Genomic DNA, 57413 nt, shown 5'->3' with positions numbered 1-57413 from the left:
GCGAAGGGCGTCACCAGGGCGTCGAGCACGTGCGGCCAGACCTCGCCGAGGAAATCGGTGAAGGCGTCCCACACGGGGATGCTCGACTTGGCCTGTTCGAGGTAGTCCTTGGCGCCCGCGACGACAGCTCGGTGCTCGGTCCATCCGCCTCGCAGCTTGGCCAGCGTCAGCACGGCGTTCAGCCCGCAGAACATGAACGCGAACTCGGCGAAGGCCGTCGCGACTCCGGCGTATCTGTTGCCCCCGCGCTCCACCATGCGGCCGAACCACACCCGCAGCACGAAGGCCACGATCGAGGCGACCAGGGACACCCGCCAGTCCAAGTCCATGAGTCCCCGCGCCATCGTGACCTCTTCGTCGGAGCCGGTGGCCACGTTGTTCAGGATCGGGATGTAGAAGTTGTCGTCGATGTTGTGCAGGCGATCCATCTGCTCGAAGGCGACCACGTCGTCGACGTGGAAGCTCCAGCTGAGGTAGATCACCGCGAACGTCGGCGCCACGCGGTTGAGCACGGACCAGAACTTCTCGTCTTCGACGCCGTTCGCGCGCCTGGAGCGCATCTCCCACATCGCGCCCCGCAGCGAGTAGAACAGGCCGCTGGTGATGACCATCGACAGCATGACGATCAAGGTCAGCAGGACGACGGTCGCGACGAGCCTCGCCTGGCGGAAGTCGCCGTGCGAAATCTCCGTGGCCAGGTACAGCAGTCCCCAGCGCAGCAGCTCCCCGGCCGAGAACCACAGGATCAGAGGAAGCGCGCACTTGCCCGCGAGGCGGAGCGCGTGCAGGGGCAGCGAGTACGGCGATGGCATCCGCTGCGCCGGAGGGGGCGCGGGCCTGGGCGGTGCCATCACTCCTGACGAACCGGACACCCGACGAATCCTACCGGAGCGGACCTATGGAAGAAGTCTCTATATACAACAAGAAAACATTGACGATGACGTGATCTCTTCATAAACTGACCGAGGTCGCGCAACACTCACTCTTTCTTGGCGTCATATCCATCGTCATGGAGGTTTTCCCACATGAGGCTAGGCCGGAAGGCAGCCACTGTACTCGCCGCAGCCGCGATGGCCCTGATATGCGGCACGCAAGGCGCTCAAGCCGCTCCGATCCGGCTCAATACCGAGTGGTGGGAGCACTACTGCAGTCGCTACCTGTCCTCATCGGATCTCAATGCGATTCGATACGATCTGAGGAGCCTCGGCTACCCCTACTCCAACCTCGCGGAACTCAGCAACACCAAGCTCCGGGCGGGCATGGGGCGTGCCTGCGCCAGTTTCAACACGTACTACGACACCGAGCGGGCACTCAAAAGGCTGTGGGGATAGAGCCTAACCTACGCTGCTACAAATCATGACAGCGCGGAGCGAGAGAACTACGGTTCGCTCCGCGCTTACTTTTTCACAGGGGAGAATTCGTGATCACCGGCTGTCGCGGTCATCCATAGCATGGAAAATCGCTAACACGGCAGCCATCTGAAACGCTCCCCGAGTGTTTCGATGGTTCACCGATATCGCCGGGAGTTTCGAGCAGGTGAGCTGCGGAGCACGGCCTCGGCGACTAGCAGGAAGCCCGCGAGCGCGTCGCAGGCGACCGCTGTATGGTCCTCGCTGGAGGCGGGATGCAGGGATTCGGGCGTCCCGCGCGACGCGGCCCGCCGCGCTCCAGGCGATGCTCGCGGCGGGCCTGGTGCGGTCGGCCCGCGCTCATCCCGATGCTGCCGCCCATGGCCAGGTGTCCGGTCTACCTGGCGATCTGCGGCCGTCCCCCGGTGGTGGCCAGCAGCTTCGCCGCCGCCTCCTTCTCCGGGTGCCCACCGACCTCTTCCGCACCGAGCAGGAGGCCGAGCGGTTCCGCCACCACCCCTGGTAAACCGTCAGCCGTAGACCTCGTCCCTGGCCAGCTCCAGCGCCACCAGCACCGCCCCTTGCAGGATGGCGTTGCCCTCGACCGTGCTGGGCCGTACCTGGGTCGGCGCGGGGAAGCGCGCCCCAATCCGCTCGGCCACCAGCGCCGCCAGCTCCTCGCCGCCCGCGCGGCCGGTCGCCCCGCCCAGCACCACCAGGCCCGGATCCAGGACGGCGACCACGGAGAACGCCCCCTTGGCGATCCGCTCGGCCAGCTCGGCCCGCTCCAGCCGCCGCGCCACCGCCGCCTCCACGGTGCAGCAGAACGACTCCCCGTCGACCTCCAGGAACCCGACCTCGCCCGCGCCCCCGGAGGCCCCCCGGCGCAGCCTGCCGCCCAAGACCACCGCCGCCCCCACCCCGTCGTCGAGCCACAGCAGCACGAAGTCCTCCCGGCCCACGGCCGCGCCCAGCCTGTGCTCGGCTATCGCCGCGAGGTTGACCTCGTTCTCGAGGATCACCCGGACGCCGAGGCGGCGCCGTACCGACTCCTGCAGGTCCGGCCGCCACCCCGGCACGTCGCTGTCCCCCAGGCCCCCGGTGTGCGGGTCGATCAGCCCGGGCACGCCGAGGGCGACGACGTGCAGCGCGCGGCCTCCGGCGGCCGCGCCGACGGCCTCGGCGACCGCCCGGTCCAGCTCCACGTCCCCGCCGATCTCCCGTACGGCCGAGCCGACGCTCCTGCCGGTGATGTCGGCGACCGTCACGTTGACGGCGTGCCTGCGCACGTCCACCCCGGCGACAAACGCCCGGCCGCCGACCAGCCCGTACAGCCGCGCGTTGGGCCCCCGCCGATCCTCGCCCGCCTCGCCGGCGATCTCGATCAGCCCGTCCGCGCGCAGCCGTTCGAGCAGGTCCGACACCGTCGGCCGGGACAGCCCGGTGAGCTCGCGCAGCTGGGGAGCGGTGAGCGGGCCGTGCTGGAGCAGCAGGTCCAGGGCCAGGCGGTCGTTGATGGCGCGGGCCGTGGCCGGGGTCGCGGTCTTCACGCCGTCCATAATAATCAGGAAGCCTGCCTGTTAGCTCTTTTCATCAGGAAGCCTGCCTGTTAATTTCTGGTGGCATGAGCCATCACCGCGCGATCGCGCTGGTCTTCACCCTCCACGGCGCCGTGGCGGGCAGCCTGTCCACGCGCCTGCCGTGGATCCAGGACCACCTGTCCCTCAGCCCCGCCGTCCTCGGCCTCATCCTGCTGTGCCTGCCGGTCGGCGCCTTCGTCGCGATGCCCATGGCCGGGCGCCTGTCCCACCGCCTCGGCGGCCGCGCGGCCACCCGCGTCCTGATCGCCTGCTGGTGCGCCGCCCTGGCGCTGCCCGCGCTGGCCCCCGCCCCGGCCTGGCTGTTCGGGATCTTCCTGCTGTACGGCGCGGCCGCCGGCTCGTGCGACGTGGTGATGAACGCCCAGGCGGTGGCGCTGGAGCGGCGGCTCGGCCGGTCGATCATCGCAGGGCTGCACGGCATGTGGTGCGTGGGCAGCCTGGCCGCGGGCGGCCTCGGCGTCGTGGCCGCCCACTACGAGGTCGACGCCCGGCTCCACCTCGGGGCCGTCGCCGCGCTCCTGCTGGCCGCCGCCGTCCCGGCCGGGCGCGCGCTGCTTCCCAACCACACGGCCGCCGACGCCCCCGCGCCCCGCCGCTTCGCCCTGCCGCCCCGCGCGATCCTGCTCGTCGGCCTGGTCGGCTTCTTCGGCACGTTCGCCGAGGGCGCCTCCGCCAACTGGGCCGCCGTCTACGCCACCAAGGTCACCGCCGCCGGCCCGGGCCTGGCCGCCGCCGCCTACACCGGGTTCATGCTGGCCATGGCCGGGGCCCGGCTGCTCGGCGACCGGCTGGTGCGGCGCCTGGGGCCCGTGCTCGCCGTACGGCTGAGCGGCGCGGTCGCGGCGCTGGGCGGGACGCTGGTGGTGGCGGCGTGGACGCCGTGGGCGTGCCTGGCCGGTTTCGCGCTGCTGGGAACCAGCGTGGCGATCGTCGTCCCGCTCGTGTTCGCGTCCGCGGGGAACGCGGCGGTCCGGGCCGAGGAGGGCGTCGCGGGCGTGGCGACGATCACCTACCTGTCCGGCCTGGTCGCCCCGGCGGTGACGGGCTGGGCGGCCGGGGCGCTGTCGTACCGGGCGGCGTTCGCGCTGGTGACGGTGATGGTGGTGCTGATGGGCGGCTTCGCCGGCGCCCTGCGGCAAGGGCCCGCGCACGACAGCGAAGAAGCCGGCGCCCGCCAAGGGGCACCGGCTTCGTGACCGCCGGGCGCGAACGTCAGAGCGCGACCGTCAGCTGGGCGACCTCGCCCTGCGTGGCGTGCACCGACACGTCGCGCGTGACGCCGCCGCCGGCGATGAGGCGCACCGTCCAGTCGCCGGGCGCGGCGAAGAAGCGGAAGACGCCCTCGTCGGAGACGACGACCTCGCCGGTGAACTCACCGGTGTGGTCGAGCAGGCGGGCGTACGCGGTCCCGCGGGCGCCGGTCACCACGCCCTGGATGACCGCCTGGGTGGACAGGTCGATTCCGGCCGGCAGCTCCACGGTCTGCTCCGGCGCTGCGCAACCCTGGGCGACAACAGACATCAGCGGGCCTCCCCCAGCTCGATCGGCACGCCCACGAGCGAGCCGTACTCGGTCCACGAACCGTCGTAGTTCTTCACGTTGGGCTGGTCGAGCAGCTCGTGCAGCACGAACCAGGTGTGCGCCGAACGCTCGCCGATCCGGCAGTAGGCGATGGTGTCCTTGTTGAAGTCGACGCCGGCCTCGCCGTAGATCTTGCGGAGCTCGTCGTCGGACTTGAAGGTGCCGTCGTCGTTGGCCGCCTTGGACCACGGGATGTTGCGCGCGGTGGGCACGTGGCCGGCGCGCTGGGCCTGCTCCTGGGGCAGGTGGGCGGGGGCAAGCAGCTTGCCGGTGAACTCGTCGGGCGAGCGCACGTCGACGAGGTTGAGCTTGCCGATGGCGTTGACGACCTCGTCGCGGAAGGCGCGGATCGAGGTGTCGGGCTCCTTGGCGGCGTAGGTGGTCTTGGGCCGCGAGGGGACCTCGGTGACCAGCTCGCGCGAGTCGAGCTCCCACTTCTTGCGCCCGCCGTCGAGGAGCTTGACGTTCTCGTGGCCGTAGAGCTTGAAGTACCAGTAGGCGTAGGCGGCGAACCAGTTGTTGTTGCCTCCGTAGAGGACCACCGTGTCGTCGTTGGAGATGCCACGCTCCGACAGCAGGGCCTCGAAGCCCGCCTTGTCGACGAAGTCGCGGCGGACGGGGTCCTGCAGGTCCTTCTTCCAGTCGATCTTCACGGCGCCACGGATGTGGCCCTTGTCGTAGGCGCTGGTGTCCTCGTCGACCTCGACGATCACGACACCGGGGGTGTCGAGGTTGGCCTCGACCCAGTCGGCATCCACCAGCACGGCGGAGCGGCTCATGAGACTCTCCCAGGTTGTAGACGGCGAATCAGCAGGTACATCTCGCAGCCGAGGCAGAGACCGAAGGCTGCGTTGAGGAAGGCGGCGAGGAGCGCCGCCGCCGTCGCCCCGAGGGCGAGCGGCGTGGTCCCGGTCAGATAGCCGACCAACCCGGCGACCGCGAAGACGAGGCCGACGGCCTGGGCGAACCGCGGCGGCCTGGCGTCTTCGGTCTCCTTCGGCGGACTCGTGACGAGCCTTCTGAAGAGCATGGTGTACGGCGAGCGGCCGACGGTCCCCGACGCGAAGACCAGCGCCTGGGCGGCGAGCAGCCAGACGCTTCCCGTGATGAGGACCGTGGCCAGGACGACGGTGGTGACGGCAGCGCCGAAGCGCAGTGCCCGAGGGTCGGCTCGCATCGAAGATGCTCCTGAAGGGGTCGGAATGGGCGGATCGGAATCCGCGCGGGACCGTCCTCAGGCAGCGCGACAGAGCTGGGTGGTGACGCGGCAGAAATCGACCGCGCGCCGCTTCGTGAGCAGCTCTGTCGTGGGGTTCATGAGCAAGACCCTACCTGTCGTCTCGCCATCTGTCACATCTCGTCCGAGTTATGAGACGTGTTGTGAGACACCGCGGCGCCCAGGGCCGTGATCACGTCGGCTTTCCTCGGCTGCCCGGAGGCCCGCTTGACGACGGTGCCGGACTCGTCGAGCACGAGCACCGTGGGCGTCCGCGTGATCCCCAGCGACCGCACGAGGTCCAGGCGCGACTCGGCGTCGATCTCGACGTGCCGCACGCCGGGGACCATCGACGCCACCTCGTGGAGGATGCGCCGGGTGGCGCGGCAGGGCTGGCAGAAGGCGGTGGAGAACTGCACGAGCGTGGCGCGTTCGCCCAGCGGCGCGCCGATCGCCGCCTCGCCCAGGCGCATGCCGCCGTCCCCTCCCTCGCGCAGCCGTCCGTTCCGCGAGCGCCACACCAGGCCCGCGGCCAACCCCAGAGCCAGGGTGGCCAGCGCCACCCACAGACCCGTCACGTGCGGTGCAACCGCGGCGGGGCCGGAGATTATTTCCGCCCGGCCGTCGTTCCCGCCCGTCACTTCCCCCCGGTCACCGGGATGTTGGCGAGCAGCTTGCCGCGCGCGTCCTCCAGCCGGAAGGCGGCGATCCGGCCGAGCGCCACAGTCGTCTGCGTCTCGAACGACGACTCGCGGTACTCCGGCTCGATGGTCCAGCTCGCGGTGGGGTGCCTGCTGCCGTCGTCGCCGATCACGACGAGACGGCAGGTGCTCTCCGGCGGCAGGCCGGTGACGGTGACGGTGAGCCTGGCGCCGCGGCCCGAGGGCATGGCGCTGACCACGGCGGTGACCTGCTCGCCCTCGCCGACCCACCTGGACTCGTCGGGAGCCACCTTCGTCTGGGCCCTGTCGTGGGCCCTGTCGGCCGGCTGTTCCTGCTGGAGCGAGTAGACACTCGGCGCGCTCTCCGCGCTGGCCGGCGCCTGCGCGCCCGTGGTCGCCGCCTGCTCCGCGCCGCGCTCGGCGTTCCACACCGTCGCGGCCACCACGACCGCGGCGGCAGCGGCGGCGACGCCCATGAGGGCGCGGCCCACGCGGTTGCGCCTGGCCCGGGTGGCCAGCAGCCGGTCAAGGACCTGCCGAGGAGGGCGGGCGACCAGCTCCACGTCCTGCTCGGACACCTTGGCCAGGAACGCCGGCAGCGTGGACAGCGACGTGAACTCCTCCAGGCAGGACTCGCAGGCGGCCAGGTGGGCGTCCACCTCGGCCGCCTCGTCGGGCTCGAGCGCGCCCAGCGCGTGGGCGCCCAGCGACAGCCGTACCTCTTCGCACGTCATCATGGCGCCAGCCCCCGCTCCTCCAGCGCGAGCTTGAGCGCGCGCAGCGCGTAGTAGGTGCGGGACTTGACCGTGCCCGGCGGGATGCCCAGCGTCGCCGACGCCTCCTTCACCGATTTCCCCCGGTAGTAGACCTCCATGAGCACCTCGCGGTGCTCGGGCCGCAGCGCCGCCAGCGCCTCGGCCACCGCCCACGACTCGACCGCCTTGTCGAGCTCGTCGTCGGCGGCGACGACGGCCAGTGCCTCGTCGGTCGTCTCCGCCGGCCGCGCCCGGCGCGCCCGGTGCTGGTCGACGACCAGGTTGCGAGCCACGGTGAACAGCCACGCCCGGATGGGGCGGTCGGCGAGGGCTTCGGGGTGCCGCCAGGCCCGCAGCAGCGTCTCCTGCACCACGTCCTCCGCTCGCCCGGCATCGCCGGTCAGCCGCAACACGTAACCGTAGAGCGGCCCAGCGTGTTCCTCGAAGAGCGTGCGCACCAGCTCCTCGTCTGCCGTTCCCGCTGGACTCACACCCTCTTCACGTACGGCGGGGCGGATCGGTTCGACGTCACCCACGGAGCGGCACGTCGTTCGCCTCGGCCACCAGCTCCAGGCCGGCGGGCACGGTCCTGACGTCGGTGAGCTTCACGTTGAAGGGAAGCCTGGCCTGGACCGGGATGGTGTAGCTGACGAGCTTGGCGAGCTGGTCGGGGACCCCCTCGATCTTCTCGGCGATCACGCGGATGCCGCCCTCGCCCAGCTCGACGCGCATCTGGGCGTCGACCTTGACGCGCTGGACGCCGAACAGCACCTCGCCGGAGGCCATGAGCCGCCCGCCGCTCGCGGAGATCTTCACGCCCTTGGGCGCGAACCGGTCCACGGTGGCCTGCGAGACGACGCCGCGGATGGTCACGCGGCCCGCCGTGATGCGGGGCCGGTTCTGGAGGATGTCGGCCAGCGGCGCGGTGACGTCGTAGGCCGCGCCGCGCACGTCCTGCACCGGCACGCCGCCCATGGTCAGCGTGCCCAGGTCGAACCGGACCTCCTGGTAGTGGCCCGAGACGGCCTGGGTGAGGAAGGGGATGCCCTCGATGGAGACCTCGGGGGGTTCGCTCAGCTCGGCGCTCGCGGCGATGCGGTTGGCCAGGTCGCGTTCCACGCCGGCCACCGCCACGCGGTCGACCACCGCCAGGAGGGCGATCAGCACGATCAGGAAGATGAGGAGCTTCCGCACGAAGATCGAGCCTCCCAGATGTCATCCGCCCGCGAAAGGCGGCAGGACCTCCACCGTCACCCCGTCGGTCAGCACGACCTGGTCGTGCGGGCGCCTGCCCACGGGCTGCCCGTCGACCAGGAAGGAGGAACGCCTGACCACGTCGCCGAGCCTCGGTGTGATGTCGGCCACCAGCTCGGCCAGCGTCGCGGCCTCGAACGGCTCCTCGGCCACGCCCGCGGCCTCCTTGGCCGCAGCCCAGTAGCGAATCGTTCCGACGGCCATCTGTGCTCCTTTGGTCGCGCCTGCGGCGCTCCCTGTTCGGGGCGCCTTTCAGGCCCGCTCTTCCCTCGTCGCTCCGTCGCTTCGCTCCTCCGCTCCTCAGTCCAGAGCGGGCCGCGCCCCTCACGGGCTTTCTGGTCAATTGTGCACGTCTCATTACTCGGGCGTGTTGGGAAGCGTGAGAGCCTCTGGGTTATCCTCACTTACGGGACCTGGGCGATGTAGCCCCCGGGTCCCTCTGTGTTTGGAGGCTGGATGAGCAACCTGCTCCTGCTGACCAACGCCCTCGCCCCCTCGGCGGAGGTGCTCCCGGCGCTGGGGCTGCTGCTGCACTCGGTCCGCGTCGCCCCGGCGGAGGCCTCCGCGCTGATCGACGCCCCGCCCGCCGACGTGGTGCTGGTCGACGCGCGGCGCGAGCTGGTCCAGGCCAAGAGCCTGTGCCGGCTGATCAGGACGACGGGCATCGACTGCCCGCTGCTGGTCATCGTGACCGAGGGCGGCCTGGCGGCGATGAGCGCCGAGTGGGGCGTCGACGACGTCCTGCTCGACAGCGCGGGTCCGGCCGAGGTCGAGGCCCGGCTGCGCATGGCCATGGGGAGGTTGGCCATGCAGGCGGCCGAGGAGGTGCCGGACGAGATCCGCAACGGCGACCTGTCCATCGACGAGGCCACCTACACCGCCCGCCTGCGCGGGCGCGCGCTCGACCTGACCTTCAAGGAGTTCGAGCTGCTGAAGTACCTCGCGCAGCACCCCGGCCGGGTCTTCACCCGCGCCCAGCTGCTGCAGGAGGTGTGGGGCTACGACTACTTCGGCGGCACCAGGACCGTCGACGTGCACGTCAGGCGGCTGCGCGCCAAGCTCGGCCCCGAGCACGAGGCGCTGATCGGCACCGTGCGCAACGTCGGCTACCGGTTCGTCCCCGACCGCGGCGGCAGCGACCAGAAGGAGTCGTCGCTCACGAACGCCTGAGCGTGTCGCGCGTCCAGGAGCCCATCACCATCAGCGTCTTGGTGCCGGTGACGTTGCCGGTGCGGCGCAGGGTGTCGATGACCTGCTGCAGGTGTTCCAGGTCGCGGGCGCGCACGTGGATGAGCGCGTCGGGGTCGCCGGCGATGGTGAAGACCGCCTGGACCTCCGGCACGCCCGTCGTCGTCCGCACGATCTCGGCGACCGGCGTGCTGCCGGAGTAGCGCAGCTCGGTGAAGGCCTGGATGCCCCAGCCGAGCTTGGCGTAGTCGATGGTGGCGGTGAAGCCGGTGATGACGCCGATCTGCCGGAGCCGGTCGACGCGCCGCTTGACGGCCGCCACGGACAGGCCGATCCTGCCGGCCATCTCGGAGAAGGTCCGCCGGCCGTCCTCCCGCAGGAGACGGATGAGCTGGTGGTCGAGATCGTCAAGCTCTTCCGGCACGCAAACCAATCTAGGTTATTCCCGGATTCGCGCAAACCCTTTGCTTTTTTGTCCAGATATGTCGGCAGATGCTTGCTTCCACCGGGACAGCGTTGCTGTGCTTGGCCCGTGCGCGTTCACCTCGACGACAAGTACACCGCCGCCGGTGGCCGTGTGCTGATCTCCGGCATCCAGGCCCTGGTACGGCTGACGCTGGAACAACGCCGCCTGGACGACTCGCGCGGGCTGGACACCCGCGTGTTCGTCTCCGGCTACCAGGGCTCGCCGCTTGCCGGCGTGGACCTGGAGATGGCCCGCGCCGCCCGCTTCCTGGAGCCGGCGGGCGTGGTCTTCCGTCCCGGGCTGAACGAGGAGCTGGCGGCCACCGCCGTGGCCGGCACCCAGCTGCTGGGCCAGGTGCCCGGGCGCAGGCACGAGGGGGTCACCGGCTTCTGGTACGGCAAGAACCCCGGCCTGGACCGGGCGGCCGACGCCATCCGCCATGCCAACCTCGCCGGGACCGCGCCGCTGGGCGGGGCGGTCGCCTGGATCGGCGACGACCCGGGCTGCAAGTCCTCCACCGTGCCCAGCTCGTGCGAGCCGATGTGCCAGAGCCTGGCCATGCCGCTGCTCGCGCCGGGCTCGGTCGCCGAGATCATCGAGTTCGGGCTGCACGCGGTCGCCCTGTCCCGCGCCAGCGGGCTGTGGGTCGGCCTGAAGATCGTCGCGGACATCGCCGACGCCTCGGCCGTCGTCGAGCTGGGCGGCCACGACATCCCCGAGCCGGACCGCACGCCCCGGCCCGCCACGCCCGCCCTCGTCGGCCCGGCCGCGCTGGACGCCGAGCACGACCTGCTCACCCGCCGCCTGGACCTCGCCCGCGCCTACGCGCGCGACACCGGGCTCAACCGCGTCGTCTTCGACGCCCCCGGGGCGCGGCTCGGCGTCCTGGCCTCGGGCACCGGCTTCGCCGTGGTCCAGCGCGCGCTGCACGACCTCGGGCTGGACGAGGCGCGCATGGCCGAGCTGGGGCTGCGCCTCATCCGGCTCGGCATGCCGTACCCGGTGGACGCCGGCGAGCTGGCCCGCATGACCGCGGGCCTGGAGCGCGTGCTCGTCGTGGAGGACAAGGTGCCGTTCCTGGAGGGACACCTGAAGGCCGCGCTCTACGGCCGCGACCACACGCCCGCCGTGGTCGGCCGCGAGCTGCTGACCGCCCGCGGCACGCTCGGCGCCGACGACGTGGCCAAGGCGCTGGCCCGGCTGCTGCCCGTCGAGCTGCCCGAACTGCCGCGGCTGCGCCGTACGCTGCCGCTGGTGGCCGCGCGCACGCCGTACTTCTGCTCGGGCTGCCCCCACAACACCTCCACCCGCACGGGCGAGGGGACGCTGGTCGGCGTGGGCATCGGCTGCCACGCCATGATCGCGCTGGACGGGGCGGGACGCGGCACCCAGGTCGGGCTCACGCAGATGGGCGGCGAGGGCGCCCAGTGGCTGGGCCTGGCGCCGTTCACCGACGACCCGCACTTCGTGCAGAACCTCGGCGACGGCACCTTCCACCACTCCGGCTCGCTGGCCGTCCGCGCCGCCGTCGCCGCCGGGGTGACCATGACCTACAAGCTCCTCTACAACGACGCGGTCGCCATGACCGGCGGCCAGCGCGCCGAGGGCCGGCTCGATGTGCCCGCGCTGACCAGGCTGCTGGCCCTGGAGGGCGTGCGGCGCGTCGTCGTCACCACCCCGAACCCCGAGGACTACCGCGGGGTGCAACTCGACCCCATCGCCTCGGTACGGCACCGCGACGAGTTCGCCCAGGTCGAGAAGGAGCTCGCCGCCGTCGAGGGCGTGACGGTGCTCATCCACGACGACCGGTGCGCGGCCGAGGAACGGCGGCTGCGCAAGCGCGGCAAGCTGCCCACGCCCGCCGAGAAGGTCGTCATCAACGAGCGCGTCTGCGAGGGCTGCGGCGACTGCGGCGAGAAGTCCACGTGCCTGTCGGTGCTGCCGGTGGAGACCGAGTTCGGCCGCAAGACCCGCATCCACCAGCCCTCCTGCAACACCGACCTGAGCTGCCTGAAGGGCGACTGCCCGTCCTTCCTGCTGGTACGGCCCGGCACCAGGCGGCCGCGCCAGGCCGTACCGCTGCCCGACCTGCCCGAGCCCGCGCGGCGCGTGGACTCCTCCGGCGAGGTCGTGCTGCGGATGCCGGGCATCGGCGGCACCGGCGTGGTCACCGTGTCGCAGATCCTCCAGATGGCCGCCCACCTGGACGGCCTGCACGCCGCCGGGCTGGAGCAGACCGGGCTGGCTCAGAAGGGCGGCCCCGTCGTCAGCGACGTGCGCATCTCGCCGCGGCCGATCACGGGCGCGGTGCGCGCCTCCCGCGGCAAGGCCGACGTGCTGATCGGCTTCGACCTGCTCGGCGCGGCTTCGGACGGGAACCTCGCGGTGGCGCGGCCTGGCCACACGATCGCCGTCGTCAACACCACGCTCGTGCCGACCGCCGCGATGGTGACGGGCCGCGACAGGCTGTCCCCGGGCGGCGCGCTGGAGCGCATCGAGGCCGCCACGCGCCCGCAGGACAACCTCTACCTGGACGCGCAGGGCCTGGCCGAGGAGCTGTTCGGCGACCACATGCCGGCGAACATGGTGCTGATCGGCGCCGCCTACCAGCACGGCTGCCTGCCGCTGTCGGCCGCCGCGATCGAGGAGGCCATCAAGCTGAACGGCGCGGCCGTCGAGAAGAACCTCGAGGCCTTCCGCCGCGGCCGGGCCGCCGTCGTGGCGCCGGCCGCTCCCCCGCAGGCCGAGGAATCGCTCGAGTCGGTGGTGGCCCGGCGCGTCGCCGACCTCACCGAGTACCAGAACGCCGCCTACGCCCGCCGCTACGCCGACGACGTGCGCGAGGTGACCGAGCTGGCCGTCTCCCGCGCCGGCGAGGAGCACGGCACCCGCATCGGCCTGGCCTACGCCAGGTCGCTGCACAAGCTCATGGCCTACAAGGACGAGTACGAGGTCGCGCGCCTGCACCTGGACCCGGCCGAGAAGGCCAGGCGCGACGCCGAGTTCGGCCCGGACGCCGAGGTCGCGGTGCTGCTGCACCCGCCCGCGCTGCGCGCGCTCGGCGTGAAGCGCAAGATCAAGCTGCGCCGCTCGGCCCCGCTGGTCTTCAGGACCCTGCGCGCCCTGCGGGGCCTGCGCGGCACGCCCTGGGACGTCTTCGGCTACGCGCACGTCCGGCGCGTCGAGCGGGAGCTGATCGAGGAGTACCGCACGCTCATGCGGCAGGCGCTCGACCGGCTCACCGCCGACACCGCCGAGGCGGTCGCCTCGCTGGCCGCGCTGCCGGAAGCCATCCGTGGGTACGAGGACATCAAGCTCAACCGAGTCACCGAGTTCCGTGAGCGCGCGAGGCAGGCTCTGACCGAGCTGTCCTCCCGCGCCGCCCAAGTCGCCTAGGAGACGTCGTGGCCGTCGACCGACTCCTCCCCACCCAGGAGGCCTACGACCTGATCGACCTCACGCGCGAGATCGCCGACAAGGAGCTGGCCTCGCGGGTGGACGAACACGAGCGCAACGAGACCTACCCCGAGGGGCTCTTCGGCATCCTCGGCGCCGCCGGGCTGCTCAGCCTGCCGTACCCGGAAGACGTGGGCGGCGGCGGCCAGCCGTACGAGGTCTACCTGCAGGTGCTGGAGGAGCTGGCGGCGCGCTGGGCCGCGGTCGCCGTGGCCACCAGCGTGCACACGCTCGCGTGCTACCCGCTCTTCACGTACGGCACGCCGGAGCAGGTCTCGCGCTGGCTGCCGGACATGCTCGGCGGCTCGCAGATCGGCGGCTACAGCCTGTCGGAGCCGCAGGCGGGATCCGACGCGGCTGCCTTGGCCTGCAAGGCCACGCGCGTGGAGGGCGGCTACCTCATCAAGGGCACCAAGGCGTGGATCACCCACGGCGGCCGCGCGGACTTCTACGCCCTGTTCGCACGCACGCCCGGCGGCGTGTCGTGCTTCCTGGCCCCGGGCTCCGCCGAGGGGCTCACCTTCGGCCGGCCGGAGGAGAAGATGGGCCTGCACGGCGTGCCGACGACCTCCGCCTTCTGGGACGACGCCTTCCTGGAGGAGGACCGGCTGATCGGCGCGGAGGGCCAGGGGCTGCAGATCGCGCTCTCGGCGCTGGACTCCGGCCGGCTGGGCATCGCGGCGTGCGCGACCGGCCTGGCGCAGGCGGCCCTGGACGCGGCGGTCGCCTACGCGAAGGAGCGCACCACCTTCGGCCGCCGCATCATCGACCACCAGGGGCTCGGCTTCCTGCTCGCCGACATGGCCGCCTCGGTCGAGTCCGCGCGGGCCACCTACCTGGAGGCGGCCCGGCGCCGCGACGCGGGACTGCCGTACACGCGCCAGGCGTCCATCGCCAAGCTGGTCGCCACGGACGCGGCGATGCGGGTGACGACGGACGCGGTGCAGGTGTTCGGGGGGTACGGGTACACGCGGGAGTTCCCGGTGGAGCGGTACATGCGGGAGGCGAAGGTCATGCAGATCTTCGAGGGGACGAACCAGATCCAGCGGCTGGTGATCTCCAGGCAGCTCGCGCGCTGAGGGAACGCGCGTCCGCCGGTGGCCGTCCGGTGATCGGCTCCGCGCTCACCGCCACCAGCCGGGAGCTACGCCTCTTCACCGCCGGGATACCTAACACGTAACCGGTTCACAACTGGCCACTCCTAGGCTGCACTCGCTCTTCCCGATGACCATGTCAAGAGATCCGGGAGACGATCGTGGCACTAGCGACCAGACGAAACGGCAAGCTGTGGCCCGAGGTCGAACGCCTGCCGCACCCGCAGGGGCGGCTGCCCCTCCTCGGTGACGTCAGAACGGCGACCCCGGCGACCCCGATGCAGGGCGCGATGAAGTGGGCGCGTGAGCTGGGCCCCATCTACCATGCCAAGCTGCCCGGATTCCAGATGGTGGTGGTGTCGGGCGCGGACCTCGTCGCCGAGCTGGTGGACGAGTCGCGCTTCGCCAAGCACGTCGGCTTCGGCATCGACGCCTACCGGCCGGTGACCGGCGACGGGCTGTTCACCGCCTACAACGACGAGCCGAACTGGCAGCTCGCCCACGACATTCTCATGCCCGCCTTCAGCCGTGAGGCCATGCGGCGCTACCACGGGGCGATGCTCGGCTGCGTGGAGCGGTTGATCGACGCGTGGGACAAGCAGTGCGGCGGGCCGTACGTCGACGTGGTCGGCGACATGACCAAGCTGGCGCTGGACACGATCGGCGTGGCCGGGTTCGGCTACGACTTCGACTCCTTCTCGCGGCCCGACCTGCACCCGCTGGTGGCGGCCATGATCTCCACGTTGCAGCATTCCACCAAGACGCCGATCGCCCGCTGGCTCGGGCGGCGGCGCAACGAGGAGAGCGTGCGCTACATGCACCGGCTGGTCGACGAGGTCGTGCGCAAGCGCAAGGAGTCGCGCGACACCGGCGTGCAGGACCTGCTCGGCGCCATGCTCAACACCGAGCAGGAGGGCACCGGGCGCAAGCTGAGCCTGGAGAACATCCGCTACCAGATCCTGACCTTCCTCATCGCCGGGTACGGCACGACCGCGGGCATGCTGTCGTTCGCCCTGTACTTCCTCAGCACCCATCCGGAGGCGCTGAAGAAGGCGCAGCGCGAGGCCGACGAGGTCCTCGGCGCCTCCGGGGGTGCGCCGACGTTCGAGCAGGTCGCCAAGCTGCGCTACATCCGCAGGGTGCTGGACGAGGCGCTGCGCCTGTGGCCGCCCGCGCCCGCGTTCCTGCGCGAGGCCCGGCACGACACCACGCTCGGCGGCCACCCCATGCGCAAGGGCGCCTGGGTCGTCGTCCTGACCCCGATGCTGCACAGGGACCCCGTCTGGGGCGCGGACGTGGAGGCGTTCGACCCCGACCGGTTCCTCCCCGAGGCGGTGCGCGCCCGGCCTGGCCACGCCTACCGGCCGTTCGGCACCGGCCTGCGGTCCTGCATCGGCCGGCAGTTCGCCCAGCACGAGGCGACGCTGGCGCTGGCCATGCTGCTGCACCGCTACGAGCCGGAAGGTGAGCCCGGCTACGAGCTCAAGGTGTCGGAGGGCGGGTTCTTCATGCCCGCCGGCTTCCGGCTCAGGCTCACCCGGCGCACTCCCCAGGCCCCCGTCGCGGAGAGCGGGCTGTCGGCGGGCGTCGGGCCCGCCGACCGGACGTGACCATGGTGGAGGACGCGCCGGACCACAGCCTCCGGGTGCGCATGCTCGGCGCGTTCTCTCTCACCGTGTCGGGGGTGCCGGTGCTGAGCTGGCGCGCGGGCAAGGCGCGCACCCTGTTCCAGTACCTCGTCAGCCACCGGGAGCGGCTGGTCCTGCGCGAAACCCTCTATCAGGCGTTATGGCCGGGACGTGAGTGGTCGCCGAGCTCCAGTTCGCTGAAGGTGGCCGTGCATGCCGTACGGCGCGCCCTCGGGGTCGGTCCCCGGGGGTGCGAGCGCTGCGGCATCGGGATCGAGCACCGCGACTTCGGCTACGTCCTGCACGCCGACAACGTGTGGGTGGACATCGAGGACTTCGAGGCGAAGATCGACGCGGGGCGCGCGGCGGACCGGCGGGGCGAGGTGCGCGCCGCGCTGTCGCGGTACCGGGAGGCCATGGAGCTGTATCGCGGCGACTTCCTCCAGGAGGAGTCCGGCGACTGGATCGTGGAGCACCGGGAGTGGTACAGGTCCCTGGCGCTGCACGCGCTGACGCGATTGTCGGCGGTGGCCCTGGACCACGACGACGTGGGTGACGTGTTGCGCTGGTCCGCCCGGCTCATCGAGCTGGAGCCCTATCGGGAGGAGACCTACCGCCTGCTGATCAACATGTGCGGGCGGCTGGGCGACAGGAAGGCCGCCAAGGCGTGGTTCGACCGGTGCGTCTCGCGGTTGCGCGGCGACCTCGGCGTGGAGCCGAGCCCCGCCACCGTGCAGGCGTACGTGTCGGCGGCGCGCGGCCGGACCTCGATCGTGCCGCGCCCGGCCAGACGCTCAGCCTGACGCCCCTGCCGGGGTTGCGGCCAGCTGCCGCCCCGCCGCGGCGGCGGCCGGCCGCAGCCCGGCCATCAACGCGGGCAGGTCCGCCACGTGCAGCGCCTGCTCGGCGTCGCACCGCGCCGTCTCGGGGTCACAGTGCACCTCCACGATGACGCCGTCCGCGCCCGCCGCCGCGGCGGCCAGCGCCAGCGGGATCACGCGGCTACGGCGGCCCGCCGCGTGGCTGGGATCGACGATCACGGGCAGGTGGGTGCGCTCCCTGAACACGGTGACCGCGGTCAGGTCGAGCGAGAAGCGGTAGCCGGTCTCGAAGCTCCTGATCCCCCGCTCGCACAGCACCACCTGGTGGTTGCCCGCGTCGAGCAGGTACTCGGCGGCCATGAGCGTCTCGTCGATGGTGGTGCCCGCGCCGCGCTTGAGCAGCACGGGCAGGCCCGAGGCGCCCACCTCGCGCAGCAGCGGGTAGTTCTGCACGTTGCGTGCCCCGATCTGGAGCATGTCCACGCTGCCGGCCATCAGCTCCACGTCGCGGACGTCGAGGACCTCCGACACGACGGGCAGCCCGGTCTCCCTGCGCGCCTCGGCCGCCAGCTTCAGCCCGTCGGCGCCCAGCCCCTGGAAGGAGTACGGCGAGGTGCGCGGCTTGAACACGCCCGCGCGCAGCGCCTGGGCGCCCGCGTCGCGCACCGCCGCCGCCGTGGTCAGCAGCTGGTCCCGGCTCTCCACCGCGCACGGCCCGGCGATCACCACGACGTCGGGGCCGCCGATGAGCGTCCGGCCCAGCCGTACGCGGGTGCCCTCGGCGGCCGACTGGCGGGCCGCCAGCGGATAGTCGCCGCTGAGCGCGCTCACCTGCGCCACCTGCGGCAGTCCCGCCAGGACCGCGCCGACGCGGGCGGCCGGGGACGGGGACGACAGCACGGTCGCCGAGTGGGAGCGGCAGGGCACGCCCGCGTCGCGCAGCCGGTCGACGACCTCGCCCAGCCGCTCCTCGTCGGTTCCGTCCCGCAGCACGATCAGGGTCGTCATCGGTCGTTCCCCCGCTCCTCGATCAGCGCGGCGAGCTCCTCCACGGTCCCCGCCTCGAACAGGTCGGCCATCCCGAGCTCCACCCCGAACAGGTCCTTGACCCCGTCCAAGACCCGCATCGCGGTCACCGAGTCGCCGCCGAGCGCCAGGAACTCGGTGCGCACCCCGACCTCGGGCAGGCGCAGCAGTGTCGCCCACAGCTCGGCGACCTGCTTTTCCGTCTCGGTCCGCGGCGCGACGAACGCGTCCGCGGCCTCGCCGGGCGCGGGCAGCGCCGCCCGGTCGATCTTGCCGTTCGGCGTCGTGGGCAGCGGCCCGACGACGTACGCCGCGGGCAGCATGTACTGCGGCAGCCGCGCGGCCAGCGACCGGCGCAGCTCGGCGGGCACGATCGTGGCGCCGGGACGCGGCTCCACGTAGGCGGCGAGCGCGTCGTCGCGCAGCACCACCGCGCACTGCCGTACCCCCGGCTGCTGCGCCAGCACGCTCTCGATCTCGCCCAGCCGCACCCGGTAGCCGCGGACCTTCACCTCGTCGTCGGCCCGCCCGACGATCTCGATGAGCCCGTCGGGCCAGACCCTGGCCTGGTCGCCGCTGCGGTAGAGCACCGGGTGGGGGTCGCCGGGCATCGGGTTGGCCAGGAACCTGTCGCGCTCGGCGTCGGGCCGGTTCAGGTAGCCGGCCGACAGGCTGCGGCCGGAGATGTACAGCTCGCCGACCTCGCCGGTGGGGACCGGCGCGAGGTTCTCGTCCAGCACGTACACGCGCACGCCCGGCACCGGCGTGCCGATGGGCGGCCTGCGCGCGGCGCGTTCCTCCTCGCCGAGCGCGGCGGCCGTGGCCGTGAGGTCGCACGTCGCCACCACGTTCGCCTCGGCCGAGCCGTACACGTTGAGCACCTGGTACGGCAGGCCCGGCGGCGGCCAGTTCCGCACGCGCTCGCCGGCCACGCGCATGGAGCGTAGGTGCCCGTCCTTTGGCCAGTCGAGCTGCCACAGCCGTTCGGCCATCGCGGTCAGCTGCAGGGTGTGCGTGATGCGCTCGGCGACCAGCCAGTCCCGCAGTTCCTCCGCCGAGCCGGTGACGGCCGCGGGCGGGATGTGCAGGGTGGCGCCCGCGGCGAGCACCGGGAAGCAGTCCACCTCGACCAGCCCGAACCCCGGCGAGCACAGCCAGGTCCCGCGCGAGTCCGGGGTGATCCCGCACTGCTCGATGAGGACGCGCACGGTGTTGCGGAAGGGCTCGTGCCGCAGCAGCACCGCCTTGGGCACGCCGGTGGAACCCGAGGTGTAGGCGATGTGGCTGGTGCCGTTGTCCGCGGGCCGCCGGTCGGGCTTGCGCGCGGGCGCGGCGGCCCACTGGCCGCTCAGGACCACCTTCACCCCGGCGGGCAGGGCGGCGGCCGGCCCTGGCCGGGTGACCACGGCCGCCGCGGCCGAGTCGGCCAGCATGAACGCCAGCCGCTGCGCCGGGTAGGCCGGGTCCATGAGGACCACGCACGCGCCCGCCTTGAACGCAGCGAGCTGCGCCACCAGGTTCTCGGCGCTGCGCTCCATGAACACCCCGACGGCCGCCCCCTCGCCCACGCCGAGGTCGATCAGGTGGCACGCCAGGCGGTTGGCCTCGGCGTCCAGCTCGCCGTAGGTCATGGTCACCCCGCCGGCGACGATCGCCGGGCGGTCCGGCGTCGCCGCGGCGACCGCCTCGATGAGCTCGTGGACGTGGACGACGGTCATCGGTTGCCTCCGGTCGTGGCCGCGTGCCAGTTCTTGATCATTTGCAGGCCGTCCTCGGTGCTGATGCTCTCGGGATGGAACTGCACGGATTCGACGGGGAGTGTCCGGTGGCGCAGGCCCATCACGTAGCCGTCGTCGAGGGATCTCGCGCTGATCTCCAGGCAGTCGGGCACCGAGTCCTCCGTCACGATGAGCGAGTGGTAGCGGGTGGCCTCGAAGTCCGGCGGCATGCCGGTGAACAGGCCTCTGCCGTCGTGGCTGATCCGGCTGGTCTTGCCGTGCATCAGGTGGTCGGCGGGCCGCACGCGGGCGCCGTAGGCCAGGCCGATCGCCTGGTGCCCGAGGCAGATGCCCAGGATGGGCAGCTCGTGGGCGAAGTGCCGGACGATCTCCACGTGGCCGGACGCGGCCGGGTGGCCGGGTCCCGGGCCGAGCAGGACGGCGGCGGGCCGAAGCTCGCGCACCCTGGCCGGGGTCACCTCGGTGGAGCGCAGGACCACCGGGTCCGCGCCGACGGACAGCAGGTACTGGTGGAGGATGTAGACGAAGCTGTCGAAGGCGTCCACGACGAGCGTCCTCACAGCAGCTCCTTCCCGGTCACCGCCCAGTGGGCGGCGCTCAGCTTGGCGAGGGTCTCGTTCCACTCCCGGTCCGGCGCCGAGTCGGCCACGACGCCCGCCGACGCCCGCGCCCGGTAGACGCCGTCGCGGTGGACCAGCGTGCGGATACACAGGGCGAGGTTGACGGCGCCGCCCGCGCCGATGAGGCCGAGCGCCCCGGCGTACAGGCCGCGCCTGCTGCGCTCCACGTCCTCGATGATCTCCATGGCGCGGATCTTGGGCGCGCCGGTCATCGTCCCGGCGGGGAACAGCGCCGCGATCACGTCGTAGGCGTCGAAGCCGTCGGCCACCCGCGCGGTCACGGTCGAGACCAGGTGCAGGACGTGGGAGTAGCGCTCCACCGCGAACAGGTCGGTGACCTGCAGCGAGTCGGCGCGGCAGATGCGCCCGAGGTCGTTGCGGCACAGGTCGACGAGCATGGTGTGCTCGGCCAGTTCCTTGGGGTCGCCGCGCAGCTGCGCCGCGGCCTCCTCGTCCGGCACGATGCCACGGCGGGCGGTGCCCGCGATGGGCCGCATGACGGCCGTGCCGTTCTCCACGCGCACGAACAGCTCGGGGCTGGAGCCCACCACCGTGTGCTCGCCGAGCGGCGCGAGGTACATGTACGGGGAGGGGTTCCTGGCGCGCAGCCGCCGGTAGACGTCCACCGGGTCGCTGCGGCTGCGCATGGCCAGCTCGTGGCCGATCTGCACCTGGTAGATGTCGCCGATCGCGATATGGTCCAGGCACCTGGCCACGTCGGCCAGGAACTCCTCCCTGCGTGTGTCGTCGGCCACCTCCGCCGGGTGCAGGGGTCCGGGCGGGCCGAGCCGCGCGCCGCGCAGCAACCCGGCGATGTCGTCCACGTCCAGCGCGGGCCACGCGGGCGACTGGTGGACCAGCAGCTCCGAGCGGCCGCTCACCCGGTCCACCGCCAGCAGGCCCTGGTGGACCGCCAGGTGCACGTCGGGCACGCCGGGGTCGGCCGTGATGAGCCGCGGCAGCTCCTCGATGTAGCCGGCGGTGTCGTAGCCGAGGTAGCCGAAGAAGCCGAAGGCGAACTCGGCGGCCGACCGCTCGGCGTCGAAGGCCGACTCCACGGCCCGCAGCACCGGCCAGAGCGCCCGCCGGTCGGGCAGGGTGGCGCCGTCCTCGCCGAGCAGCGGCCGGATCCGGCGCAGCGCCTCCTGCCGCAGGACCGGCAGCCCGCTCACCGTCACGCGCCCGCGCGTCACCGACACGGCCAGCAGCTCGCCGAAGCCGACGTACTGGTGCCTGACGTCGGCGAGCGGGCCCTCGGCCGACTCCAGCAGGTACACCTGGCGGCGGCCGAACGCCTCGGCCAGCGCCAGGTAGGCGGCCAGCGGGTCGGGGACCCCGACCCTCCGGCGTACGGTCTTGACAGGGATGCGGTTCATCTCGTCACGGAGAAGCGGTGGGCGACCTCGCGGGCGACGAGGGCGGCCCCGTCCGGCTCGGTCCTGTGGTCGACGATCCTGGCCGCCTTCCAGCTCACGAACGCGCCCGTGCTCGTGACGGGGTCCAGGTCGGTGTCGATGACGACGGTCGTGGCGGCGCCCGTCAGCTCGCGCAGCCCGGTCGCCACCTCCTTCTCGACGCGCGCGTGGTCGGCCCAGGGCAGCAGCTCCAGGCGGACCGTCAGCTCGTCGCGGCCCTGGCGGTCGCTGGTGATGACCACCTGGTAGCCCAGGCAGCCGCGCACGTCGCGCAGCACCGCGGCCTCCAGCTCCACCGGGCGGAGCAGGGCGCCGCCCACGCGCAGCCGGTCGTTGACGCGGCCGGCGACCTCCACGATCCTGCCCGGCATGGGCGCGCCGGGGGGCTCGGGGCGCAGCCGCACCAGGTCGCCGGTGCGGTAGCGGATGAGCGGCTTGATGCCGTCGACGAGCATCGTGAGCACCAGCTCGCCCTCGCCGTGGTCGCCGACGAGCTCGCCGGTGTCGGGGTCGACCAGCTCGACCAGGTAGTTCAGCTCCGACAGGTGCAGCAGGCCGTCGACGGCGCCGGTGGCCACGCATAGGGCCTCCTGCGAGCCGTACAGGATGGGGAAGACCTCGGCGCGCGGCCAGACGGAGGCGACGTTGGCGGCGTACTCGGGCGAGCAGATCTCCCCCAGCACCAGGAACGTCGTGATCGGCAGCTCGTCCAGGTCGTAGCCGTGGTACTGGGCGGCCTTGGCCAGGCTGAGGCACAGGGCGGGCGCGCACACGACCACCTCGACGCCGAGGTCCCTGATGAGCCGCAGCGCCTTGGCGAAGCCGACCCTGGGCGACTCCGGCCAGATCTTCACATGGCACAGGTCCAGCACGCCCGTCACCGCCGTGAACACGTCGCCGAACGCGTACAGCTCCGACGGTCCCATCAGCCCGACGACCGGCCTGCGCGTGCCGAAGCGGGCGGCGAGGAAGCGCCGCCACGACTCCTCCACGGCCGAGTTGCTGGCCAGGATGTCCCTGGCGCCGCGCGGGCACGGCGTGGGCGGCCCCGTGGTGCCGTTGGTCTCGTAGAAGATCCGCGCCTCGGCCACCTCACCCGCCAGGACGTCGTACTGCGCGTCACGCAGGTGCTCCTTGGTGGTGTACGGCAGCGCCGCGAGCGTGTCCGGCGTGATGCCGCCGACATCGATCCCGGCCAGATGCTTGCGGTAGAACGGCGAGCGCTCGGTGACGTGGCGCAGCACGGCGGCGAGCCGGGCACGGCGCCAGCGGTCCCAGTCGGCGGCCGTCATCGCCCCGCCGTAGAAGCGCTCGCGGGCGGCGGCGTGCTCGCGGGCGAAGACCTCCTCAGCCGAGGGCATGGCCCACCGCCTCATCCGCGAAGTTCTCGACCGGCAGGCCGAGCCGTTCGTTGCGCTCACGCGGGGCCAGCAGCTCCGCCCGCCCGCCGAGCGCCCGGTACTCGCGCAGGACCTCGATCATGTCGATCATGCGGTCGACCATGCGGCGCACGTTGATCAGGCCCTCCTCGTCGTCGGCCGCCTCCCCCACGTGCAGCGCGTGCACCTCGGCGGGGAAGCCGCTGCCCGCCAGGATCATCCGGTTCAGCAGCAGGTTGGCGGTGAGCTGCTGGTAGGCGACGCTGGCGCTGTAGCGGCGCGCCAGCACGATCACCCCACCGACCTTGTTGGTCAGCGGCCTGGTGAAGCGCAGGTAGCCCACCCCCGAGCGCTCGATGAAGGTCTGCATCAGCGCCCCTGCCGCGAACCCGTGCACCGGCGTCGCGTAGATCACCCCGTCGGCGGCGGCCATGCGCTCCACGACCGCCGGCACGTCGTCGTCGACGACGCAGGGCACGGTGCGCCGGTTGCAGTCACCGCAGGGACCGCACGGCCCCATCCGGATGGCGCGCAGGTCCACGGTGTCGAACTCCACGCCACGCGCTTCGGCGATCTTGGCGGCGTAGCGGAGCACATAGGCGGTGTTGCCGTCTCGTTCAGACCCGTTGATGGCGACGATCTTCGGTATGGCGGTCACGCTGGTGCCTCCTCGCGCGGACAGGTCATGGCCGGTGAGTGTGCGGCGCGGCGGTTTGCGGCGGGTTATGCGTGCCCGCGAGAAGGGAGGACAGGTGGCCGAGCATGTCGTCGCGGCCGTCCTCCAGGAAGAAGTGGCCGCCGGGGAAGTCCCTGACGACACACGGGCCGGACGTCAGCTCCGCCCAGGCCGCGCACTGTGCACGGGTCACCTCCGGGTCGTCGCTGCCGCGGTAGGCCGCCACCGGGCAGCTCAGCCTGGGCCCCGGCCGGTACCGGTAGGTCTCGGCCACCGCCAGGTCGGCCCGGATGGTCGGCAGGAACAGCCGCAGCAGGTCCGGCGTGGCCAGCAGGTCCTGCGGCGTGGCGCCGTACTCGCGCAGCCGCTGGATCAGCTGCCGCTCCGGCAGTTTGTGCAGCTCGCCCGGCACGGCCACGTGCGGCGCGGCGTGCCCGGAGACCACCAGCCAGACCGGCTCCGGCAGGCCCCGCCCGACGAGCGCGCGCACCAGCTCGTAGGCCAGCAGGGCGCCCATGCTGTGCCCGAACACCGCGTACGGCCGCCTGGTCAGCGGCACCACGCACGGCGTCAGCTCGGCCACCATCGTGCGCAGGTCCCTGATGGGCGGTTGCAGCAGGCGGCTCTCCCGGCCGGGCGGCCGGACGGCCCAGAGGTTCAGCTCCGCCGGCAGCCGGGCCGGCCAGTCGTGGAAGGCGGCCACGCCACCCCCGGCGTAGGGCAGGCAGACGACGTTCGTCCTCCCACCGCGTGCGGGCGTCAGGTTCACGAGCCACTCCGTATCCATGACCCCAGTTCAGGCAGGGGGGATTAAGCCCCGGTTACGCCGTAACCTGCGCCTAACCGCCGGTCCTGAGCATCGGCTCATGACGAGATATGACCCGTTTCCGCTGACGGACATCCAGCAGGCGTACTGGATCGGCCGTGGGGACGCCGTGGAGCTGGGCGGCGTCGGCTGCCACGGCTACTGGGAGTGGGAGAGCGGCGACCTGGACGTGGCGCGGTTCCGGCGGGCCTGGCAACGCGTCGTCGACCGCCACGACTCGCTGCGCACCGTCATCCTCCCCGACGCGACGCAGCGGGTCGTGCAGGACCCGCCGCCCTACGAGATCCCGCTGCTCGACCTGCGCGGGCTCGACCGCGAGGCGGCCGAGACGCGGGCGCTGCAGGTGCGGGAGGAACTGGCGCACCGCGTGCCGCCCGCCGACGCCTACCCGCTGTGGGACGTACGGCTCACGCTCCTGCCGGGCGGGCGCACCCGCATCCACTTCGGGCTGGACCTGCTCATCGCGGACGCGTGGAGCTACTTCCAGGTGCTCGTCCCCGACCTGGTCGCCTTCTACGAGGACCCGGACGCCGACCCGCCCGCCCCCGGGCTGACCTTCCGCGACTACGTGCTGGAGGTGGCCCGCGCGCAGGAGTCCGATCCGCGCTACCTGAAGGCCCGCGACTACTGGCTCGCCCGGCTGGACGACCTGCCGCCCGCGCCCGACCTGCCCCAGGCCAGGCGCAGGCCCGACGGCCCGGTGCGCTTCACCCGGCGCGAGCACCGCGTGGCCGCCAACCGCTGGACCGACCTGAAGAAGCGGGCGACCGCGGCCTCGCTCACCCCGACCGGGCTGCTGGTGGCCGTGTTCGCCGAGGTCCTGCGCACGTGGAGCGCCTCCGACCGGTTCACCGTCAACCTGCCGCTGTTCAACCGGCTGCCTCTGCACCCCGACATCGACCAGGTGATCGGCGACTTCACCACCACCTCGCTGCTGGCCGTCACCAAGACCGACGGCGTCTTCGAGGAGCGGGCCAAGGCCATCCAGCGCCAGATGTGGCACGACCTGGAGCACCGCCACTTCAACGGCGTGCGCGTGATGCGCGAGCTGGCCGCCAGGAGCGGATCGGTCTCGCGTGCCGCCTTCCCCATCGTGGTGACGAGCCTGCTGGGACAGCCGCCCCGGCACCTGCACACCGCCCTGGGCGAGTCGGTGTACACCAGTACCCAGACCCCGCAGGTCACGCTGGACTTCCAGATCTCCGAGGCGGCCGGCGAGCTGCGGATGAGCTGGGACTCCATCGACGAGGCGTTCCCGCCCGACCTGGTCGCCGACATGTTTTCCGCCTACGTGGGCCTGCTCGACCGCCTGGCCGACGACGCCGACGCCTGGCGCGCGCCGCGGTTCGACCTGGTGCCCGAGCACCAGATGGCGGTACGGCGGGCCGTCAACTCCACGGCCGCGCCCGTCCCCGACAAGCTCCTGCACGAGGCCGTCGCCGAGCACGCCGCGACCCGCCCGGGGCACACCGCGATCGTCGACCACACGGCCCGGCTCGACTACGCCGAGTTCTCCCGCCGCGTCAACCAGATCGGGCGGCGGCTGCGGGAGCTGGGCGCCCGGCCCAACACGCTGGTGGCCATCGTCGCGGAGAAGGGCTGGCAGCAGGTGGTGGCCGCGCACGGCGTGCTCGCCTCCGGCGCCGCCTACCTGCCCGTCGACCCGGCCGTCCCCGCCGAGCGGCTGCGCCGTCTCCTGGCCCACGGCGAGGTCGCCATCGCGCTGACCACCGCCGCCCAGGCCGGCCTGGCCTGGCCCGACGGCGTGCGCACGCTCCGCGTGGAGTCGGACTTCGACGAGGTGGACCCGGCTCCGCTGGAGCCCGTCCAGCGGCCCACCGACCTGGCCTACGTCATCTACACCTCGGGTTCGACCGGCGAGCCCAAGGGCGTGATGGTGGACCATCGCGGCGCGATGAACACCATCGCCGACATCAACGGCCGTTTCGGCATCGGCCCGGCAGACCGCTGCATCGCGGTGTCCGGCCTGCACTTCGACCTGTCGGTCTACGACGTGTTCGGCATGGTGGCCGCGGGCGGCACCGTCGTCGTGCCCCGCCCGTCGGAGCATCCCGACCCCGCCCACTGGGCCGAGCTGGTCGCCGGGGAGGGCGTCACGTTCTGGAACTCGGTGCCCGCGCTGATGGAGATGGTGGTCAACCTGGGAGCGCCGCTCGACCCCCTGCGCACCGTGATCCTGGCCGGCGACTTCATCCCGGTGGACCTGCCCGACCGGCTGCGCGCCCTGGCCCCGCACACCCGCGTCGTCGCCTCCGGCGGCCCCACCGAGACCTGCGTCTGGTCCGTCATCAATCCGCTGGGCGAGGTGGACACCACCCTGCCCAGCATCCCGTACGGCAAGCCGATGGCCAACCAGCGCTACCACGTCCTCGACGAGCGGCTGGCCCATCGCCCCACCTGGGTGCCCGGCGAGATCCACATCGCCAGCGAGGTGGGCCTCGCGCGGGGGTACTGGCGTAACCCGGAGCTGACCGCGGCCAAGTTCTTCCCGCTGCCGGGCGAGGAGGAGCGCGTCTACGCCTCCGGCGACCTGGGCCGCTACCTGCCCGACGGCTCGATCGAGATCCTCGGCCGCACCGACTTCCAGGTGAAGATCAACGGCCACCGGATCGAGCTGGGCGAGATCGAGGCGGCGCTGGCGAGCCACCCGGCGGTGGAGCGCGCGGTGGCGGTGGTCGCCGAACCCAAGAGGCTCGTCGCGCACGCCGTGGCGCGGAAGGTCACGGCCGAGGAGCTGCACGCCCACGTGGCCGCCCTCCTGCCCGCACCGATGGTGCCGGAGGTCGTCAAGGTGCGCGACAGCCTGCCGCTCACCGGCAACGGCAAGGTGGACCGCCTGGCGCTGTCGCGGGAGCCCGTCGAACGCGAGCAGGAGGTCACTCCCCCGCAGGGGCCGGTGGAGGAGACGGTCGCGGCGGTCTGGTGCGAGCTGCTGGGCCTGCCCGAGGTCGGGCGGCAGGAGCACTTCTTCAGGCTGGGCGGCGACTCGCTGGCCGCCACGAAGATCGCCGCCCGCCTGAGCGAGATGTTCGGCGTGGAGGTGCCGCTCCGGCTGGTGCTGACCGAGCCGACCATCGCGGGCTTCACCGCCGCGCTGCTGGCCGACCCGGACAGGAACGAGCGCGTCACCGCGGTGTGCGTCGCGCTGACCGAGCTGGTGGCGGCCGAGTGAGCGCTACACGTCGATCTCGAAGAAGGCCATCGCGCCCTTGACCTGCAGCCGGTGCTTGGCGAAGCGTCGCGACAGCTCGGCGTCCAGCGCCTCCAGCGTGTCGTCGGCGTTGCGGAAGGACCCCGCCGCGTTGTACTGCCGCATCATCCAGTGGCCGAACCGCGACAGGTCCACGCCCTTGCCGAGCACCGTGCTGCCGAAGATCCGCCCGCCCGGCTCGACGTACGGCAGGACGTTCTCCAGCGCCACGACCTTCTGCTCCATGGTGCCCGGCAGGCAGTGCAGGACGTTCATCACGGCAGCCGACTCAAAGCGCCGCTCCCCCAGGTCCAGCGGGTGCAGCGCGTCGCGGACGAACGAGACCGGGCGGTAGCGGGCGATCCGGCGGGTGACGGTGGCCAGCACCAGCTCGTTGAGGTCCACCAGGGTGATCGACGGCTTGGCCACGGGGAAGCGGCACTTGTCCAGGAAGTAGCCCGAGCCGGGCCCCACGTCCAGGTGCGTGCCCCGGATGTTGCGGTTGTAGAAGGCCAGCATGTAGCGGCGCGGGCAGCGCCAGGCGAGCGGGCACACCATGCCCAGCGCGATCGGGTCATAGATCGCCAGCACGGGGCGGGTGTACATGTCGGCGTCGCCGTGCAGTTCGGTCTCGGTCATGGCTTCCTCCTAAAGGGCGGGCTCCAGATCGGTGAGCAGGTCGGCGGGATCGAGCAGCCCGGCCGTGGCCGCGAAGTAGCGTTCGGTGAGCGACGGCGAGTGCTGGATCAGGCGCAGCATCCGTAGCCGCTCCTCCGCCACGTCCAGCCGGGCGACCGACAGGGTGGAGCGGTAGTTGGTCATGAGCAGGCCGTCGCGACGCGCCCGGTAGGCGGTCAGGGCGGCGTCCAGCCCCGGCGCCTGCGCCAGGCACGCGGCCAGCAGGTCGGCCTGGAGGAACGCGTCGGTGATGCCGCGGGCGGTCAGCGAGTCCTTGTGGTGCCCGGCGTCGCCGACGAGCACCCAGCCGGGGCCGCTCGCGGTGCGCAGAAAGTTGCGCTGGTCGCCGGTGCCGTAGAGGCGCTCGGTCTGCACCGCGTCGCGCAGCCTCTCGTAGAGGGCGGGCGCGGTGCCCCTGACGTTGGCCAGATAGGCGGTGACGGCCTCGCCCCTGATCCGGTCGAACTCACGTTGCCGGAAGTACGCGGCGACCAGCACCTGGCCGTCGTTGGTCGGGATGGCGCCCACCCACTGGCCCTCGCGCTGGTACTGCTCGAACCCGGCGCTGACCCCCTCCCAGTAGGTGTAGTAGGCGCAGGTGAGCCGCTCGTGGACGGCGTACTCGGCGGCGCCGGCGAGGCGGGCCACCGTCGAGCGCATGCCGTCGGCCCCCACCACCAGCGCGGCCCGCTCGCTCACCGCCTTGCCCGCCGTGTCGCGGTAGCGCACACCCGCCACCCGGTCGCCGTCCCACAGCAGGCCGTGAACCGTGCAGCCGTGCCGTACGGTGGCTCCGGCCTCGGCGGCGGCGTCGGACAGGATCGCGTCCAGCAGGTGGCGCCGCGGCGCGTAGGCGGCGCGGTCGCCGTCCACCTGCGGCCCCGGCCCCTCGATGCGCACGTCGGCGACGGTGTAGGTCTGCCTTCTCAGCGGCGGACAGCCGGTGGCGGTGACGGCGTCGAGCACCCCCCACCGGGCGAGCAGGGCCACGCCGGGCTGGTGGATGTAGAGCGTCGAGAGCTTGTCGGTGCCCCTGCGGGCCCGCTCCAGCACCAGCACGCGGTACCCGGCCCTGGCCAGGAGCAGCGCCGTGCTCGCTCCCGCGCAGCGCGCTCCCACCACGATGACGTCGTACATCGGACCCCCGCACGGTCGCTTGGCTTGAGCCTGCACCGTCCGCCATGGCGGTTAGCGGAGGGTTATGCGTAACCACCGGATCACTCCCCCTTCCTACGGTCACCGCGTCAACCGTCTGAAGCGAGGTGTGGCATGTCGGAAGTGACCGACCGTATCGGTGCGCTGTCGCCGCAGCGTCGGGAGCTGCTCGCGGCCCTGCGGCGGGCGCGGCGCGGACCCGTCCCCCGGGGAGGGAACGGACCGGCGCCGTTGTCGTACGCGCAGCGGCGGTTGTGGTTCGTCCACCAGATGGACGCCGGGACGGTCGCCTACAACGTGCCCGTCGTGCACCGGATCGGCGGGCCCCTGGACCTGGACGCGTTGCGCGAGTCGCTGCGGCTGCTCATCGACAGGCACGCCGTCCTGCGGACCGTCTACCCGGAGCGGGACGGCGAGCCGGTGCAGGTGGTCGGCCCGGTGCCGGAGCCGGTCCTGCGCCTGGCCGCGGTGGACGACCGCCCCGAGCCCGAGCGCGAGCGCGCCGCCATGGACCTGGTCATGGCGAGCCTGCGGCAGCCGTTCGACCTGGTCGACGGCCCCGTCATGCGGGCCACCGCGGTACGGCTGGGCCCCCAGGACCACCTGCTGGCGCTCGACATCCACCACATCGCCTGCGACCAGTGGTCCATGGGCGTGTTCATGCGGGAGCTGGCCGAGTGCTACACGGCGCTGAGCCAGGGCCGCGAGCCGCGGCTCCCCGCGTTGCCGGTCACCTACATCGACTACGCGCTGTGGCAGCGGGAGCGGCTGGCCGGCGGCGACCTGGCCGAGGGGCTGCGCTTCTGGGATGAACGGCTGCGCGGTCTGCCCGAGATCGACGTGCCCGGCGACCGGCTGCGGCCCGCCACGGCCTCCAACCAGGGCGCCGAGACCGTCACGTGGCTGCCCCAGGAGGCGGTGGCCGCGACGCGGGCGCTGTGCGCGGCCGAGGGCGCCTCGCCGTTCATGGTGCTGCTCGCGGGGTTCGTGGCGCTGCTGTCGCGCTACACCGGCGAGCACGACATCGCGGTCGGCACCACGGCGCTGGGACGCGAGAGCGACGCGGTGGCGGGCCTGGTCGGCTTCTTCATCAACACCCTGGTGATCCGCGCCGACGTCTCGGGCGACCCGTCGTTCGCCGAGCTGCTCGGCCGGGTCAGGGAGGCCGTGCTGAGCGCCGACGCGCACGCCGACACGCCCTTCGACCTGATCGTGGAGCGGCTGCGGCCGGTGCGCGACCCGAGCAGGCCGCCGCTGGTCTCGATCATGTTCCAGCAGGACAACACGCCCGACGGCGTCCTGCGCCTGCCCGGCCTGGACGTCCGCATGATCGACGACCTGGACACCGGGACGAGCAAGTACGACCTGCTGGTCAGCGTCAGGACCTACGACCACGGCGTGCGGGTGCACGTGCAGTACGACACAGCCCTGTTCGACGAGGACACGGTGCGCAGGATGCTGGACTGCTACCGCGTGCTGCTGCTGGACGCGCTGCGCGACCCAGGCACGCCGGTCAGCCGCCTGGACCTGCTGCCGCCCGCCGAGCTCGACCGGATCACCCGCGAGTGGAACGACACCGCCGCGGCTCTGCCGTACCGGCAGTGCCTCCACCACCTTCTGGAGCGGCAAGCCGACGAACGGCCGGACGCCACGGCGGTGGTCGCGGGCGGCGAGCGGTACAGCTTCCGCGACCTGGACCGGGCGGCCAACCGCCTGGCGCACCGTCTGGCGGCGCTCGGGGTGGGACCCGGCACGCTCGTCGCGCTGCACCTGCCGCGGACCATCGGCTACCTGGTGGCGGTCCTCGGCGTGCTGAAGGCGGGCGGCGCGTTCGTGCCCATCGATCCGGCCTACCCACGCTCCCGGATCGAGTTCGTGCTGGACGACGCCGACACGCCGGTGCTGGTGACGACCGCCGAGCTGGCCGAGCGGCTGCCCGCCACCCGGGCCGCCGTCGTCGTGCTGGGCGAGGACGGCATGGCGGCGGACGGCGACGACACCCGCCCGGACAGCGGCGTGACGCCCGAGGACGTGTGCTACGTGATCTACACCTCGGGCTCCACCGGAACGCCGAAGGGCGTGGTGCTGCGGCACCGCGGCGTCGTCAACAACCTGCTGGACCTCAACACCAGGTTCGGCGTCGGCCCCGGCGACAGCGTGCTCGCGCTGTCCTCGACGAGCTTCGACATGTCGGTGTACGAGCTGCTCGGCGTGCCCGGCGCGGGCGGCACGGTGATCCTGCCCGACCCCGAGCTGGCCCGCGACCCCGCGCACTGGGCCGAGCTGATCGACGAGCACGGCGTCACCGTCTGGAACTCCGCGCCCGCCCTGCTGGACCTGCTGCTCGACCACGCGGAGCAGAGCATCGACACCAGCGTGGCGACGCTGCGGCTGGCGCTGCTCGGCGGCGACTGGGTGCCCGTGCGCGCCCCGGACAGGCTGCGGGCGCTCGCCCCCGGCCTGCGGTTCGTCAACCTGGGCGGCGCGACCGAGGCGTCCATCCACTCGATCGTCTACGAGGTCGGCGAGGTCGACCCCGCCTGGACCGCCCTGCCGTACGGCAGGCCGATGGCCAACCAGGAGGCCTACATCCTGGACGACAACCGGCAGGTGCTGCCCGTCGGCGTGCCGGGCGAGCTCTACCTCGGCGGTGTCGGGGTCGGCAAGGGCTACTTCGGCCGGCCCGACCTGACCGCGGAGAAGTTCGTGACCTGGCGCAACAAGATCATTTACCGCACGGGCGACCTGGCCAGGTGGCGTCCCGACGGCGTGATCGAACTGATCGGGCGCAGGGACTTCATGCTGAAGGTCAACGGGCTGCGCGTCGAAGCGGGCGAGGTCGAGACGGCGCTGCGCGCCCACCCCGACGTCGCCGACGCGGTGGTCATGGCACGCACCGACGCGGCGGGCGACCGGCAACTGGCCGCCTACCTGCTGGCCGAGACCGCCGTGGACGTGGAGGACGTGCGCCGCCACCTGGCCGAGCGGCTGCCCGCCTACATGGTGCCCGCGGTCTTCACGGTGCTGCCGGAGTTCCCGCTCAGCCCCAACGGCAAGGTGGACCGCGCCCGGCTGGCCCGGCACGAGTCGGCTGAACGGCAGGCCGCGGTCACGGACCCGCCGGTGGGGCCGCTGGAGGTACGGGTGGCCGACGCCTGGCGGCAGGTGCTCGGCCGCACCGAGATCAACCGGGGTGACGACTTCTTCGCGCTGGGCGGGGACTCGTTCAAGGCGGTGCGGGTGGCCCGGCTCATCGATCCCGGGCTGCCGGTGATCGCCGTCTTCCGCCACCCGACCGTGGCGGCACTCGCCGCCCACCTGGCGACCAGGTCCGAGGAGGGCGAGGGCGACATGCTGCACCGCCTCACGCCCGAGCGCGACCAGGTCGAGGTCAACCTCATCTGCGTGCCGTACGGCGGGGGCAACGCCGTGGCCTACCAGCCGCTCGCCGACGCGCTGCCGGAACGGTTCGCCCTGTGGTCGGTGGACCTGCCGGGGCACGACCTGGCCGACCCCCGGCCGCTGGCGCCCATCACCGAGGTCGCGGCCCGCTGCGCCGAGGAGATCCGCGACCGCGTCGCCGGACCCGTCGCCCTCTACGGGCAGTGCGCGGGCACGGCGGCGACCCTGCTGCTGGCGCGCCGCCTGGAGGATCTGGGCGTCCCCGTGCTGGCCACGTTCATGGGCGCGGCGCTGCCCGATCCCGACCCCGAGGCGTCCATGAAGATGCTGACCGAGCGGTCGCAGGACGACCTGCTCGCGCACATGCGGCGGCTGGGCGGCTTCGACGGCGCGCTCGCCGACGACGACATCGCGGGCATCCTGCGCGTGGTCCGCCACGACCTGACCGAGATGCTCCAGGTCTACCTGGCCGAGCGCGACGGCCCGCCGCCCAAGCTGTCCGGCCCCATCCACTGCCTGGTGGGCTCGGCCGACCCGGCGACCGAGGGGTACGAGACGCGCTACCTCGACTGGGCCAGGTACGGCGCGGCGGCCACGCTGTCGGTGATCGAGGGCGGCGGCCACTACTTCTGCAAGCACCAGCCCGATGCCGTCGCCGGCATCGTCGCCGAGCGCCTGGCGGGTGAGCTGTCGTGAGCGGCGACCTGGTCAAGCGGTGGGCGGCGCTCTCGCCCGAGCGGCGGGCGGCCCTGCTCGAACGGGCCAGGGGCGCCGTGCCCGCGTGGGGTCCCGCCGGGCTCGTGCCGCGGCCCCGCCCCGGCGGCCGGTCGCCCGCCTCCTACGCCCAGGGCCAGCAGTGGTTCCTCGACAAGCTGGCCGCGGGCGAGGCCGCCTACCTGGTGCCGTTCGCGTTGCGGCTGCGCGGCCCGCTCGACGTGGCGCGCCTGCGCGCCGGGCTCGACGCCGTCGTGGCCAGGCACGAGGTGCTCCGCAGCCACCTGGAGGCGGCCGACGACGGCGAGCTGTGGCAGGTCACCGCGCCCGAGCTGCGGATACCGCTCCCGATCGAGCAGGTGCCCGGCGAGGCCGCTGCCTACGCCCGGGCCGCCGAGCTGGCCGCGGAGCGGTTCGACCTGTCACGCGGCCCGCTGGTGCGCACGGCTCTGCTCCGGCTGGACGAGCACGACCACGTGCTGGTGTGGATCGCGCACCACGCGGTGGCGGACGGCTTCTCGGTCGACGTGCTGCTCAAGGAGCTGCGGGCGGCGCTGGACCCGGCAGCGGGGCCGCCGCCCCCGCTGCCCGTGCAGTACGCCGACTTCGCCGCCTGGCAGCGCGAGCGCCTGACGCCGGAACGGCTGGAGACGCTGGTGGCGTTCTGGCGCGACCGGCTCGGCGACGCCCCGCCCTGCGCGGTGGCCCCCGACCGGCCCAGGCCCGCCGTCCAGACCTTCCGCGGCGACACGGTGACCTTCGACCTGCCGCCTCTGGGCGAGCTGGCCCGCGCCCGCGGAACGACCGTCTTCGCCGTGCTGCTGGCGGCCCTGCACGTCGCCCTCGCCCGCTACAGCGGCGAGCCGGACGCCGTGCTCGGCGTCGTGCTGAGCGGGCGCCTGCGGGCGGAGGTCGAGCCGCTCATCGGGCCGTTCGCCACCACCGTGCCGCTCCGCCTGGACGCCTCCGGCGATCCGCCCTTCCGCGAGCTGCTCGACCGCGTGTCGCGGGAGCTGCACGACGGCCTGGACCACCAGGAGGTGCCCTTCGACCATCTGGTACGCGGGCTCGGCCGGGCACGCGACGCCGACCGGAACCCCCTCTACCAGGTGCTGTTCAGCATGGAGGCGGTCGGCGGCGGCCCGGTGGAGCTGGCGCCCGGCCTGACGGCCGAGGTGTCCGGCGTGGCCAACGGCACCGCGTGGCTCGACCTCCACTTCGCCGTACGGCAGTCGGGCGACACCCTGGCCTGCCGCCTGACCTACAACACCGACCTGTACGACAGGGGCACCGCCGAACAGCTGGCCGGGGCGTTCCAGGCGGCCGCCCGCTTCTTCGCCGCCTCCCCCGACCGGCCCGTCGGCGACTTCTCGCCCCTGGAGGAGGCGGAACGGGCCCGCGTCATGGCGGCCTGGGACCGCCCGGCCGGGCCGCGCCTGCCGTACCGGGGGGTGCTGGACCTCGTCGGCGAGGTGGTCGCGGCCGAGCCCGACCGGGTCGCGGTGGTCCACGGCGACCGCGGCCTCACCTACCGGGAGCTGGAGGAGTGGTCGAACCAGGTGGCGCATGCCGTACTGGAGGCCGGCGGCGGGCCGGGCACGGTGGTCGGCCTGGCCGTGGACCGCACCCACGCCCTGGTGCCCGCGCTGCTGGGCGTCATCAAGTCCGGCTCCGCCTACCTCCCGCTCGACCCCTCCTATCCGGCGTCGCGCGTGGAGTTCATGCTGGCCGACAGCGGAGCCGGGCTGGTGCTCGGGGAAGGGGGCCTCCAGCCGGACGGTCCGGAGGTGCGCGCGGCCTCCCGCGAGCCGGTGGCGCGGCGGCCCGCCCTGGAGGACCCCGCCTACGTGATCTACACCTCGGGCTCGACCGGCACGCCCAAGGGCGTGCGGGTGGGGCACCGCGCGCTGGGCAACTTCCTGGCCGGCATGGCCGAGCTGGGCCTCATGCGGCGGGAGGACTCGGTCGTCGCGCTGACGGCGCTGACCTTCGACATCGCCGCCGACGAGCTGCTGCTGCCGCTCACCGTCGGAGCCCGCGTGGTCGTGGCCGACCGCGCCACGGCCAGGGACGGCGTACGGCTCCGCGCGCTCCTGGAGGAGCAGGGAGTCACCGTGCTTCACGGCACGCCCGCCACCTTCCGCATGCTCATCGACGCGGGCTGGACCGGCGGGAACGTGCGCAGGGCGCTGTGCGGCGGCGAGGCGATGACCGCGCGGCTCGCGAGCGAGTTGTGCGAGCGGGTTCCCGAGGTGTGGAACCTCTACGGCCCCACGGAGGCGACGGTGTGGTCCCTGGCGCACCGCGTCAGCCCGGGCGGGACGCCGCCCATCGGCACACCGCTGCCGAACACGACCGCCTACGTGCTGGACGAGCGCATGCGGCCGGTGCCCCCCGGCGTCCTGGGCGAGCTCTACCTGGGCGGGGCGGGGCTGGCCGACGGCTACGTCAACCGGCCGGAGCTGACGGCCGAGCGCTTCGTCACCGGCCCGCTGGGGCGGCGGCTCTACCGCACCGGCGACGTGGCCTCCTACGGAGCCGACGGCGTGTTCCGCTTCCACGGCCGGCGCGACCACCAGGTCAAGCTGCGCGGGTTCCGGGTGGAGCTGGGCGAGGTGGAGGCGGCGCTCACCGCCCACCCCGACGTCACCGACGCGGTCGCCATGGTGGACGAGCGCGGCGAGGGCGACGCCAGGCTGGTCGCGTTCGTCCGCGCGGCCCCGGGTACGGCCGAGCGCGACCTGCTCGCCGCGGCCGCCGCGGCGCTGCCCGGCCACATGGTGCCGTCGCGGATCCGGGTCGTGCCGGAGTTCCCGCTCACCACCAGCGGCAAGGTGGACCGCCGGGCGCTGCTGGCGGCCATGGATCCGCAGGGCGACGAACCCGGGCCCGAACCTCCGGCGACGCCCACGGAGCGGTGGCTGGCCCACTGCTGGGAGCGCCTGCTGGGCGGGCGTCCCGTGGGCCGCGCGGACAACTTCTTCCTCGTGGGCGGCCACTCCCTGCTCGCCACCAGGATCCTCGCCGCGATCCGCGAGGAGTACGGCGTCGACTTGCCGATGGAAGACTTCTTCGCCGCCCCGACGGTGGAGGCGCTGGCCCGGCGCGTCGACGAGCTGGCCGCCGGGGAGGACGACCTGCTGCGCCGGGTGGAGCAGATGTCCGACGAGGAGGTCGCCCGCGCCCTGGCGGCCATGAACGGCGGTCAGCCCGCGTAGGCGGAGATCGGGAAGGCCGCGCACAGGTCGGCCACCTCGGCGCTGACCTGTGCGCGGACGCCCGGGTCCACCTCGAACCCGGTGCCCGGCAGCGCCTTGGTGGCTTTGAGGACCCGGCACACCAGGTCCGCGCAGCGGTGCATGTCCTCGGGAGTGAGGCCCCGCTGGGCCAGGATGTTGGTGCCGAGCCGCAGCCCGCTCGTCACGCGGGCGGGCAGCCGGTCACCGGGCACGCGGTTGCGGTTGGCCAGGATGCCGCAGCTCTCGAGCGCCTGCTCGGCGGCGGCACCGGTGAGGCCGTGCCCGCTCAGGTCCAGCAGCACCATGTGGGTGTCGGTGCCGCCGGTCACCACCCGGTGGCCGTTGCCGGCCAGGGCGTCCGCCAGCGCGGCGGCGTCGGCGGCGATCCGGCGGGCCAGCGCGGCGAACTCCGGCCTGGCCACCAGGTCCAGCGCGCGCGCCTTGGCCGCCACGCCCGCCGGGTTGAGCGTGCCCTGGCTGCGGGGGAAGACCGCGCGCTGCATCAGCTTCACCAGGTCTTGCCTGGACTCGCTGTCGCGGCCCATCAGGATGAGGCCGCCGCGCGGGCCGCCGAGCTGCTTGTAGGTGCTGGTGGTGGTGATGTGGGCGTGGTCGATCGGGCTGGGGTGCACGCCCCCGGCCACCAGCCCGGCGATGTGCGAGATGTCGGCCAGCAGGTAGGCGCCCGCCTCGTCGGCGATCGCGCGGAAGGCGGCGTAGTCCAGCGTGCGGGGATACGCGCTCGCCCCCGCGATGAGCACCTTCGGCCGGTGGCGGAGGGCCAGGTCGCGGACCTGGTCGTAGTCGATGAGCCCGCCGGGCCCGACCCCGTACGCCACGGGCGTGAAGTAGCGGCCGACCACCGAGGCCGGCGAGCCGTGCGTGAGATGCCCGCCCGCGTCCAGGTCCAGCCCCAGCACCGGGTCGCCGGGCCGCAGCAGGGCGAAGAGCACGGCCAGGTTCGCCGAGGAGCAGGAGTGCGGCTGGACGTTGGCGTAGCGGGCGCGGAAGGCGGCCTTGGCCCGGTCGACCGCCAGCGACTCGACCTCGTCCAGCCAGGCGCAGCCGGGATGGTAGCGGTCACCCGGATACCCTTCCGCCGTCACGTTCGACAGCGCCGCCGCCCCGCAGGCCAGCACCGACGGGTCGGCGAGGCTGGCGTGGGCGACCATGGCCAGCGTGTCGTTCTGGTAGCGCACCTCGGCGTCCAGCAGGGCGTAGAGCACCGGATCGGTCTCCGGCAGGGCGCGGGCCGCGCGGGCGGTGAGCTCACTCTGGCTCAGCGCGGCGGCCTTGGGCGCTGCTTTCATCGTGCCTCCAGGCAGGCGTCCGGCAATGGTGCCGCCAAGCCAAGAGGCGGGGGGTTTGTGAGGGGTTACGCGCGTAACCACGCGAAAACCCGTCATCCCTACGGTCTTGCCGCCAAGCACTCACAGCAAGGAGCGCGGGATGAGTTCGACGTCCGAACTGCAGCACCCCGATCTGGGGCCCGATCGTGCGAACGCCTGCCGGATGTACGACCACCTCATCGGCGGCGGCCAGGCCCCTCTGTCCGAACACGACCAGGCGGCGCTCAAGAGGCTGCTGGAGGTGGCGCCCGGCACGCCGTATGTGGCGCGCGACAACCGCGCGTTCATGCGGCGGGTGACCCGCTACCTGGCCGAGACCGCGAAGGTCAGGCAGTTCCTCGACCTGGGCTGCGGCTATCCGACCGAGCGCAACCTGCACGACATCGCCAGGGAGCACGTCCCCGACGCCCGCGTGGTCTACGTGGACCGCGAGGAGGACGCGGTGGCGGAGTACCTGCGCCTGCTCTCCGGCGACCCGAACGCCACGGCCGTCGCGGCCGCCATCGAGACGCCGGAGAAGGTGCTGGCGGACGAGCGGGTCAACCGCGTGATCGACTTCGGCGAGCCGGTGGCCGTGCTCGCCACCGGCGTGTTCCCGTTCATCCCCGACTCGGCCGACCCGCGGGGCATCGTCGCCGCCTACCGCGACGCCTGCGTGCCCGGCAGCTACCTGGCCATCTCCCACGCGCTCACCGCCGAGTACTGGGAGGCCGGCCTGGCCGACGTGGTGCTCGACCTGTACCGCACCGCCGTACAGGCCATGTACCCGCGGCGCCTGGAGGAGGTCGCCGCCCTGTTCGAGGGCTACACCATGGTCGAGCCCGGCCTGGTGTCCACTCCCACGTGGCGGCCCGACGAGCCGTTGGCCCCGGAGCAGACCATGCACGTCCGCGCGGTCGCGGGCCTGGGCGTCCTGGAGGCGGCCGATGGACGCGCGTGACGCGGTTCCCCTGGAGATCGAGCCCTTCGGCAACCCGGAGCTGCTGGCGAGCAAGCTGCGCGACTCCGGCCCGGTGCACAAGGTCACCCTGCCCGACGGCATGCCCGCCTGGCTCGTGACGGGCAACCAGGAGGTACGGCAGGCGCTGTCGGACCCCAACCTGGTCAGGAGCATCGAGGCGGCCTCGCCCGACCTGCACAAGTACCTCGGCCTGGCCAGCTCGGACTTCGTGCTGACCCGGCACATGCTCTTCGCCGACCCGCCCGACCACACCCGCATGCGCAAGGTCGTGTCGAAGGCGTTCACCCCGAGGCGGATCGAACGGCTGCGCCCCCGGATCCAGGAGATCACCGACGAGCTCCTGGAGCCGGTGCTGCCGCTGGGCGAGGCGGACCTGGTGGCGGCGCTCGCGCTGCCGCTGCCCATCGCCGTGATCTGCGAGCTGCTGGGCGTGCCGTACGCCGACCGGGAGGAGTTCGAGCAGTACGCGGAGACGATCACCGGGATCAACGCCTCCTCCACCCACGAGGAGGTGATCGCGGCGGGCCAGTGGTTCGACAAGTACACCACCCAGCTCGTGGAGTCGCGGCGGCGCAGGCCGGGCGACGACCTGATCTCCGCCATGCTGGCCGCGATGGACGAGGAGGCCCGGCTCACCGACCTGGAGCTGCGGTCCAACGTGTTCCTGCTGCTGGCGGCGGGCTTCGAGACCACGGTCAACCTCATCGCCAACGGGCTGCTCGCCCTGCTGCGGCACCCCGAGGCGATGGCCGTCGTCCGCGACGACAGGCGGCTGCTGCACACGGCGATCGAGGAGATCCTCCGCTACGACAGCCCGGTGTCGAGCATCACCTACCGGTTCGCCGCCGCTCCGGTCAAGATCGGTGACGTGGAGATCCCCGCCGGCGACCACGTGGCGCTGTCGCCGCCGATGGCCAACTACGACCCCGCCAAGGTCTCCCGGCCCGCGGAGTTCGACATCACCCGCTCGCCCAACCCGCACGTCAGCTTCGGGCACGGCATCCACTTCTGCATCGGCGCCCCGCTGGCCAGGCTGGAGGGCGAGGTCGCCTTCGGCACGGTGCTGGACCGGATGCCCGGGCTGGCGCTCGCCGTACCGCCGGAGAAGCTGACGTGGAAGCCGAGCTTCATCGTGCACCGGCTCGACAGCCTGCCGGTCACCTTCGATCCGGCTCGGCGGTGACCAGGCCGCCGCGGGCGAAGCGGTCGGCCAGCGCCCGGACGTGGTCGCGCAGCTCCGCGGGCTCCAGCACCTCGAAGTCGGCCCCCATCAGGCCGATGTAGAGAGCCAGCTTGTCCAGCGAGTTCGCGCCCGTGCGCAGCAGGCAGGAGGACTCGTCGACGGCCTCCAGGTGCCCGGCCGTGGGCGGGAGGCCCTCGGCGAGCTGCCGCACGGGCGCCCGTAGCAGGATCGTGGCCTGGTAGCGGTACGGCCGGTAGGACACCGCGCGGGAGACGTAGGCCCGGATGTCGTCGGCGGGCAGCTCGCGCGGCGTGAAGCGGTGGCCGGGCCGTACCGGTCCCCGCACCCGGTCGACGCGGAAAGTCCGCCAGTCGTCCTTGTCCAGGTCGTAGGCGAGCAGGTACCACCGCCACGAGGTGTACACCAGGCGGTACGGCTCGACCCGCCGCTCGCTCTGCCCGCCGCGGGAGTTCACGTAGTCGAAGGACACCCTCTCGTGCCCGTAGCACGACGTGGCGAGCTGGGTGAGCAGGTCGGGATCGATCGTGGGACCCGCCGAGGCCGTCAGAGGCACCATGGTGCTCTGAAACGCCCTGACCTGGTGGCGCAGCCGTACCGGCAGCACCCGCTCCAGCTTGGCCAGCGCCTGCACGGAGAACTCCTCGATGCCGTGGACCGTGCCGCCCGCCGCCGTGCGCAGGCCCACGGCGATGGCCACCGCCTCCTCGTCGGTCAGCAGCAGCGGCGGCAGCCTGTTGCCCACGGAGAGCCGGTAGCCGCCCGCCACTCCCGGGACGGAGTCGATCCGGTAGCCCAGCTCTCTGAGCCGGTCGATGTCGCGCCTGACGGTCCTGGTCGTCACGCCCAGGCTCTCCGCCAGGTCGGCGCCTGACCACTCGTGCCGGGACTGGAGGAGCGACAGCAGCCGGAGCAGCCGGCTGGAGGCGTCGAGCATGTTCTCAGCTTTCCTGCCATTGAGGACAGGCCCTGTCCTCAATCTGTCCTACCGTACCCCTGTCCATGACGTCTAGGGCCCTGGAGCCGACATGACGGAAACGAGCATGACGCAAGAAACGGCGAATCCGCGGCGCTGGCAGGCGCTGGCCGTCCTGGCGCTCGTGCAGTTCCTGGTCTTCACCGACGGCACGATCGTCAACGTGGCTCTGCCGTCCATCCAGCGCGACCTCGGGCTGACGCCCGGCGAGCTGACCTGGGTGGTCAACGGATATCTGCTGGCGGCGGGCGGCCTGCTGCTCGTCGGCGGGCGGCTGGCCGACCTGCTCGGGCGCAGGCGGGTGTTCATGACGGGCGCCGCGCTGTTCGCCCTGGCCTCCCTGGCGGCGGCGCTGGCCACGACGGCGCAGGTGCTGGTGGTCGCCCGGTTCCTGCAGGGCATCGGCGACGCCCTGGCGGTCCCGTCGGCGATGTCGCTGGTGGCGCTGCTGTTCACCGACCCGCAGGAGCGGGCCAAGGCTTTCGCGATCTGGGGCGGGCTGGCCGGGCTCGGCTCCACCGCGGGAGTCCTGCTGGGCGGTGTCCTGACCGACGTGGCGAGCTGGCACTGGATCTTCTACGTCAACGTGCCGCTCGCCCTGATCTCGCTGCTGCTGGTCCCCCTCCTGATCAAGGAGAGCCGGACGCCCGCGATGAGCAGGCCCGACGCGGTCAGCGCCCTGCTGATCATCGGCGGCCTGGTCGCCGTCATCCAGGGCATCCTGTCGATCGCCACCCAGCCGCTGCTCAGCGCGGGCGTGCTGGGGCCGCTGCTGGGCGGGCTGGCGGCGGTGGCCGTGTTCCTGGTCATCCAGGCGAAGTCCGGCAACCCGCTGGTGCCGCTGAAGTTCTTCCGCCACCGGGTGCGGATCACCGGCAACCTGGCCATGGTCGCCCTGGCCGGCTCGACGGCGGCCATGTTCTTCCTGCTCGTGGCCTACGTTCAGCAGATCCTCGGGTTTTCGCCGCTGCAGAGCGGGCTGGCCTGGCTGCCGTTCATCGCCGCCTACATGGCCGGGCTGACCACCATGGCCAAGCTCCTGCCCAAGCTGGGCCCCCGGTGGTCGATGGCGGCCGCCCTGTTCCTGGCCGGCTCGGGACTTCTGCTGCTGTCCCGCATCCCGGTCGACGGCACCTACGCGATCGACCTGGTGCCGGCCATGATTCTGATCGGCCTGGGCGGCGGCGGCGCCACGCCGGCCTCGCAGGTCGCCTCGCTCACCGACGTGTCCCAGGATGACGCCGGTCTGGGTTCCGGCGTCGTCACCACCGTGCTGCAGCTCGGGCAGGCGCTCGGGCTGGCCGCCATCGTCACCGCCGCCACCGCCTACGCGCGCGGGCTGGAGGGCGAGGCCGCCGCGGCGGCCACCGCGGGCTACCGGCTGGCCTTCCTCATCGGCGCGACCCTGCTCCTGGCCGGGGCGTTGGCCGTGGTGGCCTTGCTCAGGCCCAAGCGGTCGCCGGTGACGCAGAGCCTGTCCGATCGGCCCCTGCCGAGCGCCTCGGAGTAGATCCGCTCGGTGTGCTCGTTCGGCGGGACGCCGAGGTCCCTGCGCAGGCGCTGCTCGCACATGCGGTACCAGCTCCTGACGGCGCCCAGGTTCCCGTCCCGGCCGTGCATCACCATCATGAGCTGGTAGGTCTCCTCCCGGTAGGGGTCGAGATCCACGGCGCGGCGGGACCAGTGGACCACGTCGCAGTAGTCGCCCCGGCGTAAGGCCTCCTCGGCCAGCCAGATGAGCGCGGGCAGCGCCAGGGCGCGGCACCACTCGCGCTGTTCGATGATCCAGTCGGCGTTCTCGCCGGCGAGGAAGTCGCCGCGGTAGAGGGCCATCGCCTGGGTGTAGGCCGCCCGGGCGATGGCCGTCTCCCCGGCCATCACGGCGGTCTTGCCCTGGCTGATCAGCTCCTCGAACTCCTCGACGTCCACCCAGAGACTGGGAGCGTGCAACATGTAACCCTCGTCACAGTGAACAATGCCGATGGCGTCGTGCCCGCCCTGCACGCGGCTCAGCGTCTTGCGTACGGCGTGCACGGCGACCTTCAGGGAGCTCGAGTTCCGCGACGATTCATTTCCCGCCCACAGGACGGCCTTGAGCCGTTCTTTGGGCACCACATTTCCGCGGTTCAAAACCAGGTACTGAAAGAGATTGCGAGCCTTGCCGGCATTCCATCGGTGGACGGCGTGGCCATGAATCTGAGCCGTGAACCGGCCCATGAGACTGACCTTGCTGGCGACGCCGGTACCATCTCGAAGAAGCATCCGAGTCTTCCCCCTGCGCGTCAACTGTTCCAGACTTGGAGCCGAACAGGCGTAGGCCTCACCCCCGTATGCCCGATATACTCCCTTTATAGGGAGATATTGACATCTTGAATGAAGTGTCAAGGAATCGGTAGATGTTAACAAGCAAGTCGGACACATTGAAAAAATCGGTGTTGATTGAAGTTTAAGCGAGACCATGGATATTACGATCTTGCCCGCCACCGGCGAGCGGTGGCCCGACCTCCGCGAGGTCCTGACGTCCTCCGGCAGCCTGGGACAGGGCTGCTGGTGCGTGGCCTGGCGGATGCCGTCGGGCGACTTCGGCCGGGCCGACGACGCGCGCCGCCGGGAGGTCATGCGGGACCTGCTCCACCGGGAACCGCCACCCGGGCTCCTCGCCTACTCCGGCGACACGCCCGTCGGCTGGTGCAACGTCGGACCTCGCACCGCCATGGAACGGCTGGTGCGCTCCAAGACCATCCAGCCCGTCGACGACGTCCCCGTCTGGACGGTGGTGTGCTTCGTGGTCCGCACCGGCCACCGCCGCAAGGGCGTCGCCGAGGCGCTGCTCCACGGCGCCGTCGACTTCGCCAGGAAGCACGGCGCCCCGGCCCTCGAGGCCTACCCCATCGACCCCCAGGGGCGGAGGGTCAGCACGACGGCCGCCTACGTCGGCACGGCGGGCATGTTCGAGCGAGCCGGGTTCCGCAGGCTCGCGCCGACCTCCGCCAAGAGCGCGGGACTCCCGCGCGTGGTGATGCGGCTCGACCTCCAGGAGGCTACGCCATGAGCACGATCGGCATCAGATCGCTCAACCGCGCGACGCTGGAACGCCAGTTCCTGCTCCGCCGTACCGCCAAGAGCGCCGAGGAGGTGATCGAGCACCTCCTCGGACTCCAGTCTCAGCAGCCCCTGCCGCCCTACTACGGCCTGTGGTCGCGGGTGGAGGGGTTCAAACCCGGCGACCTGGAGCGGCTCATCGAGGACCGGCGGGTGGTGCGCGCCACGCTCATGCGCTGCACCATCCACGCCGTCACGGCCGGCGACTGCCTGACGCTGCGGCCCCTCATGGCCCCCGTGATCGACAAGCAGCTCACGGGCAATCCCGCCCGCGCCGCCGAGCTCAAGAAGATCGACGACCTGGCCGCGCTGGCGGAGGCGGCCACCGAGCTGCTCGCCGAGGCGCGCGACGGCAAGGAACTCGGCACGCTCCTGGCCAAGCGCTGGCCCGACTGCAGTCCCACCCAGCTTTCGCGCATCGCGCAGTTCGTCGTGCCGGTGCTCCAGGTGCCGCCGCGCGGGCTCTGGGGGCGCACCGACGGGCCGATGTGGCAGACGATCGAGAGCTGGCTGGGACGGCCGCTGGACCCCTCCCCCAGCATCGACCGGGTGGTGCTGCGGTACCTCGCGGCCTTCGGACCCGCCACCGCGGCCGACGTCCAGCGCTGGTCGGGACTGTCCTCGCTCGTGGGCGTGCTCAAGCGGCTCAAACTGGCGACCTTCAAGGATCCGGCGGGCCGGCAACTGTTCGACCTGCCCGACGCGCCCCGTCCCGACCCTGACACCGAGGCTCCGGTACGGCTGCTCGCCGAATACGACAATGTCCTGCTGAGCTATGCGGACCGGACTCGCATCATGGACGACGCGTATCGGCCGCTAGTGATCGAGAAGAACGGCATCGTTCACGGGACGGTGCTCGTGGACGGGTTCGTGGCGGGAATCTGGGATTTCGACTCCTCGGGCGTGGTGATTACGCCGTTCCGCGCCTTGACTGGACCAGAAAAGGAGGATGTCGAGCGTGAGGCGGGCTCGCTCCTGGCTTTCGCAGGAGCGGCGAAGGGGGGCGACGTGCGCATTCTTCAGCCGGTGAAACCCTAGAAAAGGTTTACGCCCCGGGTGTGCCGACCCTTAACCTCGATGACTCACGCCGTCACCGTCTCGGCTGCGGCATTCCGCGTGACGGAAGTTCCGCCCCATCGTTGCTTTCTGTGTGCCCGGTGAGGTGGCGTGGCCGTCCGAGGCGCTCGGCCGGGCGGCTTCCATGGGCCGCAGGGACGCGGAGAAGCTCCTACCGGTGAGCCGGGCTCGCACCACCGGGACGACGAGAGCCGCCGGGGTGTTGACTTTGTCGTAAGTTATGTCGCACAGTGTTGCTACAAAGCTTGCGACAAAGGAGGCGTCATGGCCCGTGAACCGTTACCGGACGCCGGCCCGCCGGCGCGTGCGGCCGATCTGCGACTGGCGGGCGAGTGGCTGGCCCTGCACGGCCTGGCCGGCGCCCGCCCGACCCCGCTGCTGGCCGGCCGGCTGGCGGTCCGCAGACGCGCCCGCCTGGCCACTTACGTCATCCTGGCCGCGCTGATCATCGCGAGCGCCCTCGCCGCCACTTCCGCCTTCGGCGGCCGCCAGCCGCAGCGCCCGCTGCCGCTGCTGGCCCTGACCGCGCTGGTGGCCGGGCTACTGCTGGCACAGGCGCTGCTCGACCGGTGGGTGCGACACGTCGACCAGCGGGCGGGCGCGACACTGTCGCGCAGGGCCACCCATCTGATCCAGCCCGGCTGGCGGGCCGTGCTCGGCCGGCCGTACGCCGTTTTCGCGGTCGCCACGTTCGCCGGTGCGATGGTGCTGGCCGCAAGCGCCTTGGCCGTTCCCGACCCCACCGTGCGGCAGCTGGCCGTCATCGTGCTGATCGGCCTGCTCGGCGCGACGGCCATCACCGCCATGCAGCTGCGCCACCTGCTCAGGTTCCCGGTCGTGGCGGAGGACGAGGAGTCGCTGACCGCCGACGTCGTCATGCGCGTCGAAGACGCCCGCGAGCTCACCACGCCGAACGTGCAGTGGTCGCTGCCGGTGGTGCTGTTCGGCACCGCGCCCGGCTGGTGGAATGCCGCCGCGGTCGCCTACCTGGTCCTGAGCCTGGCCGCGTGCGTCGTGCTCCATGCCAAGACGCCGTCGATCGCGACGGTGGCCCGGCGGGCCATGAGCGTCCGATGATCGTCATCGACACGGCCTCGCCGGTGCCGCCGTTCGAGCAGCTACGGGCCCAGCTCGCCCGGCAGATCCAGAACGGCACGCTGGCCGTGGGCACCCGGCTGCCGACCATCCGCCACCTCGCGGCCGACCTCGGCCTGGCCGTCAACACGGTCGGCCGGGCCTACCGGGAGCTGGAGGAGGCGGGGCTGATCGAGACGCGCGGGCGGGCGGGCTCGTTCGTGTCGGCCGCCGGCGAGGAGGGCCGGGAACGGGCCCGCCGGGCCGCCGCCGACTACGCGGCCGTGATCGCCAGCGTCGGCATCGACGCGGACGAGGCGCTCCGCATCGTACAGGCGGCCCTGACGTCCGGCGCGGCGACACAGGCCTCCTCGTGAACCGCGGTCAGAAGGTGGCGATCGGGTTGACTGGGCTGCCGGACGTGCCGGCGAAGCGGACCGGCGCGACCGCGAGGTGGAAGTCCCACTGGCCGAGCTCGGCGGCCGTCGTCGCGCACGCCTCCAGGTCGCAGTTGTCGAGCATCCACAGACCCATCGCGACGAGGCTCACGGCGTGAACCGGCATCAACACGTCTTCGTACCCCGACGGCTGAACGTCCTGGGGGGTGTCGGCGCCGATCAGCGCGACCTCCCGCTCGTGCAGCCACGGCAGGCAGGACGCATGCCACCCGGCCTGCGTGAAGCCGCCGGCCGCACCGGTCTCGTGCCGGACGCGGCCATAGCCGGTCCGCAGGAGTACCGCATCGCCGGATCGCACCCGCACGCCCTGGCGACGCTCGGCCTCCTCGAGATCGTCGGGAAACACGCCCTGCCCCGGTTCCAGCCACGGCACATCGCGGACCCTGGCGATGTCCAGCAGGACACCACGTGTGATGATCCCGTTCGCCGCCGCCGTGACGGACGCCCACGACGATCCCGTCGCGGCGTCGACCAGCGAGTGCGACCGCCCGTTGTACATCGTGCCGTCCCAATAGATGTGGCACGGCGAGTCGAGGTGGGTGATGGTGTTGCCGTGGAACGTGAGGCCGAGCCGTTCGGTCGAAAAGCCCCAGCGCCGGTCGTTGCGGAATCCGGGTGCCGGTATGTTCTCGGCACCCGGCATGTCGGCGGCGCACGGGCACGTCGTCGTCGACCGCTCCATGTCTTCCGGTACGGCAACCTCCCACGCGCACGACACGCTCCTGCCGTGGCGCACGGCCCGCGCCGCCGCCAGCCGGACGTCGCCGGTGATGTGGTTCAGCGTGCCGAGCTCGTCGTCGTCGCCCCACCGTCCCCAGTTCGACAGCGTGTCGAAGTACCCGAGCACGTCGTCCTGTGTGGGTATCGGTCGCCCTGCCGTCATCCCAGCATCGACTCCTCCGGTCACGTGGTTCGAGGCACCGCGGGCAGGGTGTCCCGCCCTCTTTTGATATGGCCTGATATGGCCTCACCGGGCCGGACAGACGGTGTGAGCGACCTGGATCCAATCCTCGGCGATCTCACCACACGTTACGCGCAGAACTTCTGGATAGGCGCTGAGAACTGGTCTTTGCGAAGAGATCGAGTTCGGGCGAGAGGCTTCACTTGTCGTCCACTATCACCTCTACCGCCGTGCTCGACGTCCGCCGGGACCGCGTGTGGGACCCGAGGCGGTGAAACCGAGATCCCTCGACGGGCATCGGTGGGGAAGCGGGCGCGCCATGTCGAGTCCTGAGTCGGACAAGGTGGGGGCTTTCGGTCACGCCGTCAGCCCCCTGAACCACTGACCTCGTAGCCCTGTCATCGCGCCGCGTTCTGTGGCGGGAGAGGTGTGCCCTCGGGGCTGGCCGCGGTGACGAGATGACCTTCTCGTGCCTCTCCTCCTCACCTCGGGCCACTCGATGCCTGTTCCGCTGTACCTGCTTGCCCTGGCGGTCTTCGCCATGAGCACCTCGGAGTTCGTGCTCGCCGGCCTCTTGCCGGACATCGCCTCGGATCTCGATGTCACCGTCGGGACGGCAGGCGTGCTCACCTCGGCCTATGCGATGCGGCCGGCGGTCCGCTGCTGCTCATCGGCTGGCCCTGGCCGTGCCGGCTGGCCGGACGGTCGCTCTGCTTGCCCTCCTGTTCGTGCTGGGCGCGTTGTCGTTCGCGCTGGGCAGTACATTGATCGCGCGGGTCCTCTGCGAGGCGACGGGAGCATCCACGATGGCCGGGTCGTACGCGACCGCGGCACTCAACGTCGGCGCCGCCGTCGGACCCTTCGCCGCCGCGGCCACCTTCAGCACCGCGGCCGGGAACCTCGGGCCGTTGTGGGCAAGCGGAGTCCTGGTCGCGATCGCCTTGCTCATCGCGTTCCCCTTGCTGCGGCACCAAGCAATGAGAATGAGGAGGTAGCCATGCGGTCGCCGGCATACCTGCATGACCTTCTGGCATCGACCCTCTTCACCGAGGGCCTCGATGACGAGATGAACCTGTGGTCGCTGGGATTCAGCGCCGTATGGATTCATGGCGCGGACCTCGCGGCCCTCGCCCCGGCCTTCTCCCTGGATCTCAGCACCCGCACCCCGTGCCCGTTGAGTGACATCCTCGACCACAACATCGACAGTGGCGACCTGTGGGTAGCCGAGGCCGGAGGATGGATCTGCATCCTGCCAGCGCGCGACGATGACGCATTCCTTCGGTCGCTGAGCGTCGGCGGCCGGCAAGTCCTCAGCTTCAGCATGGACATCAACGGCCATGACCGCTTCAAGTACATCCGAGACGGAGACATCGTCGTCTCTTTCAGGCCCACCTGGCCCGACTCCAAGCACGGCAGCGACCCGCACGCGCTCGATCACCTGATGGACGGGCTACGCTTTCAGGACAGTGAAGACGACAGCCTCGTGGAAGAGGACGAGATCATCAGTTCGGCCCTGGCGCTGATCGGACGCGTCACGGGAACCGACATCGCCGCCGACTGGATTGAGGCGACCCACTCTCGTATCGGAACGACCTCGATTCCGTGAAGGCGCGTCCGGTCGCTGTTCGCACGCGGTCGGCAGCGGTAGGCCGTACTCGACGTGCTCGTCCACAGAGCCGCCCACTGCCGGCGCCCGGGGGTGAGGGCCGCGTCGCTGGCGCCCGCGGCGGCCTGGGCCAGCCCGGCGTGAAGGAAACGATCGTCCAGCACCACCAGGCCGCCCGACAGCAGCGCCCAAACGCCGTGCCGGAAGTCGGCCGGCCCTATCGGTCCTGATCACTGGGAACGGTGAACAGCACCACGAAATACCCGGGCGGATAGCTCTCCCCCACGGCAATCCCCTCCGCCTCGACCCACGCGTGCGCCCCGAAGGGCGCGATGCGCCGCACGCCGACGCACCAGGTCGCCCAGCGGCCCCCCGCCCGGCCCAGCAGGACGGTCGCCAGCGAGCGCGGCAGGCACCCCTCCCGCCCCGCGCAGCGCAGGCTGACCGCCTCCACGTCCCGGCGGAGGGCCGCCGCCTGTGCGAACGTGGCCGGGCGGGAGCCGCGGCGCAGCCACGTCAGCACGGCCCTGATGCGGCCGGGAGGCTGCCTGGCCAGCAGGCAGGCGGCGGCCACCGCGGCCCGGACCGCGACGCGCCGGGCCGGCGGCACCGACCTCGGCGAGTGCCGGATCGCCTCCGGCATCGTCACGAGGATCGCCTCCGCCCGGACGGCTCCCGCTCGATGAGCAGCCCGGCCGCGGCCAGTTCCTCCTGCAGCTCGCGCACGTCCCGCTCGGCCTCCTCCGCCGGCACCGGGTACTCCTCCGTCAGCGAGCCGGCGATCTCGGCGGTGGTCGCCCCCTCCAGCAGCCCTCGCAGCACAAGAGCCCCCGTGGGGTTGAGGTTCCAGTACTTCCCGCTGTCCATGTCGAGCAGGGCCGTGCCGTACTCGGTTTCCGCGGCGATGACGCCGTCACGAAGTCTCATGAGCGCTCCGAGGTGCCACAAGGGGGACGTCTTCGAGTGATCGCAGCCACAGCTCGCAGGCGATGGTCTGGTAGAGCACGCTGAACGGCAGGACGGGCGGCAACGGCCGGCGGCTGAGCTCGCGCAGCATCGCCACGTCGACGAGGCCCAGCCGTCCCAGGCGCGAGTCCTCCCACAGCGCCAGCACGTCGGCACGGTGCTCGCGCAGCCCCATCTCGACGTCGTGGGAGCCGTCGGCCTTGGTGGCGCGGGTGAGTGCGATGTCGGGCACGATGCCGCGCATGGCCTCGACGATGAGGGGCTTGTACTGCCACGGGGAGATCCGCTCGCCGGGCCGTACGGCAAGAGCCGCCTCGATCACCGCGTCGTCGTAGTAGGGGGCGGCCATCCGCACGCCCAGCCCGGCGGCCATCTGCCCGAGCTGGCGCACGGCGCGCGACACGGCGCGCAGCCCGACGAGTTCCTGGTGCAGGCCGTGCCCCGGGGCCAGGGGGCGGGCGTCCGCGACGGCATGGATCCGGTCACGGACCACGTCGACCGCCTCCGGCGTGATCCACGGCGGCAGCCGCGGCGGTCTTCCCCAGCCCAGCGCCGGGGCGTCCACCGGGGGCGCGGGCGCGGTGAGCTCCCTGGCGACCTGGCGCAGCCACTCCCCGTGCGTCGGGGCGGCCGCGAGCATGCGGAGGGTCTGCCGGTACGGCCAGCGGTACTGCGCCGCGAAGCCCCGCAGGTGCCTCACCGCCAGGCTGGGGTTGCGCCGCAGCAGGCCGTGGAGGTGCGCGATCGAGCCGTACAGCAGTTCGTCGCCGCCGAAGCCGCCCATGTGCAGCCGCGAGCCGTGCCGGGCGGCCGCCCGCACGATGGTCAGCCAGCGGTTGCGGTCGGCCGCCGTCGCGCACGGCTCGTCGAAGGGCTCGTCCAGATGCCGGATGCCGTCGTAGACCAGCGGCACCTCCTCGGCGGGGATGACGTGGTGCTCCACTCCTCCCAGGGCGGCCACCGTACGGCGGGCCCAGGCGACGTCGTCGCCGAGCGGGTCGCGGTAGGCGGCGGTGTAGGCGGCGACCCTGGCCCGGCCACGTATGGCCAGGCTGCACAGCGCGGTGGAGTCCGCCCCGGCCAGGTCGCAGCTGACGAGGTCGCGGCCATGGGTCCGGACCTCGACAGCGGCTGTCAGGGCCTCGCGCAGCCACCTCGCGCCCTCGTCCATCGGGAGCACGGGCTTGGGAGGGGTCCAGCGGCGGACGGCCCTGGCCTGGCCGGTGCCGTCGAGCAGCAGGTAGTGCCCGGCGGGGACGGCGGAGATCCCCTCCCACACCGGTTCCTCGGTCAGGGGGAACAGCACGGGCGGGTCGAGCAGCTGGACGGCCAGCCGGTCGGGGGCCGGGGCGGAGCCGGCCAGGCGGGCCAGCACGTCGGCCCGGTCGGCGGCGATCGTGGTGCCCAGGACGGAGCCGTGGAAGACCGGGCGCAGGGAGCTGACGGTGCCCTGCACGCGGGTCTCGCCGGCCACCGAGGCGAACAGGTGGTAGCTGCCCGGCGGCGTGCCCATGACGGCGTCGAGCTCGGCCGCCGTGCGCAGCCGTGCGGCGACGACTTCCAGCCGGTCGCGCGTGAGCAGGTGGTCGCCCAGGACGGCGACGGAGGCGAAGCCCGCGCAGCCGACGGTCATCGTGTCGTCCCAGTCGCCCAGGATCCACGGACGGCCGCTCGCGTGATGGATGCACTTGGGGGCGGACACGGCCAGGGCCCTGGCCGCCCGGTGCGCGTGGAGGTGGTCGGGGAGGACCACGAACCAGGCCGGACTCAGCATGATGGATCTTCCGTTCCAGAGGGCGGGCCGGTCCGGTGCCGGACCGGCCCGCGGCTCACCGCGTCGTCACATGCGGGTGCGGCGTGAGACGCGAGTACGTCGGGACAACGCGGTCGCGGTCGTCGGAGGCGCTCTCACGCTCCTCGGATCCGCCGGAGGCCGTCAAAGGCGCTTGCGCAGCAGGACGCCGTCGGGCCCCGAGGAGATGCCGATCCCGGTCTTCTTGTCGAACGTGCCCGCGGCGGTCAGCGTCGGGCGCTCGTAGGCGCGGGCCTTGGTGCTCGTACGCATGTCGTCTCCTTTCGGCTGGACAACGGAAGGGGCGCTGCCGGCGTTTTCCCGCAACGGCGACGGAGCGCCCCGGCGGACCATGACTGTATGTGTCATGAGCCGTAATGGACTTTGTCATGCGCTTTGGAGATCGTCCAGCCCTCGCATCGGCTGATTTTTCCTCGCGCGAGCTTCAGAGTGGCCGATTACGCGACAAAGAAGCAGGTGGAAGCCGTCATGAAGGATACCGACAGAATTGTCTTCGGTGCCGCGGAGAGTTTTCCACAGACAACGATGGAAACGCGCGCCGAGCTGCGGAAAGCGCGCTTCCGGAGGGCGGCGTGACGCGCCTCGAATGACCCCTATAAAGGACTGGCGCTATTGACCGTTTACGGATAGGATCTTGACGGCGCCGCCTGGAATTGCTTAAGAACGTCTTTGGCATGTCGGGGCGGCGCAGGATCGGCGGGCTGCTGTGGCAGCGCGACTTCCGGTTGTTCTGGTTCGGGGAGACGGTCAGCGAGGCCGGCCGTGGCGTCGTGCGCGCTCTACGCGAGCGTTCCGCTGGCCGCCTGGATGGGCGTCCTGGGATTCGAGCATGTGCTGCCGGTGGCGCTGCCGGCGGAGCCGCGACGTGGTCTTCGACACCGCCTACCAGGTCCAGCTGCCCGTCCTCGTCGACGCCGGGTGCTCGTGGGCATGTCGTCTCCTTCCCGGCTGGACAACGGGAAGGGGCGCGGCCAGCGTTTTCCACACAGTGGCGATGAAGCGCCCAGCCAGACCATGACTGATCCAGTCATGCGACGTAAGAGGCATTGTCATTATATGAGGCAGGCGTCCGGCCCCTCTCGCCGACAGAATCTCCGTGAAGTCGGCTTGACGCCCTGAAGCCACAGGTACAACCCCTCGCGAAAAAGGCCTCCAGAACGACCGGCCCAGATGTCGCTAATTTCCTACGGGCCGGCGGCGCGGCTTGCCGACCTACAAAGGCCAATATCTGTCCATCACAATTTGCTCCACCGGCTACACAGAACCGAACCAGTTTTAGGTCCGACCATATTAGTGTCTTAAGCGCGCTCCTTACTTGAATCAAGAAGGGTGGTCTTCAACCTTGACGACAATCCCAAGATTTCGTAAGAGTGTTGTGGTGTGATCAACTAGCACTCCACCAGAAAGGACGGGTAAGTGGCTTCCAACTCGCAGAACCACGGGTTGCAGCACAGAGACGGTGGACCAGAGGACGAGTTCGTCGTCACACCCAGCGAATCAGCGATGCTCTCACAGGCGTGCGGCAGCCTGCGCAACGAGGCATAGCGTGCGGGGGACCGGCGTGCCCGTCCCCCTCGACGTCACCTCGGCGATGATGGAGGGAACGCGTGAGAGCATTGCGCACACGGCAGGCGCCGGTCCTCGACGCGATAGCCGCGTTACGCGCGGAGCTCGACAGGCACGGCCTGTCGGCGGAAGTCGTCGAGCAAACCCAGGGCCGGATCGGCGTGGCAGGCTGCGTTCTACGTGACTCTGAAGGCTCGGTGATGGGAGAGTCGTCCGGCCGAGGCGGCGGCCCCCAGGCCGTCGCGAGCGCGCTGTTCGAGGCGTGGGAGAACTGCTGCCACAAGCACGGCTTCGAAAAGCTTCGCCGGGACCCGAGCCGCCTTCGCGTCGTCCAAGCGAAAGAAATCGCGGCGCAGCCGGCCCTTCATGATGACGCGATGGTGCATCGGCTCGCCGCGGACTTCCCGGACGGTCACGTCGCTTGCCTGCGGTTCGACCCCATTTCCGGTGGCGGCGATCCCATCTGGTATCCCGCCTTCGCGAGGTTCCCGTGGTATCCGCAATATCCTGTCGAGGACGATCACCCGCGTTATAGGCCCTACCTTCGCTACGCGACGAACTTCGGCACCGCGGCGGGAATTTCCGAGCAAGAGGCGCTGGTCCACGCGCTCATGGAGGCGGTGGAAGGCGACGCCTTCTCGATGGCGCTCATGAATTGGTACGTGACCTTCGACGCCTGCCCCGCAGCCGTCTGCCAGGAGGACCTGCCGGAGGATCTCCGACGGCTGTGCGCCGAGGCGGAGCGGGTGATCGGCTGCCCTCCGCTCGTCTTCGACATCACGACCGAGCTCGGCATCCCGGCATTCTGCGCCATGCCGTCCCGGCTTTCCTATCTCGGCGCGGGCGGCGCGGGCGCGTCGACGATTCCCGCCTACGCGCTTGAACGCGCGGTCGGAGAGCTCGTCCAGGCCTACGTCAACATCGTCGACGACCCCGAGCACGACCGCCGCCTGCACCGGCGGCTGAGCCGCCTGAGCCGGTGGCCGGCGCTGGAGCGCTGCGTGACCCTCGACCCCGCCGATCTCGTCGCCCGCTCCGAACGAGCGCCGTCCCGCCCTCCGCAGTGGTGGGACCCGCCGGACGCCGCGCCGCGGATCGACACCCTGACCGCCGCGCTGGCCGACGCCGGCCTGACCGGATATTTCCTCAGATGGAACGACGGGGCCGTTCCCGTCGTCACAGTCCTCGTCCCCGGCCTGGAGACCTTCTTCCTCAGCAGGGCCGGCGTCCCCGTGCTCCCGACGGGACGCGGGGCCCGGCGCTGGCACTCGGCGACCACCGCGCGAAACGGTAGAGAACGGTAGGGAAACGACGTGCACGGCACCACGGCAGGGCAACGCAGGATCGGCGGGCTGCTGTGGCAGCGCGACTTCCGGCTGTTCTGGTTCGGGGAGACGGTCAGCGAGATCGGCAACTCCTTGGCCGTGGTCGCCATGTCGCTGCTCGTCGTCGCCGAGCTCAAGGCGAGCACCTTCCAGGTGAGCCTGCTGACCGCGGCGGCCTTCCTGCCCTGGCTCCTCGTCAGCCTGCCCGCGGGAGCGTGGGTGGACCGGCTGCCGTCCCGCAAGGTCATGATCGTCAGCGACGTGGTGTCGTTCGCGCTCTACGCCAGCATCCCGCTGGCCGCCTGGCTGGGCGTGCTGACGTTCGAGCACGTGCTCCTGGTCGCGCTGCTGGCCGGAGCCGCGAACGTGTTCTTCGACACCGCCTACCAGGTCCAGCTGCCCGTCCTCGTCGACGCCGGCGACCTGGTGGAGGGCAACGTCAAGATGCAGGCCAGCATCAGCGCCGCCCGCCTCGGCGGATCCAGCGCCGGCGGGTTCGCCGTGCAGGCGATGGGAGCGGCCACCGCGCTGATGGTCAACGCCGCCAGCTTCCTGGTGTCGGTGGCCTGCCTGCTTGGCATCCGCCGGTCTGACCCGCCCGGCGCCGGGCACGCGCGGGCGGCCGATCCGGTCGAGGGCGGGCTGTGGCGCACCATCGCCGAGGGCCTGCGCTTCGTCGCCCGCGACCGCTACTTCCGTCCGCTCACCATCTGGGCGTCGGTCTCCAACTTCGGCCTGACCGGCTACGACGCCCTGATCGTCGTGTTCCTGGTACGCGACGTGGGCGTCCAGCCCAACGTCGTCGGTCTCCTCATGGCGGTGGCGGGCGTCGGCGCCGTCCTGGGCAGCCTGGTCGCGGGCCGCGTCGTCGACCGTTTCGGTACGGCACGCGGCCTGCTCGCCATGGCCGTCTTCGTCATCCCGCTCGTCCTGCTGATCCCGCTCGCCAGCCCGGGTCCGGGACTTGCCCTCTACGCCGCCGGCATCCTCATGTGCGTCACCGGGATCGCGGTCACCAACGTCATCGCGGCGAGCTTCCGCCAGGCGTACGCGCCGCCGGGCATGCTGGGCCGGGTGACGGCGACCACGCGGTTCCTGCTGAACGGGGTCTACATCCCGGGCGCCCTGGTGGCCGGAGGGCTGGGCACGTGGCTCGGCGTCAGGGCGACCTTGTGGATCATGCTCGGCATGGTCGCCCTGGCCGGCGTGTTCCTGTTCACCCCGGCCCTCCTGGGGCGGCGTGACCTGCCTCAGCAGGCCCGGTAGGTCGCGATCACCACGCCGGTGGCCGTCGTGGTGGCCTTCACCAGGTTCAGCGCCGTGTGCTCGGTGAACAGCCCGCGTCCCCGCCCCAGCGCCACAGGGTGGATCAGGAGGACCAGCTCGTCGATGAGCCCGTGGGGCAGCAGCGAGCGGACCAGTTCCCCGCTGCCCAGGATGGAGATCGCCTTGTCGTGCCGCTGCTTCAGCTCGCGCACGGCCGCCACCACGTCGCCCTTGAGCAGCGTGGAGTTGGCCCACGGCAGGGGCTCCCGCAGCGTCGTGGACGCCACGTACTTCGGGAAGGCGTTGAGCACCTTCGCGTACGGGTTGTCGTCCGGCTGGAACGGCCAGAACGTGGCGAACTGCTCGTAGGTGCGCCTGCCGAAGAGCATGGCGCCGGTCTCGCCCATCCCCTCGCCCATGGCCTTCGCCATCGACTCGTCGTGGTACGGCGCGGCCCAGCCGCCGTACGGGAAGCCGTCGCGGCGGTCCTCGCCGGGGCTCGCGGGGGCCTGCATGACGCCGTCGAGCGTGATGCTGTTGGTGACGACCAGTCGTCCCATGGTGGTTCTCCTTCCTCCAATGTCAGGAACTTTAGGGGTCTGGCGTTGGCCGTTGGGCGAC

General features: G+C 71.9%; 48 protein-coding genes and 4 pseudogenes (1 of these 52 running past the window's edge). 23 read left to right on the top strand and 29 right to left on the bottom strand.

Annotation, left to right across the window (positions count from 1 at the left end; translation table 11 throughout):
* Both BSB02_RS30375 and BSB02_RS30365 read right to left on the bottom strand, forming a co-directional pair.
* A protein-coding gene (locus BSB02_RS30375) for a hypothetical protein (protein ID WP_084964118.1) crosses the window boundary here: on the bottom strand, window positions 1-851 show its 5' portion. It extends 448 nt beyond the left edge of the window; the window shows 851 of its 1299 coding nt (coding positions 1-851); it begins with the start codon at window positions 849-851; the stop codon falls past the left edge of the window.
* A 1028-nt stretch (window positions 852-1879) separates the two neighbouring features.
* Window positions 1880-2899: an ROK family transcriptional regulator gene (locus BSB02_RS30365; RefSeq protein ID WP_240506774.1), complete on the bottom strand. Its 1020-nt coding sequence runs from the start codon at window positions 2897-2899 to the stop codon at window positions 1880-1882.
* Between the two features lie 74 nt (window positions 2900-2973).
* Between BSB02_RS30365 and BSB02_RS30360 the strand changes: the two genes are divergently transcribed.
* On the top strand, window positions 2974-4146 hold the full coding sequence (locus BSB02_RS30360) for an MFS transporter (protein WP_084964113.1): 1173 nt from the start codon (window positions 2974-2976) through the stop codon (window positions 4144-4146).
* A 16-nt stretch (window positions 4147-4162) separates the two neighbouring features.
* Here BSB02_RS30360 and BSB02_RS30355 read toward each other — a convergent pair whose 3' ends face one another.
* The 8 genes from BSB02_RS30355 to BSB02_RS30320 form a co-directional block, all read right to left on the bottom strand.
* Window positions 4163-4471, bottom strand: coding sequence for a DUF1416 domain-containing protein (locus tag BSB02_RS30355; RefSeq protein WP_084964111.1), 309 nt, complete (start codon window positions 4469-4471; stop codon window positions 4163-4165).
* Window positions 4471-5310, bottom strand: a complete 840-nt coding sequence (locus BSB02_RS30350) for a sulfurtransferase (protein WP_084964109.1) — start codon at window positions 5308-5310, stop codon at window positions 4471-4473. Before BSB02_RS30350 ends, BSB02_RS30355 begins: the two co-directional genes overlap by 1 nt.
* Complete coding sequence (locus BSB02_RS30345) at window positions 5307-5708, bottom strand: DUF4395 domain-containing protein (protein WP_084964107.1); 402 nt, start codon at window positions 5706-5708, stop codon at window positions 5307-5309. The genes BSB02_RS30350 and BSB02_RS30345 overlap by 4 nt, the downstream gene beginning before the upstream one ends.
* Window positions 5709-5881: 173 nt before the next feature.
* Window positions 5882-6325 carry a thioredoxin family protein gene (locus tag BSB02_RS30340; RefSeq protein ID WP_084964105.1) on the bottom strand — a complete coding sequence of 148 codons (444 nt, stop codon included), beginning with the start codon at window positions 6323-6325 and terminating at the stop codon, window positions 5882-5884.
* Between the two features lie 59 nt (window positions 6326-6384).
* Window positions 6385-7146 (bottom strand): anti-sigma factor family protein, encoded by a 762-nt coding sequence (locus BSB02_RS30335; protein WP_084964103.1) that lies wholly within the window; start codon window positions 7144-7146, stop codon window positions 6385-6387.
* Window positions 7143-7655: a sigma-70 family RNA polymerase sigma factor gene (locus tag BSB02_RS30330; protein ID WP_084964102.1), complete on the bottom strand. Its 513-nt coding sequence runs from the start codon at window positions 7653-7655 to the stop codon at window positions 7143-7145. Before BSB02_RS30330 ends, BSB02_RS30335 begins: the two co-directional genes overlap by 4 nt.
* Before the next feature lie 37 nt (window positions 7656-7692).
* Entirely contained in the window at window positions 7693-8358 is a 666-nt protein-coding gene (locus tag BSB02_RS30325) for an LmeA family phospholipid-binding protein (RefSeq protein ID WP_158088768.1), read from the bottom strand.
* Window positions 8359-8379: 21 nt separating this feature from the next.
* The gene (locus tag BSB02_RS30320; protein WP_084964098.1) at window positions 8380-8622 is read right to left on the bottom strand and encodes a MoaD/ThiS family protein; all 243 of its coding nucleotides are present in this window, start codon (window positions 8620-8622) and stop codon (window positions 8380-8382) included.
* 252 nt (window positions 8623-8874) lie between these two features.
* Between BSB02_RS30320 and BSB02_RS30315 the strand changes: the two genes are divergently transcribed.
* Window positions 8875-9588 carry a response regulator transcription factor gene (locus BSB02_RS30315; RefSeq protein WP_084964096.1) on the top strand — a complete coding sequence of 238 codons (714 nt, stop codon included), beginning with the start codon at window positions 8875-8877 and terminating at the stop codon, window positions 9586-9588.
* Here the strand turns inward: BSB02_RS30315 and BSB02_RS30310 are convergent.
* Window positions 9575-10030 (bottom strand): Lrp/AsnC family transcriptional regulator, encoded by a 456-nt coding sequence (locus BSB02_RS30310; protein WP_084964095.1) that lies wholly within the window; start codon window positions 10028-10030, stop codon window positions 9575-9577. The genes BSB02_RS30315 and BSB02_RS30310 overlap by 14 nt on opposite strands.
* A gap of 108 nt (window positions 10031-10138) precedes the next feature.
* Between BSB02_RS30310 and BSB02_RS30305 the strand changes: the two genes are divergently transcribed.
* The 4 genes from BSB02_RS30305 (at window position 10139) to BSB02_RS30290 (ending at window position 17053) form a co-directional block, all read left to right on the top strand.
* Window positions 10139-13468, top strand: a complete 3330-nt coding sequence (locus tag BSB02_RS30305; protein ID WP_084964093.1) for an indolepyruvate ferredoxin oxidoreductase family protein — start codon at window positions 10139-10141, stop codon at window positions 13466-13468.
* An 8-nt stretch (window positions 13469-13476) separates the two neighbouring features.
* Window positions 13477-14607, top strand: a complete 1131-nt coding sequence (locus BSB02_RS30300; RefSeq protein ID WP_084964091.1) for an acyl-CoA dehydrogenase family protein — start codon at window positions 13477-13479, stop codon at window positions 14605-14607.
* Window positions 14608-14783: 176 nt separating this feature from the next.
* Window positions 14784-16232, top strand: coding sequence for a cytochrome P450 (locus BSB02_RS30295; protein WP_206184971.1), 1449 nt, complete (start codon window positions 14784-14786; stop codon window positions 16230-16232).
* A gap of 2 nt (window positions 16233-16234) precedes the next feature.
* Entirely contained in the window at window positions 16235-17053 is an 819-nt protein-coding gene (locus tag BSB02_RS30290; RefSeq protein WP_084964087.1) for an AfsR/SARP family transcriptional regulator, read from the top strand.
* On the opposite strand, the gene aroF is transcribed toward BSB02_RS30290, so the two are convergent.
* Genes aroF through BSB02_RS30255 form a run of 7 tightly spaced genes read right to left on the bottom strand, consistent with a single transcriptional unit; the run spans window position 17045 to window position 24695 of the window.
* Window positions 17045-18079 (bottom strand): 3-deoxy-7-phosphoheptulonate synthase, encoded by a 1035-nt coding sequence (aroF, locus tag BSB02_RS30285; RefSeq protein WP_084964085.1) that lies wholly within the window; start codon window positions 18077-18079, stop codon window positions 17045-17047. The two genes, BSB02_RS30290 and aroF, sit on opposite strands and share 9 nt — an antisense overlap.
* Window positions 18076-19815, bottom strand: a complete 1740-nt coding sequence (locus BSB02_RS30280; RefSeq protein WP_084964083.1) for a non-ribosomal peptide synthetase — start codon at window positions 19813-19815, stop codon at window positions 18076-18078. Before BSB02_RS30280 ends, aroF begins: the two co-directional genes overlap by 4 nt.
* Window positions 19812-20396, bottom strand: a complete 585-nt coding sequence (locus tag BSB02_RS30275) for an anthranilate synthase component II (RefSeq protein WP_084964082.1) — start codon at window positions 20394-20396, stop codon at window positions 19812-19814. Before BSB02_RS30275 ends, BSB02_RS30280 begins: the two co-directional genes overlap by 4 nt.
* Complete coding sequence (locus BSB02_RS30270; protein ID WP_084964229.1) at window positions 20393-21832, bottom strand: anthranilate synthase component I family protein; 1440 nt, start codon at window positions 21830-21832, stop codon at window positions 20393-20395. The genes BSB02_RS30275 and BSB02_RS30270 overlap by 4 nt, the downstream gene beginning before the upstream one ends.
* Window positions 21829-23232, bottom strand: a complete 1404-nt coding sequence (locus tag BSB02_RS30265; protein WP_084964080.1) for a phenylacetate--CoA ligase family protein — start codon at window positions 23230-23232, stop codon at window positions 21829-21831. The genes BSB02_RS30270 and BSB02_RS30265 overlap by 4 nt, the downstream gene beginning before the upstream one ends.
* Window positions 23219-23908 carry a flavodoxin family protein gene (locus tag BSB02_RS30260; protein WP_084964078.1) on the bottom strand — a complete coding sequence of 230 codons (690 nt, stop codon included), beginning with the start codon at window positions 23906-23908 and terminating at the stop codon, window positions 23219-23221. The genes BSB02_RS30265 and BSB02_RS30260 overlap by 14 nt, the downstream gene beginning before the upstream one ends.
* A 25-nt stretch (window positions 23909-23933) precedes the next feature.
* Window positions 23934-24695 (bottom strand): thioesterase II family protein, encoded by a 762-nt coding sequence (locus BSB02_RS30255; protein WP_158088767.1) that lies wholly within the window; start codon window positions 24693-24695, stop codon window positions 23934-23936.
* A gap of 16 nt (window positions 24696-24711) precedes the next feature.
* Here BSB02_RS30255 and BSB02_RS43895 point away from each other — a divergent pair.
* The 3 genes and pseudogenes from BSB02_RS43895 to BSB02_RS43885 all read left to right on the top strand — a co-directional run.
* Window positions 24712-26067, top strand: a pseudogene (locus BSB02_RS43895) (condensation domain-containing protein); the annotation flags it as partial.
* Between the two features lie 54 nt (window positions 26068-26121).
* Window positions 26122-27384: pseudogene (locus BSB02_RS43890) on the top strand (amino acid adenylation domain-containing protein); the annotation flags it as partial.
* Entirely contained in the window at window positions 27361-27945 is a 585-nt protein-coding gene (locus BSB02_RS43885) for a phosphopantetheine-binding protein (protein WP_476756188.1), read from the top strand. The pseudogene BSB02_RS43890 and the gene BSB02_RS43885, both read left to right, overlap by 24 nt.
* 3 nt (window positions 27946-27948) lie before the next feature.
* Here BSB02_RS43885 and BSB02_RS30245 read toward each other — a convergent pair whose 3' ends face one another.
* Both BSB02_RS30245 and BSB02_RS30240 read right to left on the bottom strand, forming a co-directional pair.
* Entirely contained in the window at window positions 27949-28602 is a 654-nt protein-coding gene (locus tag BSB02_RS30245; RefSeq protein WP_206184970.1) for a class I SAM-dependent methyltransferase, read from the bottom strand.
* Between the two features lie 9 nt (window positions 28603-28611).
* A complete protein-coding gene (locus tag BSB02_RS30240; protein ID WP_084964072.1) occupies window positions 28612-29778 on the bottom strand; it encodes an NAD(P)/FAD-dependent oxidoreductase in 1167 nt (388 codons plus the stop codon).
* Window positions 29779-29919: 141 nt separating this feature from the next.
* Here BSB02_RS30240 and BSB02_RS30235 point away from each other — a divergent pair, with 141 nt between their 5' ends.
* Window positions 29920-33894: a non-ribosomal peptide synthetase gene (locus BSB02_RS30235; protein ID WP_158088765.1), complete on the top strand. Its 3975-nt coding sequence runs from the start codon at window positions 29920-29922 to the stop codon at window positions 33892-33894.
* Complete coding sequence (locus BSB02_RS30230; protein WP_084964068.1) at window positions 33891-37130, top strand: non-ribosomal peptide synthetase; 3240 nt, start codon at window positions 33891-33893, stop codon at window positions 37128-37130. The genes BSB02_RS30235 and BSB02_RS30230 overlap by 4 nt, the downstream gene beginning before the upstream one ends.
* Here the strand turns inward: BSB02_RS30230 and BSB02_RS30225 are convergent.
* A complete protein-coding gene (locus BSB02_RS30225) occupies window positions 37118-38461 on the bottom strand; it encodes a serine hydroxymethyltransferase (RefSeq protein WP_084964066.1) in 1344 nt (447 codons plus the stop codon). The genes BSB02_RS30230 and BSB02_RS30225 overlap by 13 nt on opposite strands.
* Window positions 38462-38600: 139 nt before the next feature.
* Here BSB02_RS30225 and BSB02_RS30220 point away from each other — a divergent pair, with 139 nt between their 5' ends.
* Both BSB02_RS30220 and BSB02_RS30215 read left to right on the top strand, forming a co-directional pair.
* The gene (locus tag BSB02_RS30220) at window positions 38601-39440 is read left to right on the top strand and encodes an SAM-dependent methyltransferase (protein WP_084964064.1); all 840 of its coding nucleotides are present in this window, start codon (window positions 38601-38603) and stop codon (window positions 39438-39440) included.
* Window positions 39427-40644, top strand: a complete 1218-nt coding sequence (locus BSB02_RS30215; RefSeq protein WP_084964062.1) for a cytochrome P450 family protein — start codon at window positions 39427-39429, stop codon at window positions 40642-40644. The genes BSB02_RS30220 and BSB02_RS30215 overlap by 14 nt, the downstream gene beginning before the upstream one ends.
* On the opposite strand, the gene BSB02_RS30210 is transcribed toward BSB02_RS30215, so the two are convergent.
* Window positions 40619-41599: a helix-turn-helix transcriptional regulator gene (locus BSB02_RS30210; RefSeq protein ID WP_084964061.1), complete on the bottom strand. Its 981-nt coding sequence runs from the start codon at window positions 41597-41599 to the stop codon at window positions 40619-40621. The genes BSB02_RS30215 and BSB02_RS30210 overlap by 26 nt on opposite strands.
* A gap of 106 nt (window positions 41600-41705) precedes the next feature.
* Here BSB02_RS30210 and BSB02_RS42585 point away from each other — a divergent pair, with 106 nt between their 5' ends.
* Complete coding sequence (locus tag BSB02_RS42585) at window positions 41706-43148, top strand: MFS transporter (protein ID WP_158088764.1); 1443 nt, start codon at window positions 41706-41708, stop codon at window positions 43146-43148.
* Between the two features lie 50 nt (window positions 43149-43198).
* On the opposite strand, the pseudogene BSB02_RS30200 reads toward BSB02_RS42585, so the two are convergent.
* A pseudogene (locus tag BSB02_RS30200) lies at window positions 43199-43855 on the bottom strand (AfsR/SARP family transcriptional regulator); the annotation flags it as partial.
* A 256-nt stretch (window positions 43856-44111) separates the two neighbouring features.
* Here BSB02_RS30200 and BSB02_RS30195 point away from each other — a divergent pair.
* From BSB02_RS30195 to BSB02_RS30180, 4 genes are all read left to right on the top strand, one after another.
* Window positions 44112-44690: a GNAT family N-acetyltransferase gene (locus tag BSB02_RS30195; RefSeq protein WP_206184969.1), complete on the top strand. Its 579-nt coding sequence runs from the start codon at window positions 44112-44114 to the stop codon at window positions 44688-44690.
* Window positions 44687-45778, top strand: coding sequence for a winged helix DNA-binding domain-containing protein (locus tag BSB02_RS30190; RefSeq protein WP_084964054.1), 1092 nt, complete (start codon window positions 44687-44689; stop codon window positions 45776-45778). Before BSB02_RS30195 ends, BSB02_RS30190 begins: the two co-directional genes overlap by 4 nt.
* A 303-nt stretch (window positions 45779-46081) precedes the next feature.
* A complete protein-coding gene (locus tag BSB02_RS30185) occupies window positions 46082-46894 on the top strand; it encodes a hypothetical protein (RefSeq protein ID WP_084964052.1) in 813 nt (270 codons plus the stop codon).
* The gene (locus BSB02_RS30180; protein ID WP_084964050.1) at window positions 46891-47268 is read left to right on the top strand and encodes a GntR family transcriptional regulator; all 378 of its coding nucleotides are present in this window, start codon (window positions 46891-46893) and stop codon (window positions 47266-47268) included. The genes BSB02_RS30185 and BSB02_RS30180 overlap by 4 nt, the downstream gene beginning before the upstream one ends.
* A gap of 7 nt (window positions 47269-47275) precedes the next feature.
* Here the strand turns inward: BSB02_RS30180 and BSB02_RS30175 are convergent, their stop codons facing one another.
* Entirely contained in the window at window positions 47276-48256 is a 981-nt protein-coding gene (locus BSB02_RS30175; protein ID WP_240506773.1) for a cyclase family protein, read from the bottom strand.
* 639 nt (window positions 48257-48895) lie between these two features.
* On the opposite strand from BSB02_RS30175, the pseudogene BSB02_RS30170 reads away from it, so the two are divergent.
* A pseudogene (locus BSB02_RS30170) lies at window positions 48896-49245 on the top strand (Cmx/CmrA family chloramphenicol efflux MFS transporter); the annotation flags it as partial.
* A 2-nt stretch (window positions 49246-49247) separates the two neighbouring features.
* Window positions 49248-49856 carry a DUF6461 domain-containing protein gene (locus tag BSB02_RS30165; protein ID WP_084964048.1) on the top strand — a complete coding sequence of 203 codons (609 nt, stop codon included), beginning with the start codon at window positions 49248-49250 and terminating at the stop codon, window positions 49854-49856.
* Window positions 49857-50073: 217 nt separating this feature from the next.
* On the opposite strand, the gene BSB02_RS30160 is transcribed toward BSB02_RS30165, so the two are convergent.
* The 4 genes from BSB02_RS30160 to BSB02_RS42580 all read right to left on the bottom strand — a co-directional run bounded on the left by BSB02_RS30160 (window position 50074) and on the right by BSB02_RS42580 (window position 52887).
* Window positions 50074-50499, bottom strand: a complete 426-nt coding sequence (locus BSB02_RS30160) for a lasso peptide biosynthesis B2 protein (RefSeq protein ID WP_206184968.1) — start codon at window positions 50497-50499, stop codon at window positions 50074-50076.
* 2 nt (window positions 50500-50501) lie between these two features.
* Complete coding sequence (locus tag BSB02_RS30155) at window positions 50502-50783, bottom strand: lasso peptide biosynthesis PqqD family chaperone (RefSeq protein WP_084964044.1); 282 nt, start codon at window positions 50781-50783, stop codon at window positions 50502-50504.
* On the bottom strand, window positions 50770-52596 hold the full coding sequence (locus tag BSB02_RS30150; RefSeq protein ID WP_084964042.1) for an asparagine synthase-related protein: 1827 nt from the start codon (window positions 52594-52596) through the stop codon (window positions 50770-50772). Before BSB02_RS30150 ends, BSB02_RS30155 begins: the two co-directional genes overlap by 14 nt.
* A gap of 162 nt (window positions 52597-52758) precedes the next feature.
* A complete protein-coding gene (locus tag BSB02_RS42580; RefSeq protein WP_240506771.1) occupies window positions 52759-52887 on the bottom strand; it encodes a keywimysin-related RiPP in 129 nt (42 codons plus the stop codon).
* Window positions 52888-53010: 123 nt separating this feature from the next.
* On the opposite strand from BSB02_RS42580, the gene BSB02_RS30145 reads away from it, so the two are divergent.
* From BSB02_RS30145 to BSB02_RS30135, 3 genes are all read left to right on the top strand, one after another.
* Window positions 53011-53211 (top strand): hypothetical protein, encoded by a 201-nt coding sequence (locus BSB02_RS30145; RefSeq protein ID WP_084964040.1) that lies wholly within the window; start codon window positions 53011-53013, stop codon window positions 53209-53211.
* A gap of 1031 nt (window positions 53212-54242) precedes the next feature.
* Window positions 54243-55505, top strand: a complete 1263-nt coding sequence (locus BSB02_RS30140) for a YcaO-like family protein (protein WP_143591328.1) — start codon at window positions 54243-54245, stop codon at window positions 55503-55505.
* 9 nt (window positions 55506-55514) lie between these two features.
* Complete coding sequence (locus BSB02_RS30135; RefSeq protein ID WP_143591327.1) at window positions 55515-56792, top strand: MFS transporter; 1278 nt, start codon at window positions 55515-55517, stop codon at window positions 56790-56792.
* On the opposite strand, the gene BSB02_RS30130 is transcribed toward BSB02_RS30135, so the two are convergent.
* Window positions 56777-57352, bottom strand: a complete 576-nt coding sequence (locus tag BSB02_RS30130; RefSeq protein WP_084964036.1) for a dihydrofolate reductase family protein — start codon at window positions 57350-57352, stop codon at window positions 56777-56779. The genes BSB02_RS30135 and BSB02_RS30130 overlap by 16 nt on opposite strands.
* Between the last annotated feature and the right edge of the window lie 61 nt (window positions 57353-57413).

The organism is Thermoactinospora rubra (assembly GCF_002093975.1).
GTDB classification, from domain to species: domain Bacteria; phylum Actinomycetota; class Actinomycetes; order Streptosporangiales; family Streptosporangiaceae; genus Nonomuraea; species Nonomuraea rubra_A.
This window is presented reverse-complemented; position numbering and strand designations above follow the sequence as displayed.

Coding starts and splice junctions, on each gene's coding strand:
- BSB02_RS30360 (WP_084964113.1), top strand. CDS start 2,974: ATGAGCCATCACCGCGCGATCGCGCTGGTCTTCACCCTCCACGGCGCC.
- BSB02_RS30355 (WP_084964111.1), bottom strand. CDS start 4,471: ATGTCTGTTGTCGCCCAGGGTTGCGCAGCGCCGGAGCAGACCGTGGAG.
- BSB02_RS30350 (WP_084964109.1), bottom strand. CDS start 5,310: ATGAGCCGCTCCGCCGTGCTGGTGGATGCCGACTGGGTCGAGGCCAAC.
- BSB02_RS30345 (WP_084964107.1), bottom strand. CDS start 5,708: ATGCGAGCCGACCCTCGGGCACTGCGCTTCGGCGCTGCCGTCACCACC.
- BSB02_RS30335 (WP_084964103.1), bottom strand. CDS start 7,146: ATGATGACGTGCGAAGAGGTACGGCTGTCGCTGGGCGCCCACGCGCTG.
- BSB02_RS30320 (WP_084964098.1), bottom strand. CDS start 8,622: ATGGCCGTCGGAACGATTCGCTACTGGGCTGCGGCCAAGGAGGCCGCG.
- BSB02_RS30315 (WP_084964096.1), top strand. CDS start 8,875: ATGAGCAACCTGCTCCTGCTGACCAACGCCCTCGCCCCCTCGGCGGAG.
- BSB02_RS30290 (WP_084964087.1), top strand. CDS start 16,235: ATGGTGGAGGACGCGCCGGACCACAGCCTCCGGGTGCGCATGCTCGGC.
- aroF (WP_084964085.1), bottom strand. CDS start 18,079: ATGACGACCCTGATCGTGCTGCGGGACGGAACCGACGAGGAGCGGCTG.
- BSB02_RS30280 (WP_084964083.1), bottom strand. CDS start 19,815: ATGACCGTCGTCCACGTCCACGAGCTCATCGAGGCGGTCGCCGCGGCG.
- BSB02_RS30270 (WP_084964229.1), bottom strand. CDS start 21,832: ATGAACCGCATCCCTGTCAAGACCGTACGCCGGAGGGTCGGGGTCCCC.
- BSB02_RS30265 (WP_084964080.1), bottom strand. CDS start 23,232: ATGCCCTCGGCTGAGGAGGTCTTCGCCCGCGAGCACGCCGCCGCCCGC.
- BSB02_RS30245 (WP_206184970.1), bottom strand. CDS start 28,602: ATGACCGAGACCGAACTGCACGGCGACGCCGACATGTACACCCGCCCC.
- BSB02_RS30240 (WP_084964072.1), bottom strand. CDS start 29,778: ATGTACGACGTCATCGTGGTGGGAGCGCGCTGCGCGGGAGCGAGCACG.
- BSB02_RS30225 (WP_084964066.1), bottom strand. CDS start 38,461: ATGAAAGCAGCGCCCAAGGCCGCCGCGCTGAGCCAGAGTGAGCTCACC.
- BSB02_RS30220 (WP_084964064.1), top strand. CDS start 38,601: ATGAGTTCGACGTCCGAACTGCAGCACCCCGATCTGGGGCCCGATCGT.
- BSB02_RS30215 (WP_084964062.1), top strand. CDS start 39,427: ATGGACGCGCGTGACGCGGTTCCCCTGGAGATCGAGCCCTTCGGCAAC.
- BSB02_RS30210 (WP_084964061.1), bottom strand. CDS start 41,599: ATGCTCGACGCCTCCAGCCGGCTGCTCCGGCTGCTGTCGCTCCTCCAG.
- BSB02_RS42585 (WP_158088764.1), top strand. CDS start 41,706: ATGACGCAAGAAACGGCGAATCCGCGGCGCTGGCAGGCGCTGGCCGTC.
- BSB02_RS30190 (WP_084964054.1), top strand. CDS start 44,687: ATGAGCACGATCGGCATCAGATCGCTCAACCGCGCGACGCTGGAACGC.
- BSB02_RS30185 (WP_084964052.1), top strand. CDS start 46,082: ATGGCCCGTGAACCGTTACCGGACGCCGGCCCGCCGGCGCGTGCGGCC.
- BSB02_RS30180 (WP_084964050.1), top strand. CDS start 46,891: ATGATCGTCATCGACACGGCCTCGCCGGTGCCGCCGTTCGAGCAGCTA.
- BSB02_RS30165 (WP_084964048.1), top strand. CDS start 49,248: ATGCGGTCGCCGGCATACCTGCATGACCTTCTGGCATCGACCCTCTTC.
- BSB02_RS30160 (WP_206184968.1), bottom strand. CDS start 50,499: ATGCCGGAGGCGATCCGGCACTCGCCGAGGTCGGTGCCGCCGGCCCGG.
- BSB02_RS30155 (WP_084964044.1), bottom strand. CDS start 50,783: ATGAGACTTCGTGACGGCGTCATCGCCGCGGAAACCGAGTACGGCACG.
- BSB02_RS30150 (WP_084964042.1), bottom strand. CDS start 52,596: ATGCTGAGTCCGGCCTGGTTCGTGGTCCTCCCCGACCACCTCCACGCG.
- BSB02_RS42580 (WP_240506771.1), bottom strand. CDS start 52,887: ATGCGTACGAGCACCAAGGCCCGCGCCTACGAGCGCCCGACGCTGACC.
- BSB02_RS30130 (WP_084964036.1), bottom strand. CDS start 57,352: ATGGGACGACTGGTCGTCACCAACAGCATCACGCTCGACGGCGTCATG.